Source organism: Sphingomonas sp. BRN-1R (assembly GCF_057748035.1).
Genome location: NZ_CM173236.1, coordinates 1629436 through 1683254, shown reverse-complemented (window position 1 = coordinate 1683254; position 53819 = coordinate 1629436). Strand labels below are relative to the sequence as shown.

The 53819-nt window shown below is 67.8% G+C and carries 64 protein-coding genes and 1 tRNA gene (2 of these 65 only partly in view); 20 read left to right on the top strand and 45 right to left on the bottom strand.

The features are described 5' to 3' along the window. From AC3ANX_RS07725 to purQ, 5 genes are all read left to right on the top strand, one after another. Positions 1-307, top strand: partial view of a DUF4349 domain-containing protein gene (locus tag AC3ANX_RS07725; RefSeq protein WP_488336411.1) — the 3' end only. Its footprint begins 539 nt before the window's first position; only the last 307 of its 846 coding nucleotides appear in the window; its start codon lies off the left edge, out of view; its stop codon occupies positions 305-307. Between the two features lie 97 nt (positions 308-404). Continuing rightward, a complete protein-coding gene (gene purC / locus AC3ANX_RS07720) occupies positions 405-1184 on the top strand; it encodes a phosphoribosylaminoimidazolesuccinocarboxamide synthase (RefSeq protein WP_488336410.1) in 780 nt (259 codons plus the stop codon). A gap of 9 nt (positions 1185-1193) precedes the next feature. Then, on the top strand, positions 1194-2771 hold the full coding sequence (locus AC3ANX_RS07715; RefSeq protein ID WP_488336409.1) for a hypothetical protein: 1578 nt from the start codon (positions 1194-1196) through the stop codon (positions 2769-2771). 71 nt (positions 2772-2842) lie between these two features. Beyond that, positions 2843-3073 (top strand): phosphoribosylformylglycinamidine synthase subunit PurS, encoded by a 231-nt coding sequence (purS, locus tag AC3ANX_RS07710; protein WP_488336408.1) that lies wholly within the window; start codon positions 2843-2845, stop codon positions 3071-3073. Continuing rightward, positions 3070-3738: a phosphoribosylformylglycinamidine synthase subunit PurQ gene (purQ, locus tag AC3ANX_RS07705; protein WP_488336407.1), complete on the top strand. Its 669-nt coding sequence runs from the start codon at positions 3070-3072 to the stop codon at positions 3736-3738. The genes purS and purQ overlap by 4 nt, the downstream gene beginning before the upstream one ends. Here the strand turns inward: purQ and AC3ANX_RS07700 are convergent. Together AC3ANX_RS07700 and AC3ANX_RS07695 are read right to left on the bottom strand one after the other, a co-directional pair. Then, entirely contained in the window at positions 3735-4577 is an 843-nt protein-coding gene (locus AC3ANX_RS07700; RefSeq protein WP_488336406.1) for a GGDEF domain-containing protein, read from the bottom strand. The genes purQ and AC3ANX_RS07700 overlap by 4 nt on opposite strands. Positions 4578-4711: 134 nt before the next feature. Further along, complete coding sequence (locus AC3ANX_RS07695) at positions 4712-5485, bottom strand: queuosine precursor transporter (protein WP_488336405.1); 774 nt, start codon at positions 5483-5485, stop codon at positions 4712-4714. A 78-nt stretch (positions 5486-5563) separates the two neighbouring features. On the opposite strand from AC3ANX_RS07695, the gene AC3ANX_RS07690 reads away from it, so the two are divergent. Continuing rightward, positions 5564-5640, top strand: a tRNA-Arg gene (locus AC3ANX_RS07690). A gap of 22 nt (positions 5641-5662) precedes the next feature. Further along, entirely contained in the window at positions 5663-5923 is a 261-nt protein-coding gene (locus AC3ANX_RS07685; RefSeq protein ID WP_488336404.1) for a hypothetical protein, read from the top strand. Between the two features lie 6 nt (positions 5924-5929). Here AC3ANX_RS07685 and AC3ANX_RS07680 read toward each other — a convergent pair whose 3' ends face one another. Together AC3ANX_RS07680 and AC3ANX_RS07675 are read right to left on the bottom strand one after the other, a co-directional pair. Continuing rightward, complete coding sequence (locus AC3ANX_RS07680) at positions 5930-6481, bottom strand: cytochrome b (RefSeq protein ID WP_488336403.1); 552 nt, start codon at positions 6479-6481, stop codon at positions 5930-5932. Further along, a complete protein-coding gene (locus AC3ANX_RS07675; protein ID WP_488336402.1) occupies positions 6478-7536 on the bottom strand; it encodes a catalase family peroxidase in 1059 nt (352 codons plus the stop codon). Before AC3ANX_RS07675 ends, AC3ANX_RS07680 begins: the two co-directional genes overlap by 4 nt. A gap of 258 nt (positions 7537-7794) precedes the next feature. Here AC3ANX_RS07675 and rplK point away from each other — a divergent pair, with 258 nt between their 5' ends. Together rplK and rplA are read left to right on the top strand one after the other, a co-directional pair. Then, positions 7795-8226, top strand: a complete 432-nt coding sequence (rplK, locus tag AC3ANX_RS07670; RefSeq protein WP_488336401.1) for a 50S ribosomal protein L11 — start codon at positions 7795-7797, stop codon at positions 8224-8226. A 4-nt stretch (positions 8227-8230) separates the two neighbouring features. Then, positions 8231-8929 (top strand): 50S ribosomal protein L1, encoded by a 699-nt coding sequence (gene rplA, locus AC3ANX_RS07665; RefSeq protein ID WP_488336400.1) that lies wholly within the window; start codon positions 8231-8233, stop codon positions 8927-8929. 90 nt (positions 8930-9019) lie between these two features. Here the strand turns inward: rplA and AC3ANX_RS07660 are convergent, their stop codons facing one another. Then, a complete protein-coding gene (locus tag AC3ANX_RS07660; RefSeq protein WP_488336399.1) occupies positions 9020-10939 on the bottom strand; it encodes an AsmA family protein in 1920 nt (639 codons plus the stop codon). Positions 10940-11044: 105 nt separating this feature from the next. On the opposite strand from AC3ANX_RS07660, the gene AC3ANX_RS07655 reads away from it, so the two are divergent. From AC3ANX_RS07655 to rplL, 3 genes are all read left to right on the top strand, one after another. Next, complete coding sequence (locus tag AC3ANX_RS07655; RefSeq protein WP_488336398.1) at positions 11045-11245, top strand: hypothetical protein; 201 nt, start codon at positions 11045-11047, stop codon at positions 11243-11245. 545 nt (positions 11246-11790) lie between these two features. Continuing rightward, complete coding sequence (rplJ, locus tag AC3ANX_RS07650) at positions 11791-12318, top strand: 50S ribosomal protein L10 (protein WP_488336397.1); 528 nt, start codon at positions 11791-11793, stop codon at positions 12316-12318. A gap of 69 nt (positions 12319-12387) precedes the next feature. Beyond that, positions 12388-12771 (top strand): 50S ribosomal protein L7/L12, encoded by a 384-nt coding sequence (rplL, locus tag AC3ANX_RS07645; protein ID WP_488336396.1) that lies wholly within the window; start codon positions 12388-12390, stop codon positions 12769-12771. A gap of 377 nt (positions 12772-13148) precedes the next feature. Here the strand turns inward: rplL and AC3ANX_RS07640 are convergent, their stop codons facing one another. The 12 genes from AC3ANX_RS07640 to AC3ANX_RS07585 all read right to left on the bottom strand — a co-directional run bounded on the left by AC3ANX_RS07640 (position 13149) and on the right by AC3ANX_RS07585 (position 24506). Further along, positions 13149-13859 carry a Stf0 family sulfotransferase gene (locus tag AC3ANX_RS07640; RefSeq protein ID WP_488336395.1) on the bottom strand — a complete coding sequence of 237 codons (711 nt, stop codon included), beginning with the start codon at positions 13857-13859 and terminating at the stop codon, positions 13149-13151. 348 nt (positions 13860-14207) lie between these two features. After that, positions 14208-15641 (bottom strand): efflux transporter outer membrane subunit, encoded by a 1434-nt coding sequence (locus tag AC3ANX_RS07635; RefSeq protein WP_488336394.1) that lies wholly within the window; start codon positions 15639-15641, stop codon positions 14208-14210. Further along, entirely contained in the window at positions 15638-16564 is a 927-nt protein-coding gene (locus tag AC3ANX_RS07630; protein WP_488336393.1) for an efflux RND transporter periplasmic adaptor subunit, read from the bottom strand. The genes AC3ANX_RS07635 and AC3ANX_RS07630 overlap by 4 nt, the downstream gene beginning before the upstream one ends. Continuing rightward, the gene (locus AC3ANX_RS07625) at positions 16561-16776 is read right to left on the bottom strand and encodes a DUF1656 domain-containing protein (protein ID WP_488336392.1); all 216 of its coding nucleotides are present in this window, start codon (positions 16774-16776) and stop codon (positions 16561-16563) included. The genes AC3ANX_RS07630 and AC3ANX_RS07625 overlap by 4 nt, the downstream gene beginning before the upstream one ends. After that, positions 16773-18821: an FUSC family protein gene (locus AC3ANX_RS07620; protein WP_488336391.1), complete on the bottom strand. Its 2049-nt coding sequence runs from the start codon at positions 18819-18821 to the stop codon at positions 16773-16775. Before AC3ANX_RS07620 ends, AC3ANX_RS07625 begins: the two co-directional genes overlap by 4 nt. Continuing rightward, positions 18818-19267, bottom strand: a complete 450-nt coding sequence (locus AC3ANX_RS07615) for a MarR family transcriptional regulator (protein WP_488336390.1) — start codon at positions 19265-19267, stop codon at positions 18818-18820. The genes AC3ANX_RS07620 and AC3ANX_RS07615 overlap by 4 nt, the downstream gene beginning before the upstream one ends. A 76-nt stretch (positions 19268-19343) precedes the next feature. Further along, positions 19344-19964 carry a glutathione S-transferase gene (locus AC3ANX_RS07610; RefSeq protein ID WP_488336389.1) on the bottom strand — a complete coding sequence of 207 codons (621 nt, stop codon included), beginning with the start codon at positions 19962-19964 and terminating at the stop codon, positions 19344-19346. Further along, entirely contained in the window at positions 19961-20320 is a 360-nt protein-coding gene (locus tag AC3ANX_RS07605) for a ribonuclease HI (protein ID WP_488336388.1), read from the bottom strand. Before AC3ANX_RS07605 ends, AC3ANX_RS07610 begins: the two co-directional genes overlap by 4 nt. A 148-nt stretch (positions 20321-20468) precedes the next feature. Beyond that, positions 20469-21854, bottom strand: a complete 1386-nt coding sequence (locus AC3ANX_RS07600; RefSeq protein WP_488336387.1) for a sensor histidine kinase — start codon at positions 21852-21854, stop codon at positions 20469-20471. Beyond that, a complete protein-coding gene (locus AC3ANX_RS07595; protein ID WP_488336386.1) occupies positions 21851-22966 on the bottom strand; it encodes a DUF2336 domain-containing protein in 1116 nt (371 codons plus the stop codon). The genes AC3ANX_RS07600 and AC3ANX_RS07595 overlap by 4 nt, the downstream gene beginning before the upstream one ends. Before the next feature lie 35 nt (positions 22967-23001). After that, positions 23002-24159, bottom strand: a complete 1158-nt coding sequence (locus tag AC3ANX_RS07590) for a hypothetical protein (protein WP_488336385.1) — start codon at positions 24157-24159, stop codon at positions 23002-23004. Between the two features lie 53 nt (positions 24160-24212). Continuing rightward, positions 24213-24506: an Hpt domain-containing protein gene (locus tag AC3ANX_RS07585; protein WP_488336384.1), complete on the bottom strand. Its 294-nt coding sequence runs from the start codon at positions 24504-24506 to the stop codon at positions 24213-24215. A gap of 82 nt (positions 24507-24588) precedes the next feature. Here AC3ANX_RS07585 and AC3ANX_RS07580 point away from each other — a divergent pair, with 82 nt between their 5' ends. Continuing rightward, complete coding sequence (locus AC3ANX_RS07580; protein WP_488336383.1) at positions 24589-26910, top strand: coiled-coil domain-containing protein; 2322 nt, start codon at positions 24589-24591, stop codon at positions 26908-26910. Positions 26911-27005: 95 nt separating this feature from the next. On the opposite strand, the gene AC3ANX_RS07575 is transcribed toward AC3ANX_RS07580, so the two are convergent. The 5 genes from AC3ANX_RS07575 to panB form a co-directional block, all read right to left on the bottom strand. After that, a complete protein-coding gene (locus AC3ANX_RS07575; RefSeq protein WP_488336382.1) occupies positions 27006-27413 on the bottom strand; it encodes an Hpt domain-containing protein in 408 nt (135 codons plus the stop codon). A 119-nt stretch (positions 27414-27532) separates the two neighbouring features. Further along, complete coding sequence (gene der, locus AC3ANX_RS07570) at positions 27533-28894, bottom strand: ribosome biogenesis GTPase Der (RefSeq protein WP_488336381.1); 1362 nt, start codon at positions 28892-28894, stop codon at positions 27533-27535. Between the two features lie 108 nt (positions 28895-29002). Then, the gene (locus AC3ANX_RS07565; RefSeq protein ID WP_488336380.1) at positions 29003-30391 is read right to left on the bottom strand and encodes an outer membrane protein assembly factor BamB family protein; all 1389 of its coding nucleotides are present in this window, start codon (positions 30389-30391) and stop codon (positions 29003-29005) included. Then, positions 30388-31086 carry a tetratricopeptide repeat protein gene (locus tag AC3ANX_RS07560; RefSeq protein WP_488336379.1) on the bottom strand — a complete coding sequence of 233 codons (699 nt, stop codon included), beginning with the start codon at positions 31084-31086 and terminating at the stop codon, positions 30388-30390. The genes AC3ANX_RS07565 and AC3ANX_RS07560 overlap by 4 nt, the downstream gene beginning before the upstream one ends. 64 nt (positions 31087-31150) lie before the next feature. Beyond that, positions 31151-32011 carry a 3-methyl-2-oxobutanoate hydroxymethyltransferase gene (gene panB, locus AC3ANX_RS07555; RefSeq protein WP_488336378.1) on the bottom strand — a complete coding sequence of 287 codons (861 nt, stop codon included), beginning with the start codon at positions 32009-32011 and terminating at the stop codon, positions 31151-31153. 410 nt (positions 32012-32421) lie between these two features. Here panB and AC3ANX_RS07550 point away from each other — a divergent pair, with 410 nt between their 5' ends. Continuing rightward, a complete protein-coding gene (locus tag AC3ANX_RS07550) occupies positions 32422-32556 on the top strand; it encodes an entericidin A/B family lipoprotein (protein WP_488336377.1) in 135 nt (44 codons plus the stop codon). Positions 32557-32598: 42 nt separating this feature from the next. On the opposite strand, the gene tatC is transcribed toward AC3ANX_RS07550, so the two are convergent. The 9 genes from tatC to AC3ANX_RS07505 all read right to left on the bottom strand — a co-directional run bounded on the left by tatC (position 32599) and on the right by AC3ANX_RS07505 (position 39479). Continuing rightward, positions 32599-33372, bottom strand: a complete 774-nt coding sequence (gene tatC, locus AC3ANX_RS07545; RefSeq protein WP_488336376.1) for a twin-arginine translocase subunit TatC — start codon at positions 33370-33372, stop codon at positions 32599-32601. Beyond that, positions 33369-33788: a Sec-independent protein translocase protein TatB gene (gene tatB / locus AC3ANX_RS07540; RefSeq protein ID WP_488336375.1), complete on the bottom strand. Its 420-nt coding sequence runs from the start codon at positions 33786-33788 to the stop codon at positions 33369-33371. Before tatB ends, tatC begins: the two co-directional genes overlap by 4 nt. A 24-nt stretch (positions 33789-33812) precedes the next feature. Continuing rightward, the gene (locus AC3ANX_RS07535; RefSeq protein WP_488336374.1) at positions 33813-34043 is read right to left on the bottom strand and encodes a twin-arginine translocase TatA/TatE family subunit; all 231 of its coding nucleotides are present in this window, start codon (positions 34041-34043) and stop codon (positions 33813-33815) included. A 26-nt stretch (positions 34044-34069) separates the two neighbouring features. After that, a complete protein-coding gene (gene scpB, locus AC3ANX_RS07530) occupies positions 34070-34660 on the bottom strand; it encodes an SMC-Scp complex subunit ScpB (RefSeq protein WP_488336373.1) in 591 nt (196 codons plus the stop codon). Then, positions 34657-35385, bottom strand: a complete 729-nt coding sequence (locus AC3ANX_RS07525; RefSeq protein ID WP_488336372.1) for a segregation and condensation protein A — start codon at positions 35383-35385, stop codon at positions 34657-34659. Before AC3ANX_RS07525 ends, scpB begins: the two co-directional genes overlap by 4 nt. Positions 35386-35497: 112 nt before the next feature. Then, the gene (locus AC3ANX_RS07520; RefSeq protein WP_488336371.1) at positions 35498-36505 is read right to left on the bottom strand and encodes a glycoside hydrolase family 3 N-terminal domain-containing protein; all 1008 of its coding nucleotides are present in this window, start codon (positions 36503-36505) and stop codon (positions 35498-35500) included. 85 nt (positions 36506-36590) lie between these two features. Next, positions 36591-37310, bottom strand: coding sequence for an SPOR domain-containing protein (locus AC3ANX_RS07515; RefSeq protein WP_488336370.1), 720 nt, complete (start codon positions 37308-37310; stop codon positions 36591-36593). Next, positions 37310-39037, bottom strand: coding sequence for an arginine--tRNA ligase (argS, locus tag AC3ANX_RS07510; RefSeq protein WP_488336369.1), 1728 nt, complete (start codon positions 39035-39037; stop codon positions 37310-37312). The genes AC3ANX_RS07515 and argS overlap by 1 nt, the downstream gene beginning before the upstream one ends. A 55-nt stretch (positions 39038-39092) precedes the next feature. After that, positions 39093-39479: a YciI family protein gene (locus tag AC3ANX_RS07505; protein WP_488336368.1), complete on the bottom strand. Its 387-nt coding sequence runs from the start codon at positions 39477-39479 to the stop codon at positions 39093-39095. A gap of 201 nt (positions 39480-39680) precedes the next feature. Between AC3ANX_RS07505 and AC3ANX_RS07500 the strand changes: the two genes are divergently transcribed. Continuing rightward, positions 39681-39968, top strand: coding sequence for a hypothetical protein (locus AC3ANX_RS07500; protein ID WP_488336367.1), 288 nt, complete (start codon positions 39681-39683; stop codon positions 39966-39968). Between the two features lie 65 nt (positions 39969-40033). On the opposite strand, the gene AC3ANX_RS07495 is transcribed toward AC3ANX_RS07500, so the two are convergent. The 13 genes from AC3ANX_RS07495 to AC3ANX_RS07435 all read right to left on the bottom strand — a co-directional run bounded on the left by AC3ANX_RS07495 (position 40034) and on the right by AC3ANX_RS07435 (position 48912). Then, positions 40034-40474 (bottom strand): hypothetical protein, encoded by a 441-nt coding sequence (locus AC3ANX_RS07495; RefSeq protein ID WP_488336366.1) that lies wholly within the window; start codon positions 40472-40474, stop codon positions 40034-40036. A 57-nt stretch (positions 40475-40531) separates the two neighbouring features. Next, positions 40532-40813, bottom strand: coding sequence for a DUF427 domain-containing protein (locus AC3ANX_RS07490; RefSeq protein ID WP_488336365.1), 282 nt, complete (start codon positions 40811-40813; stop codon positions 40532-40534). Between the two features lie 69 nt (positions 40814-40882). Continuing rightward, positions 40883-41659, bottom strand: coding sequence for a type I methionyl aminopeptidase (map, locus tag AC3ANX_RS07485; RefSeq protein WP_488336364.1), 777 nt, complete (start codon positions 41657-41659; stop codon positions 40883-40885). A 1-nt stretch (position 41660) separates the two neighbouring features. After that, positions 41661-41867 (bottom strand): ParD-like family protein, encoded by a 207-nt coding sequence (locus tag AC3ANX_RS07480; protein WP_488336363.1) that lies wholly within the window; start codon positions 41865-41867, stop codon positions 41661-41663. A 57-nt stretch (positions 41868-41924) separates the two neighbouring features. Beyond that, the gene (locus AC3ANX_RS07475; RefSeq protein WP_488336362.1) at positions 41925-42272 is read right to left on the bottom strand and encodes an ArsC family reductase; all 348 of its coding nucleotides are present in this window, start codon (positions 42270-42272) and stop codon (positions 41925-41927) included. After that, positions 42269-42691, bottom strand: coding sequence for a GNAT family acetyltransferase (locus AC3ANX_RS07470; protein ID WP_488336361.1), 423 nt, complete (start codon positions 42689-42691; stop codon positions 42269-42271). The genes AC3ANX_RS07475 and AC3ANX_RS07470 overlap by 4 nt, the downstream gene beginning before the upstream one ends. Continuing rightward, positions 42688-43158, bottom strand: coding sequence for a GNAT family N-acetyltransferase (locus AC3ANX_RS07465; RefSeq protein ID WP_488336360.1), 471 nt, complete (start codon positions 43156-43158; stop codon positions 42688-42690). Before AC3ANX_RS07465 ends, AC3ANX_RS07470 begins: the two co-directional genes overlap by 4 nt. A 112-nt stretch (positions 43159-43270) precedes the next feature. Continuing rightward, positions 43271-43684, bottom strand: a complete 414-nt coding sequence (locus tag AC3ANX_RS07460) for a hypothetical protein (RefSeq protein WP_488336359.1) — start codon at positions 43682-43684, stop codon at positions 43271-43273. 81 nt (positions 43685-43765) lie between these two features. After that, positions 43766-44188, bottom strand: a complete 423-nt coding sequence (locus AC3ANX_RS07455) for a DUF1810 domain-containing protein (protein ID WP_488336358.1) — start codon at positions 44186-44188, stop codon at positions 43766-43768. Then, complete coding sequence (locus AC3ANX_RS07450) at positions 44185-45822, bottom strand: FAD-dependent oxidoreductase (RefSeq protein ID WP_488336357.1); 1638 nt, start codon at positions 45820-45822, stop codon at positions 44185-44187. The genes AC3ANX_RS07455 and AC3ANX_RS07450 overlap by 4 nt, the downstream gene beginning before the upstream one ends. Positions 45823-45915: 93 nt before the next feature. Continuing rightward, the gene (locus AC3ANX_RS07445) at positions 45916-47226 is read right to left on the bottom strand and encodes a chloride channel protein (RefSeq protein ID WP_488336908.1); all 1311 of its coding nucleotides are present in this window, start codon (positions 47224-47226) and stop codon (positions 45916-45918) included. Between the two features lie 127 nt (positions 47227-47353). Next, positions 47354-47992, bottom strand: coding sequence for a glutathione S-transferase family protein (locus AC3ANX_RS07440; protein ID WP_488336356.1), 639 nt, complete (start codon positions 47990-47992; stop codon positions 47354-47356). Positions 47993-48036: 44 nt separating this feature from the next. Next, on the bottom strand, positions 48037-48912 hold the full coding sequence (locus AC3ANX_RS07435) for a dienelactone hydrolase family protein (protein ID WP_488336355.1): 876 nt from the start codon (positions 48910-48912) through the stop codon (positions 48037-48039). A gap of 104 nt (positions 48913-49016) precedes the next feature. On the opposite strand from AC3ANX_RS07435, the gene AC3ANX_RS07430 reads away from it, so the two are divergent. From AC3ANX_RS07430 to glpX, 5 genes are all read left to right on the top strand, one after another. Then, positions 49017-49811 carry a TonB family protein gene (locus AC3ANX_RS07430; RefSeq protein WP_488336354.1) on the top strand — a complete coding sequence of 265 codons (795 nt, stop codon included), beginning with the start codon at positions 49017-49019 and terminating at the stop codon, positions 49809-49811. A gap of 51 nt (positions 49812-49862) precedes the next feature. Beyond that, positions 49863-50528 (top strand): pyrimidine 5'-nucleotidase, encoded by a 666-nt coding sequence (locus AC3ANX_RS07425; protein ID WP_488336353.1) that lies wholly within the window; start codon positions 49863-49865, stop codon positions 50526-50528. After that, positions 50525-51349, top strand: coding sequence for a 2,3,4,5-tetrahydropyridine-2,6-dicarboxylate N-succinyltransferase (gene dapD, locus AC3ANX_RS07420; RefSeq protein WP_488336352.1), 825 nt, complete (start codon positions 50525-50527; stop codon positions 51347-51349). Before AC3ANX_RS07425 ends, dapD begins: the two co-directional genes overlap by 4 nt. Then, a complete protein-coding gene (locus AC3ANX_RS07415) occupies positions 51349-52110 on the top strand; it encodes a glutaminyl-peptide cyclotransferase (RefSeq protein ID WP_488336351.1) in 762 nt (253 codons plus the stop codon). The genes dapD and AC3ANX_RS07415 overlap by 1 nt, the downstream gene beginning before the upstream one ends. Positions 52111-52202: 92 nt before the next feature. Continuing rightward, positions 52203-53168: a class II fructose-bisphosphatase gene (gene glpX / locus AC3ANX_RS07410; RefSeq protein ID WP_488336350.1), complete on the top strand. Its 966-nt coding sequence runs from the start codon at positions 52203-52205 to the stop codon at positions 53166-53168. A 261-nt stretch (positions 53169-53429) separates the two neighbouring features. On the opposite strand, the gene AC3ANX_RS07405 is transcribed toward glpX, so the two are convergent. Next, positions 53430-53819, bottom strand: the 3' portion of a protein-coding gene (locus tag AC3ANX_RS07405) for a GNAT family N-acetyltransferase (protein ID WP_488336349.1). The gene runs 108 nt beyond the window's last position; only the last 390 of its 498 coding nucleotides appear in the window; its start codon lies off the right edge, out of view; the stop codon is at positions 53430-53432.

The following is a 53819-nucleotide window of genomic DNA, read 5'->3' as shown; positions in this document are numbered from 1 at the left end:
GGAAGACCTCGACGCGGCACGCAGCCTCCAGGCCGAACTGCGCCAGCGTGTCGCGATGTCGCAGATCGACGTGGATTATGCGTCATCGAACGCGGGTTCGATGTTCGCTCCCGTTCGCCACAGCGCCCGCACCGCCGGAGAGTCGCTCGGGAGCAGCCTGGCGGCGTTGCTCACCTTCGTGATCGTCGCGCTGCCGTGGGTCGCGCTGCTGACGTTGCTGCTAGGGCTCCGGCGGCTCGGCTGGCGCTGGCCGTTGCGCCGGCGCATCACCCGTCGCGTGACTGACGCTGCCCCGCCAAGCGACTGATTGCACCCCCGGCACCGTTCCGATATAGCCTCAGGCCTTCCCGCCCCGGTCCGCGCCTGCCGCGTGCCGGGGCCGCTCATTTCGAAGGTATCGCCGCATGGCTCGCCGCCGCCAGATCTACGAGGGCAAGGCCAAGATCCTGTACGAGGGTCCGGAGCCGGGCACGCTGATCCAGTATTTCAAGGACGACGCCACCGCGTTCAACGCCCAGAAAAAGGGCACGATCAACGGCAAGGGCGTGCTCAACAACCGGATTTCCGAGCATATCTTCACGCTGCTCGGCAACATCGGCATCCCCACGCACTTCATCCGCCGCCTCAACATGCGCGAGCAGTTGATCCGCCAGGTCGAGATCGTGCCGATCGAGGTGGTGTGCCGCAACGTCGTTGCGGGGTCGCTCGCGAAGCGGCTTGGCATGGAAGAGGGCGGCCAGCTCCCACGCACCATCATCGAATATTATTACAAGGACGATGCGCTCGGCGATCCGATGATCACCGACGAACATATCGCCGCGTTCGGCTGGGCGAGCCAGGAGGAGATGCACGACATCGCCGACCTCGCCATCCGCGTGAACGATTTCCTGAGCGGGCTGTTCGCGGGCATCGGCATCCGTCTGGTCGACTTCAAGCTCGAGTTCGGGCGGATCTGGGATAACGATTTCGGCCGGATCATCCTGGCCGACGAGATCAGCCCGGACGGCTGTCGCCTGTGGGACATCGCCACCAACGAGAAGCTCGACAAGGATCGCTTCCGCCGCGATCTCGGCGGTGAGGTCGAGGCGTATCAGGAGGTCGCGCGGCGGCTCGGCCTGCTGCCCGAGGGTGCCGACAATGCGGTGCTCGATCTCGAACAGCACCGGCAGAACCGCGGCAAGTAAGCACCGGGCGTGATCCGCCGCCTCGCGCGCACCGCGCCGCTCGCCGCGCTGGCGCTCGCGTGGCTGGCGACGTGGTTGCGCGTGGTGACGCCTGCGGCGGTCCGCGACCCGTACTGGCTGAGCTGGCAGGACCAGACGCTGTACGTCCGTTCGGCGGCGGCGCTGGCGCATGGCGATTTCGCCGCCGCCGAGCATTGGTATCCGTTGCTGTACCCGATGTTCGGCGCGCCGTTCGTGGCGCTGTGGCCGCGCCAGCCGTTCTTCCTCGTCGATCTCGCCTGCTATCTGCTCGCCTTTGCCGGCTTCCGGCGCGTGGCGGCGGCGTTCGGCGTGCGCGCGTGGCCGGCCGCCGCGCTGTTCGCGGTGACGACCCTGCTACAGTTTGATTTCGCCAAGACATGGATCGAGCCGTGGACCACCACCGCATCGGCGGCGCTGCTGTGGCTGGCGTTCGGCTTCGCGACGGAGCTGTGGGTGGCGGAGCGGCCGGGGCGCTGGGCGGCGGCGGGACTCGGCATGGCGGTCGCGCTGGCGCCGTTCGCGCGACCGGGCGACGCGCCGATCGTGGTGTTTGCGGGCTTGCTGGGAATGGCGGCACTCTTGCGGGGTGCCCCGGCGGAGGTCGGATTGATGTTCGAGCGGTCTCGGACACGCAGCGCAGCGCCTCTCCATGATCGTTCCGTAACTCGACCCCGGCCTCCGCCGGGGCACCGCGCTGTGTTGGTTGCGATCGGCGCAGGAAGCGCGGCGCTCGTTCTGGCGGCGATCCCCTGGCTGCTCGTCTATGGGCCTGCCCCGAGCCCGTACATGCTGTTCTCGACCCGCTATGGCTTCAATTTCGCGTGGCTCGGCTGGAAGGCATACGTCCTGCTCGTCGATCCGCGCGCGTGGTTTGGCGAGGGCACGGGCTTGCTCGCGCGCGCGCCGTGGCTGCTGCTCGGCGTGGCGGGACTGGTGCAGGCGTGCTGCATCGGCGAAAAGCGCATAGCCGCGGCCGCGCTCACCGCCGCCGCAACGCTTTATACGTGCCTGATGCTCGCCTATGTCGATCTGCTGCCGAGCGGGCTGTGGCGCTACAATAATGTGCATTACTTCAAATGGCTGCTGCCGTTGTTCGGGCTGTTCGCGCTGCGCTTCGCGATCGTTGGGATCCGCCGCCCGGCGACGCTCGCGTTCGCGCTGCCGTTCATGGCGCTGCTGGCGGTGAAGGTCGAGCCGGTGCCGGTCGCCGCGAACACCCCTGCCCGGCTGCTGATCTTCACCGAGCCGCGCGGCAGCATCTGGAGCGACCTCTATTTCGCGACCGCCTGGATCGACGACGCGCACGGCCGGCAAGCCAATTCGTTCGATTACCACCAACTGATCGACGGCCCGGCAAAAGACGGCGGAGAGGTGCGCGCGGTCGCGCTGCGGCGGCCGTTCGCGGGTGACGAGCGCTGGATCGGTAGCGACCGCATCGCCGCGCAACTGCGCGGTGAGGAGGTTGGCGGATACGCGCCGCTCTACCTCACCGGTCCGTGGCCGCGCCGCCCCTTGCGGCGCTATGGCGCGCGCGTGACGCTGGGCTGGCCGGCGGCGCTGTTCTGAGAGAAGGGTTGCGGCGCGGGCGTCACGCCGCCATAGCGACGCGCAGTTTTTCCATGTCAGGACAACCGCCCATGAAGCTCCGCATCTTCGTCACGCTGAAGCCGGGCGTGCTCGATCCGCAGGGCAAGGCGATTCACAAGGCGCTCGACGGCCTTGGCTTCGCCGGTGTCAACGATGTGCGGCAGGGCAAGCTGATCGAACTCGACGTCGCGGACGAGACCGACGACGCGCAGCTCGATGCGATGTGCCGCCAGTTGCTCGCCAACACTGTGATCGAAAATTACCGGATCGAACGCGCATGAAGACCGCCGTCATCGTCTTCCCCGGCTCGAACTGCGACCGCGACATCGCGGTGGCGCTGGAGAGCGTGACGGGCGTGAAGCCGGACATGGTGTGGCACGGCGATACCGCGCTGCCCGACGGCGTTGGCCTCGTGGCGGTGCCGGGCGGCTTCTCCTATGGCGACTATCTCCGCTCGGGCGCGATCGCGGCCCGTTCGCCGATCATGCGCGCGGTGGTCGAGGCGGCGGACAAGGGACTACCGGTGCTCGGCATCTGTAACGGCTTCCAGGTGTTGACCGAGGCGGGGCTGCTGCCGGGCGCGCTGATGCGCAACGAAGGGCTCAACTTCGTGTGCCGCCCGGTCGCGCTGACCGTAGCGAACGCGCAGAGCGCCTTCACCAGCCGCTATGCCGAGGGCGAGACGATCACGATTCCCGTCGCGCACCACGACGGCAATTACTTCGCCGATGGCGAGACGCTCGACCGGATCGAGGGCGAGGGCCGCGTCGCGTTCCGCTATGCGGGTGCGGTCAACGGGTCCGCGCGTGGCATCGCGGGGCTGCTCAACGCGGGCGGGAACGTGCTGGGCATGATGCCGCATCCGGAGCGCCGCATCGAGGCGGCGCACGGCGGCGACGACGGCCGGCGGCTGTTCGAAGGCTTGCTCGAAACCGTCGGCGCTTAAGCCGTCGTACGGTTGCGGCCGGCGCGCTTGGCTTCGTAGAGCGCCTCGTCGGCCTTGCGCATCGCCAGCGCCAGCGTCGTATAGTCGCGCGCGACCGCCAGCCCGCAGGAGAAGGTGACGGGCTGGCCCACTCCGGCCTCGATCGGATGGCTGCGCAAGCCGGTGCGAATCCGCTCGATCAGGTCGCGCGCTTCGTCGAGCCCGGTATCGGGCAGCAGCACCGCGAACTCCTCCCCGCCCCAGCGCGCGCTGAGATCGGAGCGGCGCATCCCGCTCTCGAGCCGCTGTGCGAAGGCGCGCAGCACCGCATCGCCGACATCATGGCCGAAGCGATCGTTGACCGCCTTGAAATGATCGAGGTCGAGCATCGCCATAACCGACGTCCGCTCGCGCCGGAGCAAGGGCGCAACCGCATCGAGGAAGCCGCGCCGGTTGCGCAAGCCGGTGAGCACGTCCTTTTCGGCGGCGTCGCTCAGCCGCTCGATCCGCGCATTGGTCTCGGCGGCGGCGCGGGCGACGCCGCGCAGCAATTCGCCGATCAGGTCCGGCCCGCCTTCCGGCACCGTCGCGATCCGCTCGCCGCGCTGGAGCGCGCGCAACGATGCCGTCGCCCGCGTGATCGGCGCGAGCAGCGCCCACACCGCGCCGATCGCACCGGCGGTGCCGACCAGCGTCGCGAGCAGCAGCGGCACGAACAATTGCCACTCCCAATTTCGCACCACCGCCTCGCTCAGGCAAAAGGCGATCAGCGGCAGATGCACCGCGCCGAAGCACAAGGTGAACAGGCGAAGGTGGAAGTTGCGCGGGAACAGGAAGCTGGTCGCCTGATAGAAACGCATGTCGCACCTTTGGTTCGGGCGCACATGATACTTCGCGCCGGCCCCAATGCGGGTAGGTCGGCTTGGTTTCGCAAACGCTAACGTCCCGTTGAGCAGCGACGAGCGGTGCGCGAGCGGCGGTGGTGCGAGTCGGCTTACACGCTCGCGCGGAACGGTGAGAAATCGGTGCCGCGATCGTACACGTCGACGCCTTCGCGCCGCTTGAGGAAGCCGACCACCGCATAGGTGACGGGGGTGAGCAGTACCTCCCAGCCGACCTTGAGGACGAACTGGCTGAGCATCACCATCAGCATCGCCTGCACTGGCCAATCGGGCAGACCGTAGAAGGCGAGCGGGTAGAAGACGAGGCTGTCCGCCCCTTCCCCGACGATGGTCGAGCCGATCGTGCGCGTCCACAGCCACTTGCCGTCGGTCAGGATCTTCATGCGGGCGAGCACATAGGAGTTGAGCAGATCGCCCACCCAGAACGCGCACAGCGAGGCAAAGGCGATCCGCCCGCCGATGCCGACGCTGACATAGGGAAAGCTGTCGATGAGATGCGGCGGCGCGCCGAACACATATTCATAATGCGCCTGCCCGCCCCAGTCGGCGGCGGGGGGCAGCGCGACCGTGGTCCACTCCATCGCGACGAGGAACGCCATCGCCGCGAACCCCGCCCACACCACGCGGCGGGCACGCGCGAAACCGTACACCTCGGTCAGCACGTCATCGAGGATGTAGGACAGCGGGAAGAAAAGGATGCCTGCCCCGAACGGCCACAGCCCGATCCCCGGCAAATCAATCACCGCGCGCTTGCCCGCGCCGACCACGTTGGACAGCACCAGGATCACCACGAAGGCGACCATCACAAAGTCGTAATAGCGGAATTGCCGGCCGCGCAGCTCGGCGGCAGTCACCTTGTCCAGCATCGATCGCGCCCCCTTCCGGCACAACCGTCATATCGTCGTTTCGCAAACGCGCAAATGCCGCTAACCGGGGCGCAGCGCGCGCCCGTAGCTCAGTTGGATAGAGCAAGGAGCTTCTACCTCCTTGGTCGGGGGTTCGAATCCCTCCGGGCGCGCCAATCTCCCTTTGGTCGCGGCGGCATGGCGAAGAAGAAGCGATACCTCACCGCAACGATGGCCGACGGTTACGTCAAGACGATCGGGCCGACCGCGCAGCCGTTCACGCATTACTGGCGAATCGTGGCGGATACCGGCGCGGGCCGACCCGAGGTGTTCTGGGGCCACGCGACCTCGCTGCGCGACGCGACCGGCAAGACGACCGCCGCCAAAGAGGCCGCGAAGCAGCGCGGCTGGAAAAGCTATACGTTCGAGATCGTCGAGCTTACCGAGACGCCCGCCTGAACCACATCAGGCGGCATCGTGCGGTGGCGTCGCGCCGGTCATGCTCTCCAACACGCCATCGCGCCGGATCAACCCGTGGAACAGCGCCGCGCCGATATGCGCGAGGATCAGCAGGAAGAACGCATAGGCGAGCAGCCCGTGCGCATATCGGAGCCACCCGTAGAGCACCGGATCATGCGGCAGGATCGCGGGCAGCGCCGCGCCTTTCCACAACAGCACCGGATAGCCGCCGGCCGACTGCATGCCCCAGCCGATCAGCGGCATCGCCAGCATCAGCGCATACAGCAAGTAGTGCGACCCCTTCGCCCCAGCCGCCATCAGCGGCGGCAGATCGGCAGGCAGCGGCGGCGGGCGGTGCGTCAACCGCACGCCGATTCGCACCAGCGCGAGCAACAGGATGGCGATGCCGATCGGGCGATGCCAGGCGAGCAGCTCGGGATACAGCGCGGTGGTGGTCGAAACCATGCCGGCACCGATCAGCAGCATCGCGAGGATGAGCGCCGCCATCGTCCAGTGCAGCACGCGCGCGGGCAGCGCGAACCAATGCGGGCGCGTCATCGGCCGGACTCCTGGCTGCCCGTTTCCTGGCTGACCGCATCGGGGTGCGGCCCCTCGATCGTGCGCCTGCGGAACGAAGCGGAGTAAGCCGCCGAACGCGCCGGCAACAGCGGGTCGTCCGACGCCGACACGCCGCGCGGCAGGATCAGCGGATCGAAATTATAGTCGCGGCAGTCCCCCGCCGCCTCGGTCGCGGCATGGTCGAGCACCAATGTGCCGACCTCGACCTCGCGGTGCGCACCGGTCCATCGCACGGTCGCATTGTCGATACGGTCGCCGGGGTTGGCGAGCGTCACCACCATGCGCCACTTGAGCGGCCCCTTGGCGATGCGCGCGCGCGCCTCGTCAAACAGCGCATTATTGGGCAGCGCATCGAGCTTCGCCTTGTCGAGCGCGGCGAACGGCGCCTCGGGCACGAAGCGCCAGCGCACGAGATGCTCGCCGCCCTCACCGCCGGTGAAGCGGAAGGCGTTGATGCTGTAATAGGTGCCGTTGGCGAAGCTCGATGGCAGCGGCGCGGTCTTCATGTAATCGAGGAACGCCTGCGTCTCGGGGTGTGAGGCGGCGAACGCTTTTACGCGGCCGGGATCGGGCTTGCCGGTCTTCGGGTCGGGCACGCTCGCCTGCTGGAGCGCGACGAAATCGGCGGGGTTCGACACGATGAAGATCGGCGTATGGTCGATCGCCATCCGCCATTCCTCACCGCCGGGCAGCGCGAAGCGCAGGCCGAGCGCGTGGAAGACGTTGCGTCCGTCGGTGGCGAGCGGGTTGCCGCCACCGGTCGAGAAACGGCCGACCACCGGCACGCTGCCGCGCGGGAACAGAGCCGCCTGCGACAGCGCGACGCCTGCGCCATTCGCCTCGAAATGGCCCGCGACGCACAGCCCTTTGGCGTGCGCGCGACGGAAGCCGGGATAGACCTTGCCGTTCGCCGCCTGAAGCACGTCGGCGACCTTGCCACCGCTGATCCGCGCCGGCGACAGGAACCCCGCCACCCATGCGAACACCAGCACCACCGCACCGAGGATCGCCGCGATGATCGCGAGGCGGAGCATCGTTTGTCGCTGGGACAGCATCTACCGGTGTTTCCTTCGCGTCGGGCGACTGTCATCTACAGCCGCGCCGCAATCGATCCAACCCCGAAACGATCTTCGCCTCTCGTGGAAACGATTGCGCCGTGCCCGCGCTTGCGCTATGCGCCCGCGCTTCCAGAGCGACAGCATTGGATTCGTGCGGGAGGGCGCCGTCAAACGCGCCCGCTACGAACCGCTAAACTTGATCGCCCTCGCACGCGGGGGCGCAGAGAGAGTGATATGGCAAAGAAGATTACCGGATACATCAAGCTACAGGTGCCCGCCGGCAAGGCGAACCCTTCGCCGCCGATCGGCCCGGCGCTGGGTCAGCGCGGCGTGAACATCATGGAGTTCTGCAAGCAGTTCAACGCCTCGACGGGCAATGAGGAAGTCGGCACGCCGCTGCCGACCGTCATCACCGTCTATGCCGACCGCAGCTTCTCGTTCGAGACCAAGACGCCGCCGGCGACCTACCTCATCAAGAAGGCCGCGAACCTCAAGTCGGGCTCGAAGGAGCCGGGCAAGACCTCGGCGGGCAAGATCGCCCGTTCGAAGTTGTCGGAAATCGCGCAGGCCAAGATGAAGGATCTGAACGCGAACGATATCGAAGCGGCAACGCGCATCATCGAGGGCTCGGCCCGCGCGATGGGCCTCGAAGTGGTGGAGGGCTGATCTCATGGCAAAGCTGACCAAGAAGGCGAAGACCCTCGCCACCGCGATCGACCGCGAGAAGCTGTACGGCGTGAACGAGGCGATTGCCCTCGCGCGCGCCAATGCCACCTCGAAGTTCGACGAGACGATCGAAGTCGCATTGAACCTCGGCGTCGATCCCCGCCACGCCGACCAGATGGTCCGCGGTGTCGTCACGCTGCCCAAGGGCACCGGCAAGACCGTGCGCGTCGGCGTGTTCGCCAAGGGCGCCAAGGCTGACGAAGCGCGCGAAGCGGGCGCGGACGTCGTCGGCGCGGAAGACCTGATGGAAATCGTGCAGGGCGGCAAGATCGACTTCGATCGCTGCATCGCGACCCCGGACATGATGGGCGTCGTCGGCCGGCTCGGCAAGATCCTTGGTCCGAAGGGCCTGATGCCGAACCCGAAGCTCGGCACCGTGACGATGAACGTCGCGCAGGCCGTGAAGGACGCCAAGGGCGGCCAGATCGAATACCGCGTCGAGAAGGCCGGCATCATCCACTCAGGCATCGGCAAGGCGTCGTTCCCGGCGGAAGACCTGCGCGCGAACTTCGACGCGCTGGTCGATGCGGTCGTCAAGGCGAAGCCGGCAGGCGCCAAGGGCAAGTATGTCCGCAAGGTCGCCGTCAGCTCGACGATGGGCGCAGGCATCAAGGTCGACACGGCTGAAGTCAGCGCGGCGTAAGCCGCCCGCTTTTGCAAGCGAACAGGTGAAGGGCCGGGAGAGTGATCTCCCGGCCCTTTTCCGTCCTGCATCGGCGGCTTCGCCCCCCGGTCAGCGCAGCGCCGCCGCGCCCAGGCGCGCACAGTCGAGCGGCACGAACGCAGGCTGCGGCGGCGCATCGTCGCCCAGCCCCAGCGCATCCTTGATCGAGCGGCCGATCGCCTTGAAGATGCCGCCGACGCCGGGCTTGCCCGATGGCGACGCGCTGCCTGCGATCGCGATGGCGGGTTTGCTCAGCGTGCCGCCGATGCGGATCGGGTCGACGATGCGCAACGCCGGATCGCCGCGCGTACGCCCCGCCAGCGTCAGCGCGATCGACTCGTCAGCCAGGTCGATCCGCCCCGCCCCGCGCCCGATCGACATGCCCGTGTCGATCGCGAGCGGCGCTGGCGTCAGCACGCCGCCCTTCGCCTGGAAGTCCGCGATCAGGCAGCGCAGCGGCGTCCGCTCGGATGGGTGCAGGATCGCTTGCTTGATCGTGCCGCCGAGATCCTGCCCGAGCACGTCGGCGACTGTCGCCTTGATCGCACCATGGTTCGACACGATCGCCGCCGTGCCGTCCGCATGCGACAGCGCCTCGCGGATCGTATCGCCCGCGCCGCTGAGCGTAATCCGCCCGCGCACGATCCCGTCGATCTCGTCAGGCGCGCCGATCATCCCGCCGAGTGTCACGCCTTCCAGTCGGAGGTCGGTCGACAGCTTCGGCCGGCCGCTGCGATGATCGACACGCGCCACCCCGGTCATCTGGCCGCTGGCAAGCGTCGCGACGATATGGTCGGCGGTGAGGAGCCGATGGTCGAGATGCAGTTGTCCGCTCAACGCGCGAAACACCGTGCCGCCGTCCGACACAAGATGATCGATGCGAAAGGCAAGCGTGCCATCCGTCCGGCCGAGGTGGGAAAGATTGATCGGGGTTGGCGGCAGCACGCGCGGGCCGATCACCGCCTTGTTCGCGACCGCGCGTGCGTGGCCAGCCGCGTCGGAAAGATCGTCGAAGTCGAACCGGCTCGCGCGCAGGCTCGCATCGATCGCGGTGCGGCCGGCGCGCTTGAGGATCGTCGCCTTGCCGATGAAGCGCGACTGCCCGACGCCGCCGCCGATCCGATCGAGATACCAGTCACGGCCATCATGGCGCACCTGTCCGATCAATGCGATCGGCTGCGTGCCGAACAGCCCCGCCTCGATCGCACGATCGAGGTTCTTGAGCGTGGGCGCCTGTGCGGTGACGGTCGCGGTAAAGCGATGCGTGTTGAGCACGCCGTCGGTGGTGCCCTTCGCCTCCAGCCGCAGCGCGGGCGAGATCAGGTGCAGTTCGACCGGCCAGGCCGCCGCCGGATCGACCCCGTCGATCCGCCCGCCGCGCACGTCAAGCCGCGCTGGCGTACCGAGGAAGGTGCCGGCACTCGCCAGCCGCAAGCCGCCCTCACCCGCGACCGTGAGCGGCCCCGCGACGACCAGCCCGCGTTTTGCATCGCGCAGGCTGAGATGGCCGTCATGGATGATGAGGCTGGCCAGGCCCGGCCCGCGCGTCAGCGGCGGCGCGTCCGGGCTGCGCGGTTTGCCGTTCCAGTTGGCGCGGCCGCCCGCATCGCGCACCAGCGCCACGTCAAGCCCGTCGATCGTCAGCGCATCAGGCTGGGCGTGGCCGAACAGCAGCCCCAACACCGGCAGCCGCAACGTCACCGTTCGCGCGCGCACGAAGTCGCCCCTCCCCGCCCATGCCGGTTGCGCGATGCGCAGATCGGCGATCGCGACATCGGGGGCGAAGGAGAAGATTTGTTTGCGGCTGATCGCACCGATCCGCGCATCCGAGCCGAAGCGTGCGGCGATCCGCTGCTCGATCGCCGGCCGCAACAGCCCGAACGGCAGCACGCCAAGCGCGAGAACCAGCACGGCCGCAACCCCGGCGAGGATCACCGCGGCCCAGCCGGCGCGGCGCAGGAGCGACCGCGTCGCCGGTATCGTCGTCATCGCGGCCCTGCCCCTTTCATCCACGTCAATTCGCAGGCGCACGTTTTGGTTGCATCGCGGTGAGGCGCTGGACAGGCATCGGGCAAGCTGGCTATCGGCAGGCGGATGGCAGTCATCGCAACCATCATGAACACGGCCACCGGCCAGCCCATCCAGAAAATGACGTTCGGGCGCATGCCCAAGCCCTGGGCGTCGTTCAACCTCGCCACCGGCGAACTCGTCACCGCCGACCGGGTCGAGGTCGGCAAGCCCGCACCCGGCAAGTTCGTCGCGCCGGTATCGGTGTGGGTGACGGTGAAGGCGTGAGGTTAAGGGGCCGGTTGCCCCCGGCCCCTCCTCTCCTCACTCGCAGCCCGGCGCATTGGCGCGGGGCAATCCGAATCGATCGATAAACCGAAAGAAGCCCGACAGGTGAGTCGGGGAAGACCTTGCCTTCGTCTGTACGCGACACTTGCATAGAAATCCTTAGCTCCCGCCGCGTTTCGCCGATATTCAGGCACGGTCAGGCGCGGTCCGGCATGGCAACAGCCGCGCCACCGCGGTCGCACAACATGTGTTTGACTTTGGCGGGCGATCTTGTATTGGCGCGCTCTCTCCCGGCAGGCGCTCGCGTCCGCCGGGTCCGTCCGAGACAGTGGGTGCGCCGGATCTGCCGGTGCTTAATCTCCCGCCGAGACGGGGAATGGAATTTCGGCTTGGGGCTCTCGCCCTTTCGCCCTTCGGTCCGTCGCTCCTGTCGCCGGTCCACCCATCCCCATCGCTGGACAGCCCCCGGATGTGCGCGGCTGCAAGCCGTGCATCCCCGGGTCAACCGGCCCGTCGCTTGCGGCGGGTCCAACGTGGAGAATGGCATGGATCGTGCTCAAAAGACCGAGCTCGTCGCCGAGCTGAACCGCACTTTTGCCGAAGTCGGCGCGGTGATCGTCACCCGCAACCTCGGCATGACCGTCGCGCAGTCGACCAAACTGCGCAACGCGATGCGGGATGCCGGCGCGACCTACAAGGTCTCGAAGAACAAGCTTGCCAAGATCGCGCTGGACGGCACCGACTATACCGGTCTGGGCGACATGCTCACCGGTCCGGTCGGTCTCGCCACCTCCATCGATCCCGTCGCAGCCGCCAAGGTTGCGGTCGACTTCGCGAAGACGAACGACAAGTTCGAAATCGTGGGCGGATCGATGGGCGCGACCGTCCTCGACGTAGAAGGCGTGAAGGCGCTGGCGACCATGCCGTCGCTGGATGAACTGCGTGCCAAGATCATCGGCCTGCTCGTTGCCCCGGCAACCAAGCTCGCCACGATCACGCAGGCTCCGGCGGCGCAGCTCGCCCGCGTTCTCGCGGCTTATGCCGACAAGGACAAGGAAGGCGCGGACGCCTGATTTCAGGTTTCCGCTTCGAGATTTTCACACTGAACAGACCGGGGCGATGCCCCAAGATGGAGACTACACATGGCAGACCTGAACGCGCTCGTTGAGAGCCTGAGCGAACTGACCGTCCTCGAGGCCGCTGAGCTCTCGAAGATGCTCGAAGAGAAGTGGGGCGTTTCGGCCGCTGCGGCGGTTGCGGCAGCTCCGGCCGCTGGCGGCGCCGGCGGTGGCGCGGCTCCGGCTGCTGAAGAGCAGACCGAATTCGACGTCATCCTGACCGGCGACGGCGGCAAGAAGATCAACGTCATCAAGGAAGTCCGCGCGATCACCTCGCTCGGCCTGACCGAAGCCAAGACGCTGGTCGAGTCGGCTCCGAAGGCGATCAAGGAAGGCGTGTCGAAGGACGAGGCCGCCAAGATCAAGGCGCAGCTCGAAGCCGCCGGCGCGACCGTCGAGATCAAGTAAGCCGCAGCGGGGGATGCGGTTTGGCTCTGCCAAATCGCCCCTCCCGCAAGGCCGGCCGGCGCGGGCTTCAGCCCGCGTCCGACGGGATGCGCTTTGCCCATCCCGGCCTGCGGAAATGAAGGGGCGGCATCCGCGAGGGTGTCGCCCTTTTCTTGTGCGGGTGCGTTCAGCCGTTACGGCTGCCACGGCGTCGGATGACAGAAAGCGGTTCAAGGCCTTTCGGGATTTACAACGCCAAACCGGCCTCTCAACACGCTTGCGCCCGCACCGCACTACTCAATTAGCAGATGACTTCCGGTCTGACGCATCGACAAGGCCGTTGGCGATGGCGGCAAGGGGACCGGGCGCGAGGCATAGAAACAAAGAGGCCCCGCGCCTCAACTGTCCTCAAGGTAGATCCTTCGAAAATTTCCATTCGTGGCGTCGGATATTTTCCGAAGACCCGACGCGGCTTCCACAATACGTTCCGGTGAGAAGCGGACTCCGGCGATCTGCTCGGCTAAATCACCGAATGCTACCACCGGATTATCTACGAAGTCCTCATAATAAAGTAAGACTGGCTGCAATTCAGCCTTTTGGAACAGATGTTCCCAGCCTGCGTAGCAGCCTAAGGTGTGGTTCATCGAGTCCTTAAGCTTCCCGCGATCATAAAACACATGATTACGACGTTCACGTAGATCATCTGGCTCAGTGGAGTGCGCATAACCGCTCTCCATCATCATGAAGTGGGAAATGGCTTGACCCAAGATGTCGCGTCGTCTCAGAAAATACAGGATCGACGGCGCCAAGGCGGACTTAATATCGAGTATTGCTTGCACCGTTTCCGGAAGAACATCGTGCAGATTGCTCCACTGGATCGATATCCCGACGCTTGAAAAGCCATCGCGATGCGTGCTTTCCGAAAAGCAGTTCAAAAACTCTGTCATTCCCGCCGCCCGCGCGGCCCTTAACCGCTCTTGTTCCGGCGCACTGCCTCTTTCAAACTCCGTGAGCAGTTCCAAACCGTGCCCGATTCCTAATCGCCGCAAAGTATCGGCGATCCACGTTTTACCCGAACGCTGCACTGAACACAGAACGTAGTTTTTCAAATGTCCGAGCTCCGACAGGCTATGTCACGCAGATATCATCTTATCAGGATCTTCCGGTGAGGCAACTTCGCCAACAGCCAAGCTACTTAGAGTTACAATCGCACCAAATGCGAGCATTTACATCACCAGCATCACGTCCAACGTCAGTACGATTTCCTCCGAAACGGGAATAATCTTAAGCTGATCTTTACAATGTAGATATCCACTCGGGCGGCACATCATGGCGGCTAACGTCGCGCTCAGCTGCGCGGTTCCTTTGCCATCAGGTGGCGCGGGAGATAGCCGAAAGCTCAGCGCGAACGCTAAATGCGCAGTTCGCGAGCGTCATAGGTCAGGGGGCGCCACCCATCACTCCCCCGTCGGCACCGGCTCCGCCGTATCGGGCGTCCAGCCGCCGCCGAGTGCCAGGAACACATTGACCTGCGCATCGACCAGGGCCGCCTGCGCACTCGCCAGCGAAGCCTCCGCGCCCGCCAGCGTCGCCTGTGCGCTCAGCGTGTCGAGGAAGGTGCCGCGGCCGAAGCGGGTGAGCTTGTCGGCCTGCGCGACCGCTTTCGCCGCGCTGTCGCGGGCGCGGGTCAGGTCGGTCACCTGGTCGCGGGTGCGCGCATAGGCGGAGAGCGCCGTCTCGGTCTGGCGCAGGCTTTGCAGCACGGTGCCGTCGAACTGCGCGAGCGCGGCGTCGGCGGTGGCGCCGGCGGCGGCGATCTGCGCGCGCACGAGGATGCGGTTGGGGAACGTCCAGCTGATCAGCGGCCCGAGCGACAGGTTGAACGCATCGCCCACATGTAGCGGCGACAGCGGCCCGGTGAACCCGGCCGATCCACCGAGGCTGACCTGCGGATACAGGTTGGCGGTGGCGACGCCGATCTGCGCGGTCGCCGCGGCAAGGTTGCGTTCGGCCTGACGGATATCGGGGCGACGGCGGATCAACGCCGCACCATCTCCCACGGGCACGACGCTGCGCACCAGCGGCAGCTTCTGACACGCCTCCACCGCGCGCGGGTAGTCGGCGGGTGCGCGCCCGAGCAACGCGGCGAGTTCGAACAAAGAAGCCTGCCGCGCCGCGACCAGCGCGGGCAGAAGGGCGCGGCTCTGCTCGACCGCCGCCTGCGCGCGCGTCACGTCGAAAGCGGTGTAGCGCCCGCCCCGAAACAGTCGCTGCGTCGCGCCGAAGGTCTGCTGCTGCACGCCGATCACGCGGTTGGCGGCGGCGATCCGCACGTTGACGGTGCAGGTGGCGGCATAGGCGCGCGTCACCGCCGCCGCGACCGTCACGCGCACCTCGTCGCGCGCGGCCTCGGTCGCTTCCGCATCGTCGCGCGCGGCCTCGATCGTGCGGCGGATGCGGCCGGCGAGATCGAGCGGATAGGACAGGCTACCGCCGAGATCGTAGCCGACCTGCCCCGGCAGCCCTTCGCCCGTCCCATATGGCCGCGCGAGCGTTGCGCCGCCGGAGAGCGTGGTCTGCACGGTACGCCCCGCCTCCGCCTCGCGCACGACGGCGGTCGCGGCGCGGAGGTTGGCGTCGGCCGCGCGCAGATCGGTGTTCGCGGCCAGCCCCTCCGTGACGAGGCTGTCGAGCAGCGCATCGTCATAGAGCCGCCACCAATGATCGGGCAGCGGCGCGGCGGTGAACGCCTTGTCGCGCGCGCCGAGGAACGCGCCGTTGGCGGCGGGTGCCTTGGCGGCGGCACCCTCGGGCAGGTGGTAATCGGGGCCGGCGGTGCAGGCGGACAGCGCCGCCGCGAGCATCGCCGCCGGAACGAAGCGCTTGCTCATCGCGCGGCCACCGGCGTCGGTGTGGCGCGCGGGTGCGCGACCGCGGGCGGCGGCGGCGCGATCGTCACCGTGGCGGTGCGGCCGGAGATCAGCCGCAGATCGGCGGGCACGCGGTCGATCCTGACGCGCACCGGGATGCGTTGGGCGAGCCGCACCCAGGAGAAGGTGGCGTTGACGCTCGGCAGGAGGTTGCTGGTGTCGGTGCGCTCGCTGTCGCTGATGCCGGCGGCGATGCTCTCGACATGGCCGTCGAACACGCGCGGATCGCCCATCAGCCGCACCTTGGCGGCCGCGCCGGGATGTACGCCGCCGAGCTTGGTTTCCTCGAAATACGCCTCCACGCGCAGCGAGTCGGCATCGACCAGCGCCAGCGCCTGCTGCCCCGCCGCGACGTAATCGCCCGGGTGAAGATCGAGGTTGGTAATCGTGCCGTTCACGCTCGCGCGGACCTGCGTACGCGCGAGGTTGAGCCGCGCGGTGTCGGCCTGCGCCTCCGCCTCGGCAAGCGCGGCGGCGGCGGTGGAGACCTTGGCGACGTTCTGTTCGTGCGATTCGGCGGCGACGAGATCGCCGAGTGCCACGTCGCGCGCGGCCTCGCGCCGGTTCTGCGCGAGCGTGGCGCGTGCGCTCGCGATCGAGGCCTGCGCCTGTTCGAGCGCGAGCGCGTAGCGCGGGCGATCGACCACGAACAGCAGGTCGCCGGCATGGACGATCTGGTTGTCGCGCACCGCCACGCTGGTGATGAGACCGCCCACGTCGGGCGTCACGCGCACCACGTCGGCGCGCACGCGGCCGTCGCGCGTCCAGGGATCGACCTCGTAGCGGTGCCACAGCCAGACCGCGACGAGCAGCGCGACGAGGACCAGCAGCAGCGTCGCGGTCAGGCGGCCGGCAGGGGCGAGATAACGACTCCAACGATTCACAGCGCAACTCCAGGGGGCGCGAAGGCGAGCACAAGCCCGCCAAGGATGAGGATGTAGATCGCCACGTCGACCAGCGGCCGATAGGCGAAGATGCGATACAGGCCGACCAGCGCGACCAGCCGGGATGCGAGCGCGGTCAGCACCGCCGCCGCGATGGCCAGCAGCAGCAGACCGGGCACGAACACGCCGAACAGGCTCACCTCCCCCGTCATGCCGCCACCTCCGTCCTATAGCCGGGCGCGGCGGGGAACAGGTTGCGGCGCAGGCTGGTGAGCGCGAGCAACGCGTTGCGGCGCTCGTCGGGCACTGGGTCGGCGGCGAAGGCGGTCATCGCCGTGTCGATCGCGGCGAGGAGTTCGGGGTCGTCGACGGTCGGCTTGTCGAGCGATCGCGCGCGGTAATGTTCGCTCACCCGCGCGAGTACCGGGCCGACGATGCTGCGGCCGAAATCGTCCGCCGCCAGCCTGACCCGCCGCAGCCCCGCGACCGAGATGCCGACGCGCAGATCGACCAGCACGTCGAACAGCGGACGGCCGGGGTCCTGCCCACGCGCGACGAGACGCGGCGCGAGCAGGCCGATCCGGTCGAGCATCTTGCTCACCCAGCCGATCTCGTCCGGCTCGCCGGGCAGGACGCTGCGGCGAGCGAGGTCGCGCCAGCCCGCGCGGATCAGCCGTGCGCTGCTCTGTTCGGCACCGACGGTCTGGAACAACCCGACCGTCACCACCGCGAAGGCGGTGCCGACCAACTGCGCGAGCGCCCCGTTCGCAAAGGTCGCGAAATCACCCTCATAAGCGGCGTTGAGCCCGATCAGATTGGCAAGCCCGAGCAAGGCGCCGAGCGTGATGAGATTGTACTTGGGGATGGCCAGCAACGCGCCCAGCAGCAGGAACATCGGCGCAAGCACGGCCGCGACCGTCACATAATCGGTCACGCGCGGCAGGATCGCGAACACATAGAGAGCAGCGATGCACACGCCGACGATCGATCCCCACAGGAAGGTGCGGATCGCGGGTGCGGGATCGTCGCTGTTGCCGAACAGCGCGCAGCACACCCCCGCGATCAGCACGGCGCCGGCACCCTCGGGCCAGCCGCTCTCGATCCAGAACAAACAGCCGATTACCATCGTCGCGACCGTGCCCCAGGCGGCACGCAGCGCGACGAGACGGTCGCGGTGGAAGGTGCGGCTCGACGCGGTGCGCAGCGCCTCTGCCACCACCGGCGTCACGGCGGCACGGCTCGGCGAGCGGATCTGGTCGCGCAGGTCGCGCACCGCGCGGTGCGACTGGATGAGGTCGGCCAGCCGCGAGGCGAGGCTGAGGATCAGCGCGTCACGCCACGCGAGCGGCGCTTCGACCGAAGGCTCCTCCGCGCGCACATCTGCGATCAGCGCCTCGACCAGCACGCCACGCTCGACATAGGAGACCGCTGGCATCGCCAGCCACGCGCAGGTTCGCTGGATTAGGATCGCCAGCCGTTCGGGCACGCCGCCGTTGGCCTGGAGTTCGGCGATACGGTCCTCCACCGCGCTGGCGAGCGGCAGCAACAGCGAGAGCTGGTCCTGAAGCGCGCGTACGGTGCGCACGCGGGGCAGGAAGCGCGCGGTATCGAAGGGCAGATGCGTGGAAAGCTGGTGGAGTTCGTTGACATCGAGCGCGAGCCGACGCCGCTCGCGCCGCACCACCTCGTCCGGCGCACCGGTCAGCGCGTCGCGCGACCAGCGCTCGACATCGCCGATGATCGCATCGATCCGCGTGAACAACAGCCCCGTCACCGAACGCGGGAAGACGAGCGCATGGACCAGGCTGCCGCACAGGATGCCGAGCGAGATTTCCTCGACGCGCAGGATCGAAGTCTGGAAGATCTGCCCGGGCGCGGCGACGCTCGGGAAGCCGATGATCGAAGCGGTATAGCCCGCGAGCAGGAAGACGTAGCTGCGCGGCGTGCGATCCTGAAGCGAGATGAACAGGCACAAGCCAAGCCACAAAGCGAGCGCGAGCGACAGCAGTTCGGGCGCGTTGACGAGGTTGGGCACCAGCACCACCGCCGCGGTCGCGCCGAGCGCGGTGCCGAGCAGCCGGAACACCGCCTTGGAGATGACCGCGCCGGCGAGCGGCTGCGCGACGATGTACGAGGTGCTGACCGCCCAATACGGCCGCGTCAGCCCGATCTTCAGCGCGAGATAATAGGCCAGCATCGCCGCGACGAAACACTTCGCGGAGAACAGCGCGATATCGAAGCCGTAGCGGTCGTTCATCGGTCGCTTTCGGCGGCGGCTGCCGCACTGAACTTCTCCAGCACGGCGGCGGTGGCGGCAAGCGTTTCCGTATCGAACCCGGCGAGGATGCGGTGGCGAAGTGCGGCGAGGGAGCGTTCGCTTTCCGCGACGATCGGCGCGGCGCGCTCGGTAAGCGCGAGCCGCTTGGTACGGCGGTCGTGCTCGTCGGGCGTACGCGTGACGAGCCCCTGCTCGATCAGTTGGTCGAGCAACCGCACCAGCGAGGGCGCGGCGATCTCGGTCGCCTCGGCAAGATCAGTGAGCCGGGCATCGTCGCCAAGCCGCCCAAGGTGCGTCAGCACCCATGCGGTTGCGGCCGACAGGCCTTGCCCGTCAAGCGCCTCGTCCGCCAGCTTGCGCCACACTCGCGCGAGCGGAAGCAGGCGGCCGGCAATCTGCGCCTCGAATGTTGTTCGCTCAGACATCATTAGCTTGCTAATTATTCATTGGCAGCGATTCGGCAAGAGGCGAACAGAAGCATTTTCGCGACGATTCGCTTCTTTATAGGCGGATCGGCGCGTCTCCGGCGCGCCATGGCGCACGTCTCACCATCGCCTGCGCGAACAGCGGCGCGGCGCACTGGCGGTCGAGCCATGCCCGCGTCCGTTCGAGCGGTTGCGCATCGAACCACGTCGGCTCCACGCCTGCGAACTGCCGCACGAACGGAAAGACCGCCACATCGGCGAGCGCGCGCGTGTCGCGGCACAGGTTGGCGTGCATGGCCAGCCGCGCCTCCAGCGTCTCGAGCCAGGCGAGCCCGGCGGCGCGATGCGCCTGAGGATCGCCATCGTGCCGGTCGGGATATTTGTAGCGGTCGAGATGGTGTTTGAACGCGCCATCGTTGGCGGCGATCAGCGCGGCGTCGTCCCCGCCCAACCAATCCTCGGGATCATGGCGGGCGAGCGCCCAGCGCAGGATATCGAGGCTCTGGTCGATCACGCGCCCGTCCGCCAGCACCAGCACCGGCACGGTCGCCTTGGCCGACGCCGCGATCAGTTCGCGCGGCTTGTCGCGCAGCACGACCTCGCGCAGTTCGCACGCCGTTCCCGAGACGATCAGCCCCATCCGCGCGCGCATCGCATAGGGGCAGCGGCGGAAGCTGTAGAGGATCGGCAGCGTCATCGCGCCAACCGCGAGAGCGCGATGCCGGCGAGGTTCTGGGTGCGCTTCACATGCCGCACGCGCAGCCGCAGCCCGGCGGCAGCCGCAACGAGGGCGGTGGCGTGCCCGGGTGCGGCCCGCCCCGCCAGCGCGGCGTTCGCTTGGCCGACGATCGCCAGCGAATCGCCGAGCAGCACCGCCTCGTTCAGCCCGAGCGCGCGTGCCTCCGCCACCGCGCGCAGCAGCGCCAGCCATTCGGCGTCGTGGCTCGATCCGGTGCCAAGTTCACGCTCGATCGAGACGACGCCGCGCGCGACAACGGCGATCTCCATCGCGCCGGGATTGGGCCGGCAGCCGCCATCAAAGAAGATCTTCATGCGCGCCGGCTACAGCGGTTCGCCACACCGCCGCAACGCCACCCGGCGCCGTTCGTCCCGAGCCAAGTCGAGAAACTGGGCATAGCGCGGGTGCCTCGACTTCGCTCGGCACGAACGGGATGGCCTAGCAACCGCTTTCGACCGCGAGTCAAACCGCGGCGGGGGTCTGCACCGGCAGCGTCAGCACGAAGCGCGCGCCCTGGCCCGGCGCGCTGTCGACCGCTATGTCGCCCCCCATCGCCCGCGCCAGCCGCCGCGCGATATAGAGGCCGAGGCCGCTGCCGCCGGGTTCGCGCGGATCGACCCGTTCGAACTTCTCGAAAATGCGCGCCTGATCTTCCAGCGCGATGCCCTTGCCCTGATCGGCGACGATGATCGCGGCGAGATCGCCCTCGCGCTCGGCGCGGACCCAGATCACGCCCCCCTCGGGCGAATAGCGCACCGCATTGCCGATCAGGTTGACGAGGATCTGCAACACGCGCCGGAACTCGCCAAGCGCGGGCAAGGTCTCGCCGAGCGTGGGTTTGTCGATCCGCACCTTCATGTCCGACGCGCGCACCGCGAGCAGCCCGGCGGCGCGGCGGGCGAGATCGGCGAGGTCGATCGCCTCGACCGCGACCTTGAAATCCACGCGTTCGATCGCCTGCAAATCGACCAGATCGTCGACCAGCCCCATCAGGTGCCGCGCGGCACTGGCGATATCGGCGGCGTAATCGGCGTAATCCTGCCGCAGCGGACCTTCGGACTGCGCGTTGATGCTGTCGGCATTGGCGATGATCCGCCCCAGCGGCGAGCGCAGCGCCGAATCGAGCCGCACAGCGAACGCGCCGCTTGCATCGTCGATCGTGTGGTTGCCCGGCGCGGGCGCAGGCTCCGCCCGTTCGACCGTCACCGCGCCGATGAAGCCCGCGAAATCGCCGCGTGCGTCGCTGCGCGGACGTGCGGCGAGCCGCACAGCCTCGCCGGTGGCGCGCAAGGTCGCGGGTTGATCCTCGAACCGCTCGCGCAAAGCGAGGCCGCCGAGGATCGGGAAGCCGCCATGCTTGTCCTCGCCGAGCGCGAACAGCCCGGTGAGCGGCGCGCCGAGCAGCACGTCCGCATCGAAGCCGTGACGCACGCCGATATCAGGAGTGAGGAACGTCAGCCGCAACGCCGAATCGGTTTCCCAATGCCAGTCGGCATCGCCGGTAAGTATCGCGTGATCGCTCGCGCCGATCGTATCGGGCGCGGTCCACGCCGCGCGGTCCGCCCAGCCGGTGATGGTGAGCGACACGCCCGCCGCGACCGGCTCGGCGCGCACCCACAGGTCGAGATCGCCAGCCCCGTCCGCCGCGACGATCCCGCGCGAGACGAGGATGCCGAGCCGCTGCGCCAGCCGCGCCAGCCGGGCGAGCTGCGGCACCGCGACGGGCTCACCCAGCGCACCGCCCGCACGCGCGTTGAGATCGTGCAGCCGCTGATCGGCCTCGACCAGCCGTCCGCCCTGATCGACCAGACCGCGCACCAGCGGCAACACGGGTTCCTGCGCGTTCATGCCTTCACCCCCCGCGCGATGGCGAGTACGGCGGCGCGATACTCGGGATGGAGCAGCAAGGGCGCGATCGCTCCGCGCGCCTGTTCCGGCGGGATCGCAACGATCGCGTCCAGCGAGTCGGCAAACTGTTCGACGTCGCGACGCGGATCGGCCTCGCACAGCGCCAGCCCGACCCGCGCGACGGCGGCACGGTCGAGTTCGAGCGCGCGCAGCACCAGCCACAGCCGCTCGGCATCGGGATCGAGCACGATGTCGCGCATGTCGCCATAATGCAGCCCGAGCGCATGGCCGAGCAGCGCGATGAACAGCGACAGCCGCTGGTCCGCCAGCGCCTCGGCGAGGAGGGCGGCGAGTTCCTCCGCACGCGGATCGAGCGCCACCGCGAGCCGGGTGGCGGCGGCCTCCAGCCGGTCGCCCTCGTCATGCGCGGCGATGCTGCGTTGCGCCGATTCGGCAAGCGCCCGGTCGAGCGGTTCGCTGGTGGCGGCGCCTTCGGGCGCGGCGGCTTCGCGCAGGGTGGCTGCGACCCACCACACCAGCCGCTGCTGGATCGCGGCGGGTAGATCGGTGCGCGTGGTGGCGCCGGCCACCAGCGGCGCCTTGCGGCGGTTTTCGGTAGCGAGCAACGCGACCGCTCCGGTCGCCACGACATGATCGGGGTGGCGCGACAACCGGGCGAGCAGGCTCGGCTGATCCAAACCGCCGCTGCGTTCGATCGGCAGCGCATCGGCGATCAGTCCTTGCCGCACCCGGCCGATCAACTCGTGCATCACCGCCGGATCGCGCATAAGCCCGGCCGCGAGCAACCGATCGAGCGCGATGCTCCCGCCCCCGCCGACCGCGGCCGCCATCGTCGCCAGCCCGCGCGAAGCGAGCAGCCGTGCGGCATGCGCGCGAATCGCCGCCTCGATCGCGCCGACCAACGCCTCGATCGTGCGGGCGAGCCCGGCGCGGACGCGATCGTCGAGTCGGCCATCGCCGGGGAGGAAGAAGTCGTCGATCGCGGTGGCGAGCCGCCGATCCGCACGCAGATCCGCCGCCGCCGCGCGGGCGAGCAACGCATGGGCGGTCGCTGGGCCGCCAAAATCCGGATCGCGATCGCTGATCGACATGCCAGCACGTTTAGAGCGGTATCGTTAAAAGCCGCCTAAGGCTTTTCGATCAGCGTCTCAATCGCGGCGGCAAGCGTTCCGGCCGCATACAGGCCCACAAAACCAAGCCCGGCGAGCGGCAATCCGACGATCGCGAACGGCAGCATCACGATCGGCGCGGCGGTCAGGCTCGACCACCAGCGGCGCGGCCACGCCGCCAGCGCGACGCGGTCGACCAGTACGCCCAGCACGACCGCCACTGTCGCCAGCGCCCAGCCAAGCGCGGCGCCGCTCGCATCCCCGACCGCCAGCACGCTCGCCGCCCCCAGCACGGGCGATCCGTGCGCGAGGATGCGCGCGGGCAGCGCCTCGTCGCGCAACCACGCGAGCGTATGTCCAGTGGTGGCAAGCAGCATCGCCACCACGGTGACGACGAGCCCGACGATCGTCCAGCCATGCACCACCAAACCGAGCCCGATCAGCCCGGCGAGTCCCGCTCCAAGGCTGAACGCCCAACTCGGCGCGCCGCGCGCGAGCAGCGGCGGCAGCGCCAACCGCGCGGGAACAGCCGTCGCGTAACGGTCCGCCCAGCGCTCGGGCTGCGCCATCAGCGTGACGACGATGGCATTGCCCCAACGCGCCAGCGCCTGCGATTCGCGCTCGATACCGTGAGTCGCCTCCGCCGCCTTGGGCAGCCGGATCTGCTTGGCGCCGGCCTGTGCGACGATGCGCAACAGCGTCGACTGGAAATCGTAATCGCGCGGCATCGCCGCCACGTCCTTGATCCGCGCGACGTCGATCAGCGCGAGCCCGGCCCAGTTGGTCGCCACGCCGATCCGCTCGAACTGCGCGTCTTCGCCTGTCACCAGCAGCGCATCGCTGCGTTCGGCCGAGACCAGCGCCATCGTGTCCCCGGTCGTGACCAGTCCGTCCGCGACCACCAGCACGCGCGCGAGCGGATGAAGTTGCTCGACTGCCTCGACCGCGGTGCGCACCGCATCGACCGACACGCCGCGCCGCCCGATCCGGCTGATCGCGCCGAGCAGCCCCGGCGTCATCCGCGCCACCGCCAGCACGATCTGCGTCGCGCCGGCCGCGATGAGCAGCCGCGCCTGGAACTCGATCAGCGTGAGCCCGCCGAACGGCAGCGTCTCCGCCAGCGTCCCCGCGCGATCATCGGCATCTTCGGTAGCAAAAATCAGGCCCGCTAGCATCGGGAGCCTTTAAGCGTTGCGCTTCGCAAAGCAAAGCGCTTGCAAGCGTTCGGTTAGAGCCGCTCCACCGCGCGGCGCAGGCGGCGCACCATCGCCGGATCCAGCGGCTGCGCTTCCGCCGCCTCCCCCGCCATCGCCATCAGCCGAATCGCGCCGAAGCTGGCGGCGAGTCCCTTCAGCCGACTGGCGGCGAGGCGCCATTCTTCGGGCCGTCGCGCGGCGTCGAGCAGGTCGAGCGCGCGGTTCGCGCTGTCGAGGAATGCACCCCGCAGTTCGGCGATCAGCGCGGGTTCGTCGCCGACTGCCGCTGCGAGCGTTGCATCGATTGCACCGGGATCATAAGCCATATCGTGCCGATACGCCCGGCCGCGTTAAGGCAAGGTTTCGCAATTCGCTTCCCGCCGCCGCAAATCGTGGTAAACAAACGCCATGAACGGGGGTTCTCGCATCATCGATCTCCGCCCGGGTGCGGAAGATCCGTCCAGCAGCGAACGCGCGGACACGACCGACTATAACGCCGAATCGGCCACGGAGCCGGTGCCCGAATTCACCGACGACTTGCTGAGCTTCGACGAATCGGACGAAGCGCCGCGCCGCAGCTACGCGTGGATCGCGCCGACGCTGGGCGGCTTGGTGTCGCTCGGCTGGATCGGCGGAATGCTCGCGGTTTCGTGGCCGACGCTCGCCACCGCGCCGCCGATGGCGATCACCCTGTTCGTCGGCGCGTTGTGTGTGCCGCCCGCGCTGATCGGCGTGCTGTTGCTGCTGGGCCTGCGCACCAGCCGCGCCGAAGCGTCGCGTTTCGCGGGCACCGCGCGGGCGATGCGTGCGGAAGCCGCCTATCTCGAACGCACGATCGCGGTGCTGTCGCGCAAGATCGAGGACAATCGCCAGCAGCTTTCCGATCAGGCGCTGGCGATGACCGCGCTCGGCGAAACTGCCACCGCGCGACTCGGCAGCATCGGCAGCGGCATCGGCGCGGAGATCCAGCGCGCGGAGGAGAATGCCCGCGCCCTCGCCGCTCTGTCGGGCAGCACCCGCGTCGAACTCGAAACGCTGGTGGCGATGCTGCCACGCGCGGGCGAGGATACCGCCAACCTCACCGAACAGCTCCAGAATGCCGCCATCGCCGCCAGTGAAGGCGCGACCGCGCTCGACGTGCAACTGTCCGCGCTCGCGGAACGGGGGCGTGAGGCCGATCATATCGCCGGGGGTGCCGCGCAGAAGCTCGCCGCCAATCTGATGCGGATGAAGGCCACCAGCGAATCGGCGGCGGCGCGGCTCGAACAGGTGAGCGCGGACATGTCGGTGTCGGTCGATGCGCTGCTCGACCGCACGGCCAGCGCGGTGGACGAAGCGCGCAAGGGCATCACCGCGCAGGGCGAGGCGATGCTGGCGATGCTCGGCACCAATCAGGCCGCGCTCGATCACGCCGCGCGCGACAGTGCCGAGACGCTTGCCGAACGGATCGCGACGATCGAAACTTTGATCGACCGCATCTCCGCGCGGCTCGCGACGCAGGGCGAGGCGACCAGCGAGGTGGTCGAGATGCTCGGCGCGGGTGTCGACCACCTGTCGGGCGAGTTCGATTCGTTCCACACCCGCCACGCCGCGCGTGCGCAGGAACTCGCGGTATCCATGGAGGCGCTGCGCGTTTCGGCGGAGGGGATGACGGACACGATCCGCACTGGCGACCAGATCGCATCGACCACGATCGCGACTACCGAGCGGCTGCTGACCGCGCTCGATTCGGCGACGCGCGAGATCGACGAGACCATTCCCGCCGCCCTCTCCCGCCTCGATGCGCGCATCGTATCGAGCCGCGCGATCGTCGGCGATGCCAAGCCTGAGTTGCTCGCGCTCGTCACCGCCGCCGAAAGCACGCACGACGCGATCGAAGCGATCGCAGCGGTCGTGTCGAACCAGCGCGACCAGGTCGAGAAGCTCGCGGGCACCTTGCAGGACACGCTCGCCGCCAGCACCGAAAAGGCGGCGGCGCTGGGGTCGTCGGTCGATGATACGGTCGCGCAGGCGCACCGCTTCTCCGAAACCGCCGCCCCGCGATTGGTCGAAGCGCTACTGCGCGTGCGCGATACCGCCAATGCGGCCGCCGCCAGCGCGCGCGAGACGCTCGCCGACGTCATCCCAGAGGCAGCGGCGGCCCTCGAAACCGCCGCGTCCGATGCGATGCAGCGCGCCGCATCGGCGACGCTGGAACTGCACCTCACCGCGATCGGCGAAGCGGCCGAAGCGGCGGCGGACGTGGCGGACCGCGTTGCGGAGCGGCTCACCGGTCAGATCGCGACGATCAGCCAGGCCAGCGCGATCGTCGAGAACCGCATCGAGCAGGCGCGCGTCGAGCGCGGCAAGGCGGAGGAGGACAGTTTCGCGCGCCGCGTCTCGCTGCTGATCGAAGCACTGAACTCGGCGTCGATCGACATCGCCAAGACCTTCTCGACCGAGGTCGCCGACAGCGCCTGGGCCGCCTATCTGCGTGGTGATCGCGGCGTGTTCACTCGCCGCGCGGTGCGGTTGCTCGATGCGGGCGAAGCGCGCGAGATCGCGCATCTCTACGACGACGACGACCGCTTCCGCGAACACGTCAACCGCTACATCCACGATTTCGAGGCGATGTTGCGCGCGATCCTGGCGCAGCGTGACGGTTCGCCGCTCGGCGTGACGTTGCTGTCGTCGGACATGGGCAAATTGTACGTGGCGCTTGCGCAGGCGATCGAACGACTGCGGAGCTAGAACACGCGTCGCCCCGGCGCAGGCCGGGGCCGCTATCTAATTTGGCGAGTGGCCCGCGCCTCACGCAGCGCCCCGGCCTGCGCCGGGGCGACGCGTTACGCGACCCGCCGCCCGAACCCGCCACGCCGCTCGACCAGCGGATTGGCCTCGCGCTCCAGCATCGCCAGCGTGCGTTCGAACAGCGGGCGCAGGCCCACCACCAACGTCATCGCTTCTTCAGGCGTGTCGCGGCTTTCGACGCAATCGCGCGCGATCGTCTCGATCCGCTCCGCCAGCAGCCCGAGCGGCTCGGCTCCGAACTGGCGCGATTCGCCCTTCAGCGTGTGCGCCGGAATGACCATCTGCGCCGCATTCTGCGCGCGCATCGCCGTTTCAATCGCAGCGACCGATTTCACGCCATCCTCGCGGAAATAGCCAAGAATTCGGACGAACCCCGCGCCCAATTCGCTGCGCGAACGTGCGAATGCCGTCCAGTCGACAAGGTCCCGATCGTCGAGCGCCACCGTATATCTCCTCCATCGCGATCATGAGCGACCGAGATAGTTATAGACGATCTTCTACGCGCCCCCAGTAAACGAGACGTTGACGCGACATGCTTAGCGCCGCGTCAACCATCGCGCAGCTACCGGTCGAACGGGTTCTTCGGCGCGCGCAGCGTCAGCCGGACCGGCACCGCGCCAAAGCCAAGATCGCGCCGTATCCCATTGATTAGATAGCGTTGATAGCTCATCGGCAATTGATCGACGCGCGTGCCGAACAGCACGAAGCCGGGCGGGCGCGTCTTCGCCTGGGTAAGATACCGGAGCTTGATGCGCTTGCCGCCGGGTGCGGGCGGCGGGTTGGCGTCGACCGCCTTTTCGAACCAGCGGTTGAGCTCGCCCGTGCCGACCCGGCGCGACCATGCCTCGCGCGTCTCGAACGCGACCTGGATCAGCGTGTCGATGCCCTTGCCGGTCGCCGCCGAGACGGTGAGCACCGGCAGGCCCTTGACCTGGCTGAGCCCCTCTTCGAGCGCGCCGCGGATGCCGTTGAACAGGCTGCTGGCATTCTCCGCCACGTCCCATTTGTTGATCGCGACGACGAGCGCGCGGCCCTCCTGAAGCGCGGTATCGGCGATGCGCAGATCCTGCGCCTCAAGCCCGCGCGTCGCATCGAGCAGCAGCACCACCACTTCGGCGAAGTCGATCGCGTGGAGCGCGTCGGCGACCGACAGTTTCTCGAGCTTGTCCTGCACCAGCGCCTTCTTGCGCATGCCGGCGGTGTCGATCAGGCGGACCGGGCGTCCCTGCCACGACCAGTCGATCGCGATAGAATCGCGGGTGATACCCGCTTCCGGCCCGGTGATGAGCCGATCCTCGCCAAGCATCGTGTTGATGAGCGTAGATTTGCCCGCGTTGGGACGGCCGATGATCGCCAGCTTGAGCGGCGCGTCATTGTCGAATTCGCCATCCTCATTGTCTTGGTCGGCGGGTGCGTCCTCGTCGCGTTCGATGTGCGGGAGCAGCGCCTCGAACAACTCGCCCATGCCCTCGCCATGTTCGGCGGAAAGCTCGACCGGATCGCCAAAGCCGAGCGCGAGCGCCTCGATGATGCCCGCCTCGGCTGCGCGCCCTTCGGCCTTGTTGGCGACGAGCACGATCGGCGTGGTCGATCCGCGCAGCCACCGCGCGATCTCCTCATCCAGCGGCACCACGCCGGCGCGCGCATCGACCAGGAACAAAGCGACATCGGCCTGCGCGACCGCCGCCTCGGTCTGCTGACGCATGCGACCGGGCAGCGATGCGGCGTCCTGATCCTCGTAGCCGGCGGTGTCGATCACGCGGAAATCGAGACCGATCAGCGTGGCGTCGCCCTCGCGGCGATCACGCGTGACGCCGGGACGATCGTCGACCAGCGCGAGCTTCTTGCCGACGAGGCGGTTGAACAGAGTCGACTTACCGACATTGGGCCGGCCGATAATCGCGACCACGGGAAGATTAGGCATCGTGCTCCCTTACGGGAAGCGCGACGCTTCGTCACCCCTTAGGCTTACACCCAGTCCGTTCGTGTCGAACGGGGAAAGCTTTGCGCCCGTCCACACGCGCGCAAGCCGTCACTTATACGCGATCACATGCCCCTTCTGGTCGAGCACATACAGCGTCGAATTGGCCACGATCGGCGGCAGCGTGAAGCTCTGCTTGGCGTTGATCGAGGAGATCACCTTGCCGGTCTCCGGCGCGGCCGAGACGATCTGGCCGAGCGAGTTGGTCAGAACGAGACGACCGCCCGCCAGCACCGGGCCGAACCAGGTGATCGGGTTCTTGTGCTTTTCCTTCTTCTTCTTTTTCTTCTTGCCGCCCTTGTCCGCATCGTCGGCGACGATCTTGTCGCTCTTATAATGCTGGAGCTGAGCGATCCACCGCACCTTGCCGGTCGCGCGCGCAAGGCAGACCAGGCGCGCATCGTCGGTGACGAGGAACAGCCACTCGCCCGCCACCCACGGCGTCGAGATGCCCGCGAAGTTCTGCTCCCACTGGCGCTGGCCCGAGACGATCTCGAGCGCGACGGTGCGACCGCCCTGCCCGACCGCAAACACCGTGCCACGGTCGATCACCGGGTCGGCATCGATATCGGCAAGCGACGACACAGAGGTCGACACGCTCGAACGCGACAGCGCGTCCTGCCACAGCGTGCGGCCGTTCTCGTAGCGGTAGGCGGTCAGTTCGCCCGAGGAGAAGCCAGCGATCACGGTGCCCTGCGCCACCGCAGGCGCCGCCACCCCGAACACGCCCTGCGTTTCGAGCGAGCCCGATCCCGACCACACGATCGAGCCATCCGCTTGCGACAGCGCATAGAGCTGATTGTCTTGGCTCAGCACATACAATTGGCCGAGCGCAACGGTCGGCGCGTTGCGCAAGGGACCGCCCGGCTTGACGCGCCACAGTTCCTTGCCGTCCTTAGCATCGAACGCGACGACATCACCGAGCCCGTCAGTCGCGAAGACCTTGCCATCGTCAAAGCTCGCGCCGCCGCCGAAGCGTGCGCCGCGATTGCTCTTCTTCGAATCCTTGGCGATATCCGCCGTCCACAGCTTGGCGCCGGTCTTGGCGTCGAAGGCGTGGATGGTCGCATCGACATCGACCGCGAACAGCTTGCCGTCGGCGACGATCGGCGCGGAGCCGAGCCGCTGCCGGTTGGAGCCGCCGTCGATCTGCGCGGTCCACGCGCGCGACAGCGACGTGCCGAGCGCGAGCTGGCCGAGCGACTTGGCAGCGCTTCCGCCGGGCTGCGCCCAGGCGTCGTTGGCGGTCGCCTCGGGCAGCGAGACCTGCACGTCGGCGATGGTCTTGTCGGCATCGGCCGCGCTCTCGGAGGCGAGGATCGGGATGCGCTCGCCAAGCGTCGGCGTCTTGTGCCGCCCGCCGCTCTTGAAGGCGGCGCAGCCGCTCAGCGCGAGCGACGCGGAAGCCGCCGCGGCGACCATTGCAGTCCGTCTGTTCATTTGGCCTTCTTGTCCTCAACCTGGTCGACGGCATCCACACCGAGCATGCCGCTCATCTGTACGGCACGCTGGCGGATCGTGCCGGGTACGTCGTTATTGCGCGCGATCTGGGCGAACAACGGCCCCGCCAGATCCGGCTTATTCATCTGCAAATAGGCCATCGCCACCAGTTCGCCCGCGCTGCCGAACCACGGGCTCGTCGGCCGGGCGAGATCGCGCAGCCGGCTGACGACGACATCGGGCTTGAGGCTGTCGAACTCCGCGCTGGTCTGGCGGATCAGCGCGAGATCGCGGAACGGCTGCGCCACACCGCTATCGGCGGCGATCGCGGCGAACATCTTGGCGGCGGCGGGAAGATCGTTCTTCTCGAGCAGCAGATCGGCCTGGGTGAACTTGGCGAGCGCGCGGTAGCCGGGTTCGCCTGCGGTGGCGAGATCAGCAAGCGGCTTGTCCGCGCCGGGCGTCTTGGCGGCGATGCCGTCGTACACCTTCTGCAAGGTCTCCGCCTTCTCGCCCGCCACCGATTGCTGATGGCCGCGCCACAGCAGGAAGCCGCCGAACGCGATCAGCCCGGCAACGAGCGCGACGATCGCGATGCGTCCATAGCGCTGCCACGCGCCCGCAAGCTGATCGCGACGCAGCTCCTCATCGACTTCGCGCAGGAATGCGGCATCGGTATTCGGCGTAACGGCCAACGCAAAGCTCCATCAGGCGGAAAAGCGCAAGCCTTAGCTGGCCGCGCCCACAAGGGGAAGTCGTTCAATCCTTCGGCAGATACGTCTGTTCGACACCGGGAAAATCCCGCGATCGGACATCGCGCGCATAGGTCTCAACCGCGGCGGAAATGCGGCCGGCCATGTCGTCGAACTTCTTCACGAACCGTGCGGTACGATCGAACAGGCCAAGCATGTCCTCGGTGACGAGCACCTGCCCGTCGCACTGTGCCGATGCACCGATACCGATCACCGGACACGCCACCTCCGCGGTCACGGCGCGAGCGATCGGCTCGAGCACGCCCTCCGCGACGATCGCGAACGCGCCGGCTTCGGCGATCGCGCGCGCATCGGCGAGGATCTTGGCCTCCTCCGCCGCGCTCCGCCCGCGTGCGCCATAGCCGCCGAGCGCGTTGACCGCCTGCGGGGTGAGGCCGATGTGCCCCATCACAGGTATGCCCCGTTCCGACAGGAACGCCACCGTCGGTGCCATCGCGACCCCGCCTTCGAGCTTCACCGCCGCCGCGCCCGTTTCCGCCATGATCCGCGACGCCGATGCGAACGCCGCCTGCGGGCTCGCCTCGTAGCTGCCGAACGGCATGTCGATGACGACGACCGCGTGGTAGCTGCCACGCACCACCGCCGCGCCATGCGCGCACATCATGTCGAGCGTGACCGGCAACGTCGAGGGCAGACCATAGATCACCTGACCGAGACTGTCCCCCACCAGCAAAAGATCGCAATGCGGGTCGAGCAATTGCGCCATCCGTACGGTATAGGCGGTGAGCATCACCAGCGGCTCGCCACCCTTGCGCCTGCGGATCGCGGGCACCGTCAGCCGCTTCATCGGTGCCGGCGTCGGGTTCGCGCGGCTGGTGGCGGTGTCGATCGTGAAGGTCGTGGACATGCGCGTGTCCATACGCGAGCCGGAACCGCCATGCCAGCGCGTTGACGCAAACGGCGCATCGCCTCGGGCCGCAGACGCCGGGGCGAGGTGCTGCGGCTGATCTTCAACGACGACGGGAAAGCGATTCAGAAAATTCGCTTTTCTTGCAAACGGCGCGGAACCTGATCGGAAAAGCGACGTTTTACTCCTCGGATAGCGACTTTATGCCCCCCCGCTCTCGCTATCCAGAACATGGGTCCGGACGCACTACCCTCCCCCCCCCCCGGTAGTGCCTCCGGACCCAAATTCGTTTGGGCATCTTTCATCATAGCCACTGATCACGATCTCGTTGCCGATGCGGAACGGAGCGTCGCTTCGATCATTCTTGTGTGACGAAGGCGTTTCCTTCGCTCAGCTCAGGAGATAAACGAATGCGTAAGCTCGTCGGATTGGCGCTGGTCGCCGGTGCATTGCTCGTCAGCGCGTGCAACACGATCGAAGGCGCCGGCAAGGACGTCAGTTCGGCCGGCAACACTGTCGCAAAGACGGCTGACAGCGCCAAGTAACCAGGCTGCGTCACCCCGGCCGCGCCGGGGTGACGCCAGCGTTCAGGCAGCGACCTCGGCTGCGGCCGAGCCCCGCCGCTTTTCGGTGAACCAGATCGCGATCAGCGCGAGTTCATAGAGCAGCACCAGCGGCACCGCGAGCATCACCATCGAGCCCGCATCAGGCGGAGCCAGCACGAGCGCCACCGCGAAACAGCCGACGATCGCATAACGCCGCCCGCCGACGAGCTGCTTCCGCGTGACGATCCCCGCCCGCTCCAGCAGCATCAGCACGACCGGCATCAGGAAGGCGATACCGAACGCGAACAGGAACTGCATCACGAAATCGAGATATTTGTCGACCGCCGGCAGCGCGGTCTGCTCGATCCCGCCGACATTGCCCTGATAGCTGAGCAGGAAGTGCAGCGCCGTCGGCACCGCGACGAAATAGGCCATCGCTGCCCCCGTCGCGAACAGGAACGGCGTCGCGATCAGGAACGGCAGCAGCGCACGCTTTTCCTTGCGGTAGAGACCGGGCGAGACGAACTGCCACAACTGGTTGGCGATCACGGGAAAGGCGACCATCAGCCCGGCGAACAGCCCGACCTTGAGCTGGACGAAGAACGCCTCGAACAGCCCGGTGTAGTAAATCCGCTTCTGCCCGGCCTGGATCAGCGGGTGAACCAGAAACCCGAAGATCGGCTCGGCGAAGTACAGGCATATCCCGAACGCAACCGCGAGCGCGGCAAGGCTGTAAAGCAACCGCCTGCGCAACTCGACGATATGGTCGAGCAACGGCGCACGCGACGCATCGAGTTCATCGACGGGCGCGTTCACGACGCCGCCTTGTCCGGGTCAGCGTGCGCGATCGGTGCCGCCTCCGCAGGTGTCACCACCGGATGCTCGACATAGATCGGCGGTCCATCCTCGCTAAAGTGCCGTTCGCTATCCGGCAGCGCAGCCATCGCCGCCGGCGCTTCGAGCGCGGGCTGGGATGACGATTCGATCGCGGGCGTGGGCGGATGCTCGCGCATGATGCGCTCGTTCTCCGCCGCCCACTTCTTCTCCATCTCGTGAAGTTCCGCCTCGCGCACCATCGTGTCGAAGCCGCTGCGGAACTGGTTGGCGACGCCGCGCATCCGGCCGACCCAGTAACCGGCCACACGCATGGCCTTGGGCAGATCCTTGGGCGGGATGACGACGATCGCCACCGTCCCGAGGATCAGCAGCTCCATGGGCTGAATATCGAACATGTACGGGCAGAACCTTCGCGAAAATCAGCGCTCTTCGCGAACCTTCTCGCCGTTCACGTCGAACGCCGGCTCGGCCGCCGCCTTCGCTTCGATACGGCTGGCGGGACGCGGCTCGTCTTCCTCGGCCATGCCCTTCTTGAACGATTTGATGCCCTTGGCGACATCGCCCATCATGCTCGAAAAGCGGCCGCCACCCAGCACCAGGATCGCCAGAACGCCGAAAATGAGCCAATGAATCGGACTACCGAAACCCATCACGTTTCTCCTACAATTCTATTACTCTAGTCCTCTTCCGAACGCTTTGCCACCTCGTTCGTGTCCGTCTCCATTTCGAGCGCGAGATCGACCGGATCGAGCAGCCCGGCGGCACGCAAGTCCTCGAGCCCGGGCAGGTCGCGCCGGCTGGCGAGGCCGAAATGGGCGAGGAACTCGGGCGTGGTCGCATAGAGCAGCGGCCGACCCGGTACTTCGCGCCGCCCGGCCGGGCGCACCCACCCCGCCTCCATCAGCACGTCGATCGTGCCCTTGGAAATCTGCACGCCGCGAATCGCCTCGATCTCGGCGCGAGTGGCGGGCTCGTGATAGGCGATGATCGCCAGCGTCTCGATGCCGGCGCGACTGAGCTTGCGCGGCTCCTCACGATCCCGGCGGAGCAGGTGCGCCATGTCGGCGGCGGTCTGGAAGTGCCAGCGATCGCCGCGCCGCACCAGTTCGATGCCGCGCCCGGCGTACTCTCCCGCAAGCCGGTCGAGCGCGGCGCGGACGTTCGCGTCGGCACCGACATGGGCACGGATCGCGTCGAGCGTCAGCGGCTCGGTCGCGGCGAACAGCACCGCCTCGACCGCGCGGGCGAGATCGTCCGGCGGGCTCACGGAAGCGCGCGCAGGTAGAGCGGCGCGAACGGAGATGCCTGCTGCAACTCGACGCGCCCTTGCCGCGCCAGTTCGAGCGCGGCGAGAAACGAGGAGGCGAGCGCCGACTTGCGGAACATGCCGCTTGCGCTGTCCGGCAGAAAGCTCTCGATCACCGCCCAGTCCAGCGTCGCGCCGACGAGGCGCGACACCCGGTCGAGCGCCGCCTCCAGCGTCATCACCGGGCGATCGGCGACGATGTGCATCACCGGCCGGGTCCGCGCGCTGATCCGTCCATACGCCGCGATGAGATCGAAGATTTCGGCCTGCCACAAAGCCTTACGAACGGTTCTCAAGCCTTCGGGCGAACCGCGCGCGAACACGTCGCGTCCAACCCGGTCACGCGCCATCAGCCGCGCGCCGGCCTCGCGCATCGCGTTCAATCGTTCGAGGCGGAGTTGCAGCCGCAGCGCGAGTTCTTCAGGAGATGGCTCGATCTCCGGATCGCGCGGCAGCAGCAGGCCGGATTTGAGATACGCCAGCCACGCCGCCATCACCAGATAATCCGCGGCCAGTTCGAGCCGGATCTCACGCGCCTGCTCGATGAAGGTGAGGTATTGATCGACCAGCGCGAGGATCGAAATCTCGCGCAGATCGACCTTCTGGTTGCGCGCCAGCGCCAGCAACAGGTCGAGCGGCCCTTCCCAACCGTCGAGATCGAGCGTGAGCGTTTCGGGCTCGGTCATCGTCCAACGCCCGGAGCGTCACCCCAGCGAAAGCTGGGGTCTCCCGGTGACAGCGCGCGCCCTTCCCACAAAGACCCCAGCGTTCGCTGGGGCGACGTAGGGGTTGGGCCGATCACGCCAGCGCCAGCAACGCGTCGCGCTTGGCGATCAACTCGGCGAAGTCCGCGCCGCTTTTGCGCCCTGCGACCGACGCCATCGCGCGATCCAGCCGCGCACGCGACACATCCGACATGTCGTCGAGCCGCCCGACGATCTCGACCATCTCGTCCATTCGCCCCCAGCAATCGAGCACCACGTCGCACCCGGCCGCGATCGCGCCCGCCGCCTTCTCGCCCGCCGTACCGGACAGCGCCTTCATGTCGATATCGTCGGTCATCAGCAGGCCGTCGAACCCGATCTGTCGGCGGATCACCTCCTCGATCACCACCGGCGAGAGCGTCGCCGGGCGCGCGGCGTCCCAGGCGTCGAACACGATATGCGTCGTCATCCCCATCGGCGCGGCAGCGAGCGTGCGAAACGGTTCGAGATCGACCTCCAGCGCGGCCGCGTCGGCGGTGACGCGCGGCAGTTCGAGGTGGCTGTCGACCAAAGCGCGACCATGCCCCGGCATGTGCTTGACGACACCGACCACGCCGGCCCGCGCCAGCCCGTCGAGGATCGCGCGCCCCATCGCCGCCACCCGCATCGGCTCGCGCCCGAGCGCGCGAATCGCGATGATCTCGGCGGTGTCGGGTTGCGCGACGTCAAGCAGCGGCCAGCAATCGACGTTGATGCCCACCTCGGCCAGCATCACCCCCGTCGCCTCGGCATGGGCGCGCGCCGCTTCGATCGCGGAGATCGGCGCGATTTCGTACAAAGCGTCGAACGCCGGCCCGGCCGGGAACGCGGGCCACTCGGGCGGACCCATCCGCGCGACCCTGCCGCCTTCCTGGTCGATCAGGATCGGCAGGTCGTCACGCCCGGTGAGCGCACGCAATTCATTCGTCAACGCAAGGACTTGCGCCCGATCCTGAATATTGCGTTTGAACAGGATGAAGCCGACCGGCGCGGCTTCGACGTAGAACCGACGTTCGTCGTCGGTAAGGGTGAGGCCGGACAGGCCGAAGATGACGGGCTTCATGTCCGCGGCATATCAGCCGAGCCGGCCGAGTGCCACCACCCTGAACCGTTCGTGCCGAACGGCACAAACGGTTCGACATCGATCTTCAATCCTTGGCGACGAAACACGCCTCGCCCGCGACCTTCAGCTTGCCGCACAGTTCGCTCGCCTGGCTCGCGCTGCCGGCGTTGACGCGCAGCCGGTAGGTGGTGCGCCCGCCGACGTCTGCGACCTGCACCGACTTGCCGAGCGGCGCGAGATAAGTGATCCGCGCCGACAGCTTGCTCCATGCCGCGTTGGCCGCCGCCTCGGACGGGAACGCGCCGAGCTGAACGAGCGCGCCGCCGCCGGTGCCGTGCGCAATGACCGGGGTGGCGGTCTTCGCCTCGAGCTTGCCGTGCGACGGCGGCAGCGCGACCACCGCCTTGCTCGCGCCGGCACCTTCCTTGACGGTGGGCGCGGCCTTCTTGCCGATGATCGGCGCCTCAGGCAGCGCTTTCACGTTGATCGAGCTGTTGCCGGACCCTGCGCCGTTGCTCGTTGCGATCGCGCTGTCGCCCTCGCCCTCTACCTTGAGACCGCCGGGCTCGTCGGGCTTGACCTTGTAGTCGCCCTCCTGCGCAGCGATCAGCGCACCGTTGCCGCCGGCATCGCGCGCGTTGCGGATCAGCTGATAGCCGAGGATCGCCGCCGCGATCACCGCAAGCAGCGCCGCCACCACCAGCGCGATATGCAGCGCCGATGGCCCTTCATGATAATCGTCGTCCGCGGTCTCAAGCCACGGCAGCCGATCCTCGTCGTTCGAATCGATCTTGCCGGAGGTCATCACTTCATCTCCTCGACCGCCTCAACGCCCATGATGGCGAGGCCGTTGCGAATGATCTGCCCGATAGCGTCGGCGAGGAAAAGCCGCGCGCAGGTGATCGCGGCATTGTCGGCGATCAGGAAACGCCGCTCGGGACGGTCGTTCCCGACATTCCACAGCGCATGAAGCGCCGCCGCCAAGTCATAGAGATAAAAGGCGATCCGGTGTGGTTCGCGGGCCGCTGCCGCCGTCTCGACGATACGCGGAAACTGCGCCGCGAGCTTCACCAGCGCCAAGTCCTCCGTGTCAAGTTGAGACAGGTCGACCGAATCGCACGCGATTTGCGCCTCCGCCGCACGCCGCCGTAGCGAGGCGATCCGCGCATGTGCGTACTGGACGTAGAACACCGGATTGTCCTTCGACGCCTCGACCACCTTGGCGAAGTCGAAATCCATTTGCGCATCCGCCTTGCGGGTGAGCATGGTGAAGCGCACCACGTCCTTGCCGACTTCGCGCACGACGTCAGCAAGCGTGACGAAGTTACCGGAACGCTTGGACATTTTCACCGGCTCGCCCGCGCGCAGCAGCCGCACCATCTGCACCAGCTTGACGTCGAAGCGAGTCTTGCCGCCGGTTAGCGCCTGCACCGCCGCCGTGATGCGCTTGACGGTGCCGGCATGGTCCGCGCCCCAGATGTCGATCAGCGCATCGGCGCTTTGCGCCTTCTGGAAGTGATAGGCGAGGTCCGCGCCGAAGTACGTCCACTGGCCGTTCGACTTCTTGATCGGCCGGTCCTGATCGTCGCCGAACTGGGTCGAGCGGAACAGCGGCAGGACGACCGGCTCCCAATCCTCAAGCTCCTGCCCCTTGGGCGCTTCGAGCACGCCGTCGTAGATCAGCCCGCGCGCGCGCAGCTCCGCCTCGGCCGCCTCGGGCTTGCCTTCAGCCTGCAACTCGGCCTCGGACGAGAACAGATCGTGATGGATGCCGAGCAGCGCGAGATCGGCACGGATCATCACCAGCATCGCCGCGACCGCCGTCTTGCGGAACAATACCAGCCATTCGCTCTCGGGCGCACTTACGAAGCGGTCGCCATAGTCGGCCGCGAGCTGCTGACCGACCGGGATAAGATAGTCGCCCGGATACAGCCCCTCGGGGATCGCGCCGACATCCTCGCCCAGCGCCTCGCGGTAGCGCAGGTGCGCCGAGCGCGCGAGCGTATCGACCTGACCGCCGGCATCGTTGACGTAATATTCGCGGATCACCTTGTGCCCGGCGAACTCGAGCAACGCGGCGAGCGCATCGCCCACCACCGCGCCACGGCAATGCCCCATGTGCATCGGACCCGTCGGGTTGGCCGAAACATATTCGATATTCACGGTGGTGCCCCGCCCGGTGGTCGAGCGGCCGTAATCACCGCCTCCATCGCGGATCGCCGACAGTTCGGCACGCCAACTGTCGTCGCTCAACTTCATGTTGATGAAGCCCGGCCCCGCGATCGACACGTCCTCGACCTCGTCGAGCTTACGCAGCTCGGTCGCGATCTTCTCGGCCAGCGCGCGCGGGTTGGTGGCGGCCGGCTTGGCCAGCACCATCGCCGCATTGGTGGCGAGATCGCCGTGGCTGGCGTCGCGCGGCGGCTCGACCGTGACGGGCGCGCGGTTGAGCCCGGCGGGCAAGTCTCCCGCGGCAACGAGCGTGTCGAGCGCCGCGTCGAGATGCGCGGCGAAACGGGCGTAAAGGGTCATGTCGGGTCCGGTCGTATGAAGCGAGCGCGGGCCTTAGCCGAATGCCGGGCGGGGTTCAAATCGCGGGTCGGGCGGGGTCGTCCGGCAGCAGGTCGGCCAGTTCGTAGAACGGGCGGATCTCGATCTCGCTCGGGCCGGGCATCGGATTGGGGCAGCGCTTCACCCACGCGATCGCTTCGTCCATGTCGGCGACCTCCCAGATCCAGAAGCCCGCAACCTGCGCGTCCGGGTGCGCGAATGGCCCCGTGGTTTCGCGACGCTCGGCCCCATCGAACCTGATCCGCACACCCTGTGTGGTCGGTTTCAGGCCGGCGGCGGCTTGCAGGATGCCCGCCGCGACGAGCTGCTCGTTGAACTGGCCCATTTCCGCGAGCGCTTCGGGTTCGGGCAACAGCCCACTTTCGCTATGCTGCGTGGCTTTGACCAGCACCATCACGCGCATCGACCATCTCCTTACCTCGACGCTTCGATAAACCCGGACCGTCGCCAAACCACGTCAGCCGCGCGGGCTGGCGTTCGTTTCGTGCAACCGGTCGCGCAACTTTTGCGGTTGGCGGATTTGCTGCACCGCAATATCACTCGTTTCGACAACAGAACATACAGGATGCTGATCTGGCTTTCGACCCAACCGAAAGGAAAGATCATGACGAAGACCCTCCTCCTCGCCGCCACGCTTCTCGCCGCCGTTTCGACCCCCGCTCTGGCCGACACCGCGCCGCAGCACACCTTCACCCGCGATGGTGATACCTATGTCTATACGACCCAGCAGGTCGCCGATCGCACGATCATCTCGGGCCGCGTGCTCAACACCGGCGACACCTTCCGCCTCGCTGTGCATGGCAACCGCGTGACCGGTTACACCGGCCGCCGCGAAGTCGCTTTCGACGTGCCCGCCGCCTCCGCGAAGGCGCTTGCGTCGAGCGCCAACTGATCGCCTCCCGCGACTGAAACGCCACCCCGCGAGTCCTCGCGGGGCGGCGTTTTGCCGTCGGCTGTTCACCGTGCCCAGCCCCGGCGCACCGCGTAGCCGGACAGCCAGAGCGCGCCGATCGCGATCGCTGCGATCACGACGGGAAACGGCACCACCGTCCAGAAGCCCTTGTGCGCGACGATATCGGTTGCCGAAAACAGGTAGCCGAACTGGATCACGACAGCGATCAGCGACAGCGCGAGCAGCGGACGCCCGATCGCCGAGCGTGCCAGCAGCGCAACGCCGCCGAGCAGCGCCGCACCGACCGCCACCGCGTAGCAGCCGTTATACCAGCCCGGCAGCGCTGCCATCAAGGCGCGGTCGTACTCGGTCGCGCCGGCAAACGCCGCCGCGCCGAGGCGGATCTGGAGATAACAGAACCAGCAGCCGGCCGCGCTCCACAGCGTGAACAGAACGGCGACGCAGCGATACCATAATGGCGGCGACGGTCTGCCGAAGGTTGCCATAGCCTGCGCCTCCTGCTGAGTTGGAGGCAGTCTGCCGCTCCCGTTACGGAAACGCAATCACTCGACGGTGACGCCTTTCCAGAAGGCGTAGCGATCCTTGATCTCGGCAGCAGCGGCCTTCGGATCGGGGTAGAACCACACGGCGTCGGGGTTGCGCTGCCCGTCCACGACCAACGTCTTGTAGCTGGCGGTGCCCTTCCACGGGCAGATCGTATGCGTGCCGCTGTCCTCCAGGAGCGCCGGATCGACCGCGTCCGCGGGGAAATAGTGATTCCCCTCAACGACGACAGTGTCGTCCGACTGCGCGATCACGGTTCCGTTCCAGCGGGCGGTCGGCATGCGGCAAGTCCTTGTGTGGCGGCTTCTTGCCACAGATAGGAACGCGCGTGCCGGCGTTCCAGCGTCCGCTCACGCGCGCGCGCGCATCCCGGTCTCGTCGCCGCGCAACGTCAGCACCTCGACTCCAGTGCCCGTCACCGCGACGGTATGCTCGAACTGCGCCGACAGTTTGCGATCATCGGTGACGACGGTCCAGCCGTCCGCCTCGGTCGAGACCTTGCGCGTGCCCTGGTTGAGCATCGGCTCGATCGTGAAGACCATGCCTTCGCGCAGGCGCAGCCCGCTGCCGGGCTTGCCGAAGTTGCGCACCTGCGGCTCCTCGTGCATCTCGCGGCCGATGCCGTGGCCGCAATAGTCGCGCACCACCGCATAGCCGTGCTTCTTGGCATGGCGTTCGATCGCATGGCCGATGTCGCCGAGATGCGCGCCTGGGCGCACCTGGCGGATGCCCTGCCACATCGCCTCCTGTGCGACCTTGACCAGCCGCCGCGCGGCCGGGGCTGCGTTGCCGACGATGTAGGTCTTGCTCGAATCGGCGATGAAGCCGTTCTTTTCGAGCGTGATGTCGAGGTTGATGATGTCGCCGTCGCGGATCACCTCACCCGTGTCGGGCACGCCGTGGCAGACGACATGGTTGATCGAGCAGTTCAGCACATATTTGAAGCCATACTGCCCCTTGCTCGCCGGCCGCGCGGCGAGATCCACGGTGATGAAGCGGTCGACCAGATCGTTCACCGCCATGGTCGACATGCCGGCGAGATCCTGCGCATCGAGCATCTCGAATACCGAGGCGAGCAGCTTGCCCGACACGCGCATCAGCGCAAGCTCGTCCGCGGTCTTCACCATCTCAGGCGCGTACCGGGCCGGCTCGCCCGACGTGGCTCGCCGCATATTGCGCCTCGACGATCTCGTTGAACGACAAGGTCGGATGCGCCTCGGCGAGCATGCCGATCTTCATCCAGAACTCGGCCTGCGCGTTGATCGAGCGGCACATCACCGTGCTCGCGCGGCGCGCCTCCTCATGCAGATCGTCGCCGATCTTGACGATGCCCATTACCGTTGCCTGCGCTTGTTGAACATACGATCCGTATATGGACCGTGTGGCGGCTGGTCAACGTAGATCGGCCGCCGCATAGGCATCGGGCTTGAACCCGGCGAGCAGCGTCTCGCCATGTTGAAGCACCGGCCGCTTTATCATCGAAGGCTGCGCGATCATCAGGTCGATCGCCTTGTCGCGGGTGAGATCGGCCTTGTCGGCATCGGGCAGCTTTCGGAACGTGGTGCCCGCACGATTGAGCAGCGCCTCCCAGCCGAGCGCATCGCTCCACCGTTCCAGCGTGGCGCGGTCGATTCCCGCCTTCTTGTAATCGTGGAGATCATAGGCGACCCCGTGCTGGTCGAGCCACGTCCACGCCTTCTTCATCGTGTCGCAATTGCGGATGCCGTACAGCGTCGTCATGGTTTCTCCACCCCGTTGAGGAAGCGCCCGAGCGTCACCGCGCCCTGCGTCGCGTAGCCGAGCGTCGCGTAGAAGCCGAGCGCCGTCGCGTTGCCCTCGCGCACCATCAACTGCACCTTGGGCGCGCCACGCTCCGCCAGCCAGTCTTCCGCCGCTGTCATCAGCGTGCGGCCGATGCCGCTGCGTTGCCGCTCGGGCGCGACGGCGAGGTAATAGATCCAGCCGCGATGCCCGTCGAAACCGACCATTACGCTGCCGACGATCGCATCACCCTCGCGCGCAAGCAGCACCGTTGAGGTCGGGTTGCCGAGCGCCAGCGCGAAATCCGCGTCCGGGTCGTTCCATGGCCGCGTCAGCCCGCAGGCGCGCCACAGCGCCACCACGGTCGGCCTGTCCTCCGCGCCTGCCGTGACGATCATACCGGCCCCTGAAGGTGCAGCTTGTAACCGATATGGCTTCGCTCCCACCCTAGTCGCTCGTAGAAACGGTGCGCGTCGACACGGTCGCGCTGGGTGGTGAGCTGCACCATGCCGCACCCGGCGGCGCGGCACCATGCGACCGCCCAGTCGATCAGCTCCGCGCCGAATCCCTGCCCGCGCAGGTCGCTCGCGATCCGCACCGCCTCGATATAACCGCGTGACGCCCCCTTGCGCGACAGACCGGGCAGGACCGCAAGTTGCACGGTCCCCACCACGCGCCCGCCGTATTCCGCCACCGCCAGCAGCATCTTCGGGTCGCGCGCGATCGCCTCGAACGCAGCGACGTAGCCCGGATCGAGCGGCAGGCGAGCATCCTCGCGCGCCGCCCCTTTGATGTCGTCGGCGAGCATCGCGACGATCGCCGGCAGATCATCGTGCGTCGCGGCGCGTACCGCCAACCGGCTCATTCTGCCGCGAACCGGACGACGGCAGCAGCGCTCTTAGCGTTCATGATCCACTCCGCTTCGTAAAGCGCAGCCGATAGCATAGGCGCGCGCGTGCGAAACCCCGCCGCAGCTTTCAGAAGCGGACGAGGATATAGGCGCCGCCGGCCAGCACCACAGCAAGCGCGATGCCGACGAACTGCGCGGTGCGGTTCTGCCTGCCGGTGGACAGTTGGAAGACGCCGTTGACGAGCGCGGCGATACCGAACAGCAGCACCACGCAGATCACGCCGACGAACATTTGCGCTTCTTCACGCGTGCCGTTGAAGTGGGTGGCACCGCCGCCGTCGGGATCCAGCATCAGCGGGACGAAGGTGAGCGCGGCGAAACCGATGATGCCGACGATCGCGCCGCCGCAGATCGTCAACGCCGCGCCCATGCGCCGGATCACGGCGGATCGCATCATCTTGCCGCCACAGGCCGGACAGGCCACCGGATCGCCGGGGACGGTGGTGTTGCACATCAGGGCTTTGCAGGTGCTGGTCGCCAAGGAATCCTCCCGTTACGGTTCCGAGTTTCGCGACCTCTTTTCTGTTATGCGCGCACAGCTAAGCCGCGCCGGGCGGCAAGATCAAGCGTCGATCCGCGCCAGCGTCGCGGGATCGCGTGTTCCCCGGAACCACCGGTCGAGCGCAGCGGCGAACAGCGCGCCGCCGCCCGCCGCCTCGAACAGCGTCAGCGAGGAACGCAGCTTAATCGCGTCGATGCCGCCGAACACCGCCTCCGGGTCGGCGATGGGAAGATCCTGCAACGCCGCGACGATCTCACGCAGTCTCGCGCCGAGCAGCGGATGCGCGAGATAGGCGCGCGCCTCGTCGAGCGACCGGATCGCATAGGTTCGCGCCATCCCGCTCGACCCCAGCCCGGCGATCTGCGGGAAGATGTACCACATCCAGTGGCTGCGCTTGGCGCCGCGCCGCACCTCGGCAAGCGCGGTGGCGTAGCTGTCCGCCTGCGCCGTCACGAACCGTTCGAGATCGTGCGCGTCGCTCATTGGCTGAGCATCGCGTGGATCTGCGCGACCACCGCCGCGCCCTCGCCCACCGCCGCAGCGACGCGCTTGGTCGATCCCGCGCGCACGTCGCCGATCGCGAACACGCCGGGCAGGCTGGTCTGGAGCGGCAGCGCCGACGCGCCGGTGACGATGAAGCCCTTGTCGTCGGTCTCGACGCAGCCGTCGAGCCAGCCGGCGTTGGGGTCCGCGCCGATGAACAGGAACAGGTGGCGCAGCGCGCAGCGTTTGGTCTCGCCGGTTTTGCGATCCTTGAAGATGGCGGCGCGCAGGCCGCTCGCACGGTCGCCCTCCAGCCCGACCACTTCGGAGCCGACGTGGATCGTCACGTTGGGCAGCGCCGCGATCCGGTCGATCAGATAGCGCGACATGGTCTCGCGCAGATCGCGGCGCACGACGAGATCGACATGCTTTACTTTGCTCGCCAGGAACACCACCGCCTGCCCCGCCGAGTTGCCGCCGCCGACCAGCGCAATACACTCGCCTTCGCAGAGCTTCGCCTCGATCGGCGACGCCCAATAGGACACGCCGTCGCCATCGAACGTCGCGAGATTGTCGATCGCCGGGCGGCGATAGCGCGCGCCGCTCGCGACGATGACGCTGCGCGCCTGAAGGCGACCGCCGTTCGCGAGCACGAGTTTGAGCGGATCGCCCGCCGCGTGGCTGGCGGCGCAATCGAGCCGTTCGACGCCGAGCGGGATCGCCACCTCCACGCCGAACTTGAGCGCCTGGCTGAACGCGCGGCCGGCCAGCGCGCGGCCGGAGATGCCGGTCGGGAAACCGAGATAATTCTCGATCCGCGCCGATGCCCCGGCTTGCCCGCCGGTCGCCCGCTCGTCGAGCACCACCACCGATAGCCCTTCCGACGCCGCATAGACCGAGGCCGCCAGCCCGGCAGGCCCCGCCCCGACGATCGCCACGTCGTAGAGCGTGTCCGGGTCGAGTTCGGGCGTCATGCCGAGGCAGGCCGCCGCTTCGGCATCGCTCGGGCGTTTGAGGATCGTGCCGTTGGGACAGACCATCAGCGGCAGTTCCTCGGGCAGCACGCCGATCCGCTCGACCAGCGCATGCCCCTCTCCGTCCGACGCGGCATCGAGCACGAGGTTGGGATAGCCGTTGCGCGTGAGGAAGCCTTGCAGCCGCACGATCTCCGCGCTGCCCGGCACGCCGATCAGGATCGAGCCCGCGCCGCCCTCCTCGATCAACCCGACGCGGCGCAGGATCAGCGCGCGCATTACGATCTCGCCAAGATCGGCCGAACCGACCATCAGCGCGCGCAGATGCGCCGGATCGAACGGCAGCGCGGTGCAGCCTTGCGCGCCGGCATGGCCACCGGCGATGGTCGGGCGGCCGGACAATTGCGTCACCTCGCCGCTGAACTGGCCGGGCAGATGTGCGGTGATGCTCGCGTCGCGGTTCAGCCCGTCGCGGCGCGTCACGTCGATCGATCCTTCGAGCACCAGCCACGCCGGCGCATCGGTATCGCCGATCTCGTACAGCGCCTCGCCGGGCGCGAACGTGCGCGCGGGGCCACTGGCGAAACGGCGCGCGACCTCGATCTGCGCCGGATCGAGCGTGGGGAACATCTGGTGGCTGCGCGTATCGAGCGTGCTCATGGTGCGCGACCATCGGGCATGTCGGGGGGATTCGGCAACCGTTAGCTTGTCCCGGCGCTGGATTGTCCGCCCGGTCGCGACCGTTATTCGCGGTTACTGCGTCGCCGGCACGGCTGCATCCTCCGCCTTCACCGGCGCAGGCTCGAGGAACCCGCGAGACAGGCCGTGGTACAGCCGTTCGCGGCACATCACCGAACTGACGCCATCGGCGATCAGCGCGGTGGCGAACAGCGGCAGGATCATGCCCCGGCTTGCGGTCGCCTCGCTGATGATGATGACGGCGGTCAGCGGCGCGCGTACCACGCCGACGAAATAGGCGACCATGCCGAGCGTCACCACCGCACCGCCCGGATCGTTCGGGAATGCCGCCGCGACGAGGTGGCCGATCCCCGCCCCCACCGCGAGCGACGGCGCGAAGATGCCGCCGGGCGTGCCGCTGAGCGTCGTCGCCAGCGTCGCGATCGCCTTGGCCGGGCCGAACCACAAGGAGCCGTCGCCGCCCTCGACGAGATGCTTGGTCGCATCATAGCCGGTGCCCCACACCTGCCCGGCGGTGACGATGCCGAGCACCGCCACCACGAGGCCACACCCGGCCGAGAACAGCACCGGACGCGACCGCAATCGCTTCAGCAACGGGTGCGACGGCGACGTGAAGGCGAGCACGACGCGGCTGAACAGACCACCGCTCACGCCGCCGACCACGCCCGCGACCGGACAGATCAGCAGCACCGAGGCGAGCGACAGCGTCTGCCGCATCTGCCCGAAATACACATAATCGCCCGCGATACCGAGGCTGACGAGGCCCGAAATCATCACCGCCGCCATCACCAGCACCGCGACGCGCTGTTCGTAAGCCGAGGCAAGCTCCTCGATCGCGAAGGCGACCCCGGCGAGCGGCGTGTTGAACGCCGCCGCCACGCCTGCTGCGCCACCTGCGATCAGCACGCCGGCGGTGATTGGCACGCGCAGCAGCTTGTGGACCGCGATCATGATCGCCGCGCTGACCTGCACCGTCGGCCCCTCGCGCCCGACGCTCGCGCCGGCGAACAGCATCGCCACCGTCATCGCGATCTTGGCGAAGGCGGTGCGCAGCGACACGAGCGGGCCTTGCGAGGATCGTTCGGGCGTGCGGCTGGCGGCGATCACCTGCGGAATGCCCGATCCGCGCGCCTGCGGCACCCAGCGCAGCGTCGCCCAGGTGATGCCCGCGAAGATCGCCGGGCTCGCCAGCAAGGGCGCATAGGGCCAGCGCGCGACGCCTTGCGCGAACAGATGCTGCGCCCAATCGCCGGCTCTCGCGAACAGCAGCGCGACCAGCCCGAGCAGCACCGCGCCGATGCCGGTCGCGATCCGTCGCCGAAACACACCGAGCGGCAGGACGAGGCCGTCCTTGCGCACGCGCATCCAATTGGTGACGTGCTGCCGCACCGCGAAAACCGAAGGTCGCTTCATGCGATGCCGTGTGGCAGATGACCGCCGGGGGCGCCACCCGCGCGCCACGAAATGCCGTGAGCGCGTCCGGGCGGCAGCGTCACCCCGCGTCCGCCTCAGCCTTCGCCGCCGCGATCAGCGCATCGTCGATCGCCGACGCCCGCTTGAACGCGTCGCGCGCATAGACACGCTGCGAATAGGCGACGAACGCGGGTCGCGCTTCGAGCATGCCGAACTGGAGCATGAAGCCGATCTGCGACCCGACATAGACATCGGCGGCGGTGAAGGTGTCGCCCGCCACGTAGGTCTTGCCCGCGATCGCGGCTTCGAGCGTGTCGACCGTCTGTTCGAAGCAGCCGTAACCCGCCATGCGCTTCTGCCGCTCGTCGGGCTCGACTCCCATCGACTTGTTGGTGAACGCCTGTTCGACCGGACCCGCCGCAAAGAACAGCCAGCGGTAATAGTCCGCACGCCCGGCCGGCGGCGGCGCCAGCCCCGCGTCCGGAAATGCATCGGCGAGATAGGCGCAGATCGCCGCACATTCGGTGACGACCTTGCCGCCGTGGACGATCGCCGGCACCTTCCCCATCGGGTTGATCGTCAGATAGTCGAGCGCCTTCATCGAGGAAGCGTAATCGAGCACTACCGTCTCATATAGCGCGCCGACCTCCTCGAGCATCCAGCGTACCATCCGCCCGCGCGACATCGGGTTGGTATAGAAGATCAAATCTTTTGCCATCATCCGCCCCCTCGAATCAGAACATCAGTGGAACACGCGCCCGCTCAGCCGTCAAGATGCGCGTGCAGGAAGGCAAGCGTCCGCTCCCACGCGAGCGCCGCCGCTGCGGCATTATAACGATCCCCCGCGGTGTCGTTGTTGAAGGCATGATCGACGCCCTCATACGTATAGTCGGTCACGTCCTTGCCCGCCGCCTTCAGCGCGGCGACCCATGGCCCGGCGGTGGCGGCGACGCGCGTGTCCTTGCCGGCATAATGAAGCAGCAGCGGCGCGGCGACCTTGCCCGCCTCGGCCGGATCGGGCGCCGGGCCGTAGTAGGCGACGCCTGCCGCCAGCGCATCGCCCGCCGCGACCGCGACGCGGTTGACGAGCGCGCCGCCCCAGCAGAAGCCGACGACGGCGACCTTGCCGTTGCCGCCGGTGCGCGCGCGCATCGCCCCGATCGAGCCGACCGCCTCGCTGGTGATCGCGGCGAGATCGGCCTTGGCGATCATGTCGCGCGCCTTGTCCTCGTTGGACGGGGTTCCGCCCTGATCGCTCAGCAAATCGGGCGCGACCACGCTGAAGCCGGCAAGCGCGAGACGGCGCGCGACATCCTCGATATGCGGCGTCAGCCCGCGATTCTCGTGGAAGACGATGACGCTGCCGAGCCCGGTCTTGCCCTTGGGCGCGGCGAAATAGCCGGTCAGTTGCCTGCCCGGGCCGACGCCATACGCCTCCCGGACGATATCGAGCGACGGATCGGCGGGGTCGCTGATCGCGGCGGCGGCGGGCGATGCGGCGATGCCGGCGATGGCCAGTTCGGCCGCCGCGACCGACCCGGTCAGCGCCACCATATCGCGCAACAGTGCGCGGCGGTCGCGGTGTTCGTGGGTAAAGGCGTCGTACAGCTGGATCGCGCGGTCGCGAAAGTTGGTCATGGCGCAGGGCTCCTGAACGAATCGGCTGGACGAACGATAGCTCCGGCGCGTTACAGCGGCAAAGCCGGGAACCCTACGGCACTTCACGAGGTTGGCACGCGGCGATGACGACATACCGGGCCAGCAGCGACAGGAAGATCGGCGCCGCCATCGCGGCGGCGGTGTTGCAGGCGGGATTGGGCTTCCTGCTGGTCAGCGGTTTCACCGTGCCGATCTCGCACGCTGTCGACAACGATCTGAAGCTGTTCGGCGTCGCACCCCCCGCGCCGCCACCCCCGCCGCCGCCGCCGCCGCAACCGCAGCCGCAGCCGAAGCCGACGCATCACAAGGCGGCCGCCGCCGCACCGCCCAACCGGAAATCCAAGGCGACCGAGGTGGTCGCGCCGCCGCCCAATATCCCGATGCCGGTGCCCCCGCCGGTCGTCGCCGCGCCGATCGCCGCCAAGGGCACGCAGGCGACCTCGGGCGCGGCGAACAAGCCGGGCATCGGCACCGGTGCGGGTGGTGTCGGCCAGGGCACCGGCAGCGGCGGACAAGGCGACGGCGATGGCGGCGGCGTCGCCGAGGAAGCCTATCAGGTCAGCGGGCGCATCCGGGGCTCGGACTATCCGCGCAGTGCGCTGCGGGCACGGGTCGGCGGCACCGTCTATGTCAGCTATTATGTCGAGGTCGACGGCCATGCCACCGGCTGCGTCATCCGTCGCAGCAGCGGCAACCCCGATATCGACACGACCACCTGCAATCTGATCGAGCAACGCTACCGCTACGCGCCGGCACGCGATGCGCGCGGGCGCAAGATCCGCTCGCGCGTGGAGAATCAGGATCACACCTGGGTGGTCGGCCACGACGATGACGACAGTGGCGACCGCGACCGCCGCGACGATCGCGATGACCGTTAACCCGCGCCGCCGCCTTGCCCCCTGCCCGCCGTCGCCCTAGAGCGGCGCGTAATGCTCGCCCGCCTCACCCATGTCCGCAACTGGATCTTCGATCTCGACAACACGCTGTATCCGGCGAGTGCGGACCTGTTCAGTCAGATCGACGCGAAGATGACCGGCTATATCGCCCGGCGCTTCGGCGTGGAGCGTGACGAAGCGTACCGGATGCAGAAGCAGTATTTCCTCGGCCACGGCACCACGCTTGCCGGGCTGATGGCCGAGCATGAGGTCGATCCGCACGCGTTCCTCGACTTCGTCCATGATGTCGAGATGGACGTACTGGAGGAGAACGCACCGCTCGCCGCCGCGATCGCCGATCTGCCGGGGCGCAAGATCGTCTTCACCAATGGCGAGCGCGGCTATGCCGGGCGCGTGCTCGAACGGCTTGGTCTGTCGCAGACGTTCGAGGCCATTCACGACATTCACGCGATGGACCTGATCCCGAAGCCGCAGGCGTCCGCTTACGCCGGGCTGTGTGCGGCGTTCGGGCTCGATCCGGCGCAATCCTTGTTCGCCGACGACATGGCGCGCAACCTCGCGCCCGCCAAGGCGATCGGCATGACGACGGTGTGGGTCGATAACGGCTCCGAACAGGGTCACGACGCCGACCGCAGCTTTATCGACTTCACCTGCGCCGACATCACGCACTGGCTGCATGACATTCTGGAGGACCAATGAGCGACGACCTGCAAACGACCATCGAGGCAGCATGGGATGCGCGGGACACGATCGGCTTCTCGACCGGCGCGCCGGTGCGCGACGCGGTCGAGACCGCGCTGAACCTGCTCGACAGCGGCAAGGCGCGCGTCGCCGAGCCGCAGGGCGACCGCTGGGTCGTCAACCAGTGGCTCAAGAAGGCGGTGCTGCTGTCGTTCCGGCTCAACGACAATGCGCTGGTCGATGGCGGCGCGGCGGGCGCGCCCGCGTTCGACAAGGTGCCCTCCAAGTTCGCCGGTTGGGGCGAGGCGGAGTTTCGCGCCGGCGGTTTCCGCGTGGTGCCGGGCGCGGTCGTGCGGCGGGGCAGCTTCATCGCCAAGGGCGCGATCCTGATGCCGAGCTTCGTCAACATCGGCGCCTATGTCGGTGAAGGCACGATGGTCGACACCTGGGCGACGGTCGGTTCGTGCGCGCAGATCGGCCGCAACGTCCACCTGTCGGGCGGCGCGGGCATCGGCGGCGTGCTGGAACCGCTTCAGGCCGATCCGGTCATCATCGGCGACGGCGCGTTCATCGGCGCGCGCGCGGAAGTGGCCGAGGGCGTGCGCGTCGGCGAAGGCGCGGTGCTGTCGATGGGCGTGTACCTCGGCGCATCGACCAAGATCATCGACCGGGCGACCGGCGAGGTCCATATCGGCTCGGTGCCGCCCTATGCTGTGGTCGTTCCCGGCTCGACGGGCGGCGGCGACGGCAAGCCCGCTTTGTATTGTGCGGTGATCGTCAAGCGGGTGGATGCGCAGACCCGCTCCAAGACCAGCATCAACGAGCTGCTGCGCGACTGATGCGCACCTTCGGCCTCGCCGCGCTGCTGTGCCTCGCCGCCGCGCCGGCGCTGGCCGATCCGTTGCCGCTCGACGCGGCCAGGGTGATCGCCACCTACCCGCACGATCCCCGCGCCTATACCGAGGGGCTTTTCTACCGCGACGGTGCTTTGTTCGAGAGCACCGGCATGGAGGGCAGTTCGAGCATCCGGCAGGTCGATCTCAAGACCGGCACGGTGCGGCGCAGGATCGCAACGGCCGCGTCCGAATTCGGCGAGGGCATCGTCGACGTGGGCGACCAGATCGTCAGCCTGACGTGGAAGAACGGCCACGGCTATCGCTGGAGCCTCGGTGGGTTCAAGCGGCTCAGCACGTTCCACTATACCGGTGAAGGCTGGGCGCTGACCAAGGATGCGCACAATCTCATCATGTCGGACGGAACGCCGGTGCTGCGCTTCCTCGATCCGAAAACGCTGCGTGTGGTCAAGCGGCTCAAGGTGACGGCGGACGGCAATCCGGTCGCCAATCTCAACGAGCTGGAATATGTCGACGGCGAGATCCTCGCCAACGTGTGGATGACCGATATCATCGCGCGGATCGATCCGGCGAGCGGGCATGTGCTCGGCTGGATCGACGTCAGCGCGCTGACCAAACAGGCCGATGCCGGCGGCGGCGATGCGGTGGCGAACGGCATCGCCTGGGACGCGAAGGGCCGGCGGCTGTTCGTGACGGGCAAGAACTGGCCGGTGCTGTTCGAAATCGCACCGCCGCACACAAAATAGCGGCCGTCGCGGATCAAGAATCCGGCGCGCCCGCCTCGACAACGTCTCTCACGCTGCCTATCCGCAGGGCACATCATTAGGGGAAATCACGTATGTCGACCGTCAGCAACGTCCTGGACCGCGTCCTCGTCCTCGAAATGGTCCGCGTGACCGAAGCGGCGGCGATCGCCTGCGGCCCGCTGATCGGGCATGGCGACGAGAAGGCGGCGGACGCGGCGGCGGTGGATGCGATGCGCACCGCGCTCAACGAGCTTTACATGGACGGCACGGTCGTGATCGGCGAGGGCGAGCGCGACGAAGCACCGATGCTCTACATCGGCGAGAAGGTCGGCTCGGCGATCGGCAAGGGGCCGAAGATCGATATCGCGCTCGACCCGCTCGAAGGCACCACGATCTGCGCCACCGCCGGCCCCAACAGCCTCGCCGTGCTGGCGATCGCCGAGGAAGGCATGCTGCTCAATGCGCCTGACGTGTACATGGACAAGATCGCGGTCGGCCCGGGCTATCCTGACAACATCATCGATCTCGACAAGTCGCCGAGCGAGAACGTCAAGGCGCTCGCCGCCGCCAAGGGCGTCGATCCGTCGAAGATCATGGCCTGCGTGCTCAACCGCCCGCGCCACGAGAAGCTGATCGCCGAGCTGCGCGCGCTCGGCTGCGGCGTGATGCTGATCGGCGACGGCGACGTGGCGGGCGTGATCGCCACCACCAATCCCGATACGAACATCGACATTTACATGGGCTCGGGCGGCGCGCCTGAAGGCGTGCTGGCGGCGGCGGCGCTGCGCTGCGTCGGTGGTCAGTTCAAGGGGCGGCTGCTGTTCCGCAACGACGACGAGCGCGCCCGCGCGGCCAAATGGGGCGTGACCGATCTCGACAAGCAGTACGACCTGACCGAGCTCGCCAAGGGCGACTGCATCTTCGCGGCGACCGGCGTGACCGACGGCTCGCTGCTTGCCGGGGTGAAGCGCAAGGGCGGCGTGCTCACCACCGACAGCGTGGTGATGCGCGCCTCCTCGGGCACGGTACGCTGGGTGAAGGGCGAACACCGCATCTGATACGCCGTCGCCCCGGCGACGGCCGGGGCCGCAGCGTGTTAGGGCGTAACGCTCGCGCGTAGGTGGCTTTGATTGAGGCCGGGACGAGCGCCGATGGGGCGACCGTCTCGCCAACGTATGCAGCGGCCCCGGCCTTCGCCGGGGCGACGGGCGCTCCCCTCATGCGTCACCCCAAGAAAAGCTGGGGTCTCCCGCGGCGGAGCGCGCGATCCGCACGGGAAGATGCCAGCTTTCGCTGGCATGACGTGTTTGGCCTCCGCCTCAAACACTCCGCTGCATGAACAGCACGTCGAGCGTCCGCCCGAACTTCACCCCGACCCCGTACAGCCGCCCCACCTCGCGAAACCCGAGTCGCGCGTGCAGCGCGACCGAGGCGGGCTCGGGCCCGCCGATCACCGCGATCATCTCGCGGAAGCCCGCCGCCGGTGCCGCTGCGATCAGCCCGCCGAGCAACAGCGTGCCCACGCCCATACCGCGCGCGCTTTCGGCGATGTAGATGCTGTCCTCGCACGCCACCCGGTACGCCGCACGATCCCGGAACTGCGCCGCGTAGGCATAGCCGATCACGGCTCCTTCCCGCTCGGCGACCAGGAACGGCCAGCCGCGTGCGACGATCCCGGCGATCTTCTCCGGCCATGTCGCCGGATCGGG

Excerpts from the sequence above, each read along its gene's own strand:
- AC3ANX_RS07475 (WP_488336362.1), bottom strand. The coding sequence starts at position 42,272 with ATGACGACGCTGTACGGCATCCGCAATTGCGACACGATGAAGAAGGCG.
- panB (WP_488336378.1), bottom strand. The coding sequence starts at position 32,011 with ATGTCCACGACCTTCACGATCGACACCGCCACCAGCCGCGCGAACCCG.
- AC3ANX_RS07700 (WP_488336406.1), bottom strand. The coding sequence starts at position 4,577 with ATGCGTTTCTATCAGGCGACCAGCTTCCTGTTCCCGCGCAACTTCCAC.
- AC3ANX_RS07495 (WP_488336366.1), bottom strand. The coding sequence starts at position 40,474 with ATGGCAACCTTCGGCAGACCGTCGCCGCCATTATGGTATCGCTGCGTC.
- purS (WP_488336408.1), top strand. The coding sequence starts at position 2,843 with ATGAAGCTCCGCATCTTCGTCACGCTGAAGCCGGGCGTGCTCGATCCG.
- AC3ANX_RS07595 (WP_488336386.1), bottom strand. The coding sequence starts at position 22,966 with ATGTCGATCAGCGATCGCGATCCGGATTTTGGCGGCCCAGCGACCGCC.
- AC3ANX_RS07480 (WP_488336363.1), bottom strand. The coding sequence starts at position 41,867 with ATGGGCATCGTCAAGATCGGCGACGATCTGCATGAGGAGGCGCGCCGC.
- AC3ANX_RS07465 (WP_488336360.1), bottom strand. The coding sequence starts at position 43,158 with ATGAGCCGGTTGGCGGTACGCGCCGCGACGCACGATGATCTGCCGGCG.
- der (WP_488336381.1), bottom strand. The coding sequence starts at position 28,894 with ATGCCTAATCTTCCCGTGGTCGCGATTATCGGCCGGCCCAATGTCGGT.
- AC3ANX_RS07590 (WP_488336385.1), bottom strand. The coding sequence starts at position 24,159 with ATGCTAGCGGGCCTGATTTTTGCTACCGAAGATGCCGATGATCGCGCG.
- AC3ANX_RS07515 (WP_488336370.1), bottom strand. The coding sequence starts at position 37,310 with ATGACCTCCGGCAAGATCGATTCGAACGACGAGGATCGGCTGCCGTGG.
- AC3ANX_RS07685 (WP_488336404.1), top strand. The coding sequence starts at position 5,663 with ATGGCGAAGAAGAAGCGATACCTCACCGCAACGATGGCCGACGGTTAC.
- argS (WP_488336369.1), bottom strand. The coding sequence starts at position 39,037 with ATGACCCTTTACGCCCGTTTCGCCGCGCATCTCGACGCGGCGCTCGAC.
- purQ (WP_488336407.1), top strand. The coding sequence starts at position 3,070 with ATGAAGACCGCCGTCATCGTCTTCCCCGGCTCGAACTGCGACCGCGAC.
- tatB (WP_488336375.1), bottom strand. The coding sequence starts at position 33,788 with ATGTTCGATATTCAGCCCATGGAGCTGCTGATCCTCGGGACGGTGGCG.
- AC3ANX_RS07470 (WP_488336361.1), bottom strand. The coding sequence starts at position 42,691 with ATGATCGTCACGGCAGGCGCGGAGGACAGGCCGACCGTGGTGGCGCTG.
- AC3ANX_RS07500 (WP_488336367.1), top strand. The coding sequence starts at position 39,681 with ATGACGAAGACCCTCCTCCTCGCCGCCACGCTTCTCGCCGCCGTTTCG.
- AC3ANX_RS07625 (WP_488336392.1), bottom strand. The coding sequence starts at position 16,776 with ATGACGGGGGAGGTGAGCCTGTTCGGCGTGTTCGTGCCCGGTCTGCTG.
- AC3ANX_RS07675 (WP_488336402.1), bottom strand. The coding sequence starts at position 7,536 with ATGCTCCGCCTCGCGATCATCGCGGCGATCCTCGGTGCGGTGGTGCTG.
- AC3ANX_RS07660 (WP_488336399.1), bottom strand. The coding sequence starts at position 10,939 with ATGACGACGATACCGGCGACGCGGTCGCTCCTGCGCCGCGCCGGCTGG.
- rplL (WP_488336396.1), top strand. The coding sequence starts at position 12,388 with ATGGCAGACCTGAACGCGCTCGTTGAGAGCCTGAGCGAACTGACCGTC.
- purC (WP_488336410.1), top strand. The coding sequence starts at position 405 with ATGGCTCGCCGCCGCCAGATCTACGAGGGCAAGGCCAAGATCCTGTAC.
- AC3ANX_RS07695 (WP_488336405.1), bottom strand. The coding sequence starts at position 5,485 with ATGCTGGACAAGGTGACTGCCGCCGAGCTGCGCGGCCGGCAATTCCGC.
- AC3ANX_RS07655 (WP_488336398.1), top strand. The coding sequence starts at position 11,045 with ATGGCAGTCATCGCAACCATCATGAACACGGCCACCGGCCAGCCCATC.
- AC3ANX_RS07440 (WP_488336356.1), bottom strand. The coding sequence starts at position 47,992 with ATGGCAAAAGATTTGATCTTCTATACCAACCCGATGTCGCGCGGGCGG.
- AC3ANX_RS07580 (WP_488336383.1), top strand. The coding sequence starts at position 24,589 with ATGAACGGGGGTTCTCGCATCATCGATCTCCGCCCGGGTGCGGAAGAT.
- AC3ANX_RS07565 (WP_488336380.1), bottom strand. The coding sequence starts at position 30,391 with ATGAACAGACGGACTGCAATGGTCGCCGCGGCGGCTTCCGCGTCGCTC.
- AC3ANX_RS07615 (WP_488336390.1), bottom strand. The coding sequence starts at position 19,267 with ATGTCTGAGCGAACAACATTCGAGGCGCAGATTGCCGGCCGCCTGCTT.
- rplJ (WP_488336397.1), top strand. The coding sequence starts at position 11,791 with ATGGATCGTGCTCAAAAGACCGAGCTCGTCGCCGAGCTGAACCGCACT.
- AC3ANX_RS07550 (WP_488336377.1), top strand. The coding sequence starts at position 32,422 with ATGCGTAAGCTCGTCGGATTGGCGCTGGTCGCCGGTGCATTGCTCGTC.
- glpX (WP_488336350.1), top strand. The coding sequence starts at position 52,203 with ATGTCGACCGTCAGCAACGTCCTGGACCGCGTCCTCGTCCTCGAAATG.
- AC3ANX_RS07430 (WP_488336354.1), top strand. The coding sequence starts at position 49,017 with ATGACGACATACCGGGCCAGCAGCGACAGGAAGATCGGCGCCGCCATC.
- AC3ANX_RS07505 (WP_488336368.1), bottom strand. The coding sequence starts at position 39,479 with ATGCGCGTGATGGTGCTGGTCAAAGCCACGCAGCATAGCGAAAGTGGG.
- AC3ANX_RS07455 (WP_488336358.1), bottom strand. The coding sequence starts at position 44,188 with ATGAGCGACGCGCACGATCTCGAACGGTTCGTGACGGCGCAGGCGGAC.
- AC3ANX_RS07605 (WP_488336388.1), bottom strand. The coding sequence starts at position 20,320 with ATGAAGATCTTCTTTGATGGCGGCTGCCGGCCCAATCCCGGCGCGATG.
- AC3ANX_RS07450 (WP_488336357.1), bottom strand. The coding sequence starts at position 45,822 with ATGAGCACGCTCGATACGCGCAGCCACCAGATGTTCCCCACGCTCGAT.
- rplA (WP_488336400.1), top strand. The coding sequence starts at position 8,231 with ATGGCAAAGCTGACCAAGAAGGCGAAGACCCTCGCCACCGCGATCGAC.
- AC3ANX_RS07635 (WP_488336394.1), bottom strand. The coding sequence starts at position 15,641 with ATGAGCAAGCGCTTCGTTCCGGCGGCGATGCTCGCGGCGGCGCTGTCC.
- AC3ANX_RS07425 (WP_488336353.1), top strand. The coding sequence starts at position 49,863 with ATGCTCGCCCGCCTCACCCATGTCCGCAACTGGATCTTCGATCTCGAC.
- AC3ANX_RS07435 (WP_488336355.1), bottom strand. The coding sequence starts at position 48,912 with ATGACCAACTTTCGCGACCGCGCGATCCAGCTGTACGACGCCTTTACC.
- AC3ANX_RS07525 (WP_488336372.1), bottom strand. The coding sequence starts at position 35,385 with ATGACCGAGCCCGAAACGCTCACGCTCGATCTCGACGGTTGGGAAGGG.
- AC3ANX_RS07610 (WP_488336389.1), bottom strand. The coding sequence starts at position 19,964 with ATGACGCTGCCGATCCTCTACAGCTTCCGCCGCTGCCCCTATGCGATG.
- AC3ANX_RS07415 (WP_488336351.1), top strand. The coding sequence starts at position 51,349 with ATGCGCACCTTCGGCCTCGCCGCGCTGCTGTGCCTCGCCGCCGCGCCG.
- AC3ANX_RS07585 (WP_488336384.1), bottom strand. The coding sequence starts at position 24,506 with ATGGCTTATGATCCCGGTGCAATCGATGCAACGCTCGCAGCGGCAGTC.
- rplK (WP_488336401.1), top strand. The coding sequence starts at position 7,795 with ATGGCAAAGAAGATTACCGGATACATCAAGCTACAGGTGCCCGCCGGC.
- map (WP_488336364.1), bottom strand. The coding sequence starts at position 41,659 with ATGGTGAAGACCGCGGACGAGCTTGCGCTGATGCGCGTGTCGGGCAAG.
- AC3ANX_RS07490 (WP_488336365.1), bottom strand. The coding sequence starts at position 40,813 with ATGCCGACCGCCCGCTGGAACGGAACCGTGATCGCGCAGTCGGACGAC.
- AC3ANX_RS07535 (WP_488336374.1), bottom strand. The coding sequence starts at position 34,043 with ATGGGTTTCGGTAGTCCGATTCATTGGCTCATTTTCGGCGTTCTGGCG.
- AC3ANX_RS07520 (WP_488336371.1), bottom strand. The coding sequence starts at position 36,505 with ATGAAGCCCGTCATCTTCGGCCTGTCCGGCCTCACCCTTACCGACGAC.
- AC3ANX_RS07445 (WP_488336908.1), bottom strand. The coding sequence starts at position 47,226 with ATGCGCGTGCGCAAGGACGGCCTCGTCCTGCCGCTCGGTGTGTTTCGG.
- AC3ANX_RS07600 (WP_488336387.1), bottom strand. The coding sequence starts at position 21,854 with ATGAACGCGCAGGAACCCGTGTTGCCGCTGGTGCGCGGTCTGGTCGAT.
- dapD (WP_488336352.1), top strand. The coding sequence starts at position 50,525 with ATGAGCGACGACCTGCAAACGACCATCGAGGCAGCATGGGATGCGCGG.
- AC3ANX_RS07620 (WP_488336391.1), bottom strand. The coding sequence starts at position 18,821 with ATGAACGACCGCTACGGCTTCGATATCGCGCTGTTCTCCGCGAAGTGT.
- AC3ANX_RS07680 (WP_488336403.1), bottom strand. The coding sequence starts at position 6,481 with ATGACGCGCCCGCATTGGTTCGCGCTGCCCGCGCGCGTGCTGCACTGG.